Genomic DNA, 57,423 nt, shown 5'->3' on the forward strand with positions numbered 1-57,423 from the left:
TCTCGCAGGCGCTGTCGTACTTCGACATCAAGGTCACGTACGAGGTCGTCTCGCCGCCGCCGTTGCCGGCGACCGAGACGTACTACGGCGGATCGATCGACCCGGTCTACGTCGGGCCGTATGAGCACGAGCCCGCCGAGGCATACAAGCTCCATACCGAGACGACCGAGATCAGGGGCCTGCTGACGGTCGACGGCGTCCGCTTCCTCTTCACGTCCTTCGTCGACAACTTCCGCAACTTCAGCGCGGTGGCGATCATCCTGGTGGTGATGATCGGCGTCGGCCTGGCGGAGGCCGCCGGGCTGATCGCGGCGCTGATCCGCAAGCTGGTCGCGGTCTCGTCGCCGGGCATGCTGACGTTCATCATCGTGCTGCTCGGGATGATCTCGAGCGTCGCGTCCGATGCGGGCTACCTGGTGTTGATCCCGCTCGGGGCGGTGGCGTTCAAGAGCGTTGGACGCAACCCGCTGGCGGGCATCGCGGCCGCGTTCGCGGGCGTCGCGGCGGGCTTCGGCGTCAACTTCCTGATCACGCCGCTGGACGGCGTCCTGACCGAGATCACCAACGACGCGTCCGCGCTGGCCGACCCGAACGCCGAGATCGATCTCGCCGCGAACCTCTTCTTCGGCATCGCGAGCGCGCTCTTCGTGACCGTCGTGCTGACCTTCGTGTCATCGCGGATGGTCGAGCCGCGCCTGGGCACCTACGATCCCGCGGACGCGGGCTCTTCGCCGGAGGAGGAGCCCGAGGTCGACGCCGAAGGCGAGGCGCGCGGCCTGCGCTACGCGATGTGGGCGGCGCTCGGCACCGTCGCCGTGATCACGCTGTTGACGGTCATCCCGGGCGCGCCGCTGCGCAACCCGGAGACCGGGGACGTGATCGGCGACTCGCCGTTCATGGACAGCCTGATCGTGATCATCGCCTCGATCTTCTTCGCCGCGGGCATCGGGTACGGCCACGGCGCGGGCACGATCAAGGGCTCGCAGCAGATCCTCGGTTCGATCACGAAGTCGTGGGCGACCCTCGCGAGCCTGCTGTTCCTGTTCCTGCTGATCGCGCAGTTCATCGCGTACTTCAACTACTCGAACATGGCGCAGGTGGCCGCGGTCAAGCTCGGCGACCAGCTCGAGCAGGCTGACATCGGCGCGGTCTGGCTGCTGATCGGCTTCATCATCGTCACGATGATCGTCGACCTGATCATGCCGGCGGCGATCGCGAAGTGGGCGATCCTCGCGCCGATCTTCATCCCGCTGCTGATCCGGCTCGGCGTGACGCCGCAGACCGTGCTCGCGGCGTACCGCGTGGGCGACTCGCCCCTGAACGTCGTGACGCCACTGATGGCGTACTTCCCGCTGATCGTGGTGTTCGTCCAGCGCTACTCGAAGAGCGCGGGCATAGGCACGGTGGTGTCGATGATGATCCCGTTCGTGATCGTGCTGTCGGTGGCATGGACGCTGTTCTTCGTCGTCTGGTACCTGCTCGGCATCCCACTCGGGCCGGGGGCGCCGATCCACACCTGATGTTCGTCTCGACCGGGGCGCTGCCCGCGCCCGAGGATGTGCAGGCCGCCGTCGACGAGGCCTACGCGCGCTCGCGCGACGACACGTCCGGGACCGTCTCGGACGTCTACCCCGCTTTGGAGCGGGTGCCGCCGGACCTCTTCGGCATCTGCGTCGTCGGCACGAGCGGCACGACGTACGCGGTGGGCGACGCCGACCGCGAGTTCACGATCATGAGCGTCTCGAAGCCGTTCGTCTTCGCGCTCGTGTGCGAGCGGCTCGGCGCGGCCGAGCTGCGCTCCCGGATCGGCGTCAACGCCACCGGGCTGGCGTTCAATTCGGCCGAGGCCGTCGAGCGCGGGGTTGGCGGGCGGACGAACCCGATGGTCAACTCCGGCGCGATCGCCACCACCAGCTTCGCCCCCGATTGGGCGTTCCTGCGCGACGGGCTCTCCCGCTTCGCGGGCCGCGAGCTCGTGCTCGACCACGAGGTCTACGCGTCGGCGAGCGCGACCAACGCGCGCAACCAGGCGCTCGCGCGGCTCGTGGAGCTCGGCCGCGATCCGGCCGAGGCGGTCGATCTCTACACCCGCCAATGCTCGCTGCGCGTGACCGCGCACGATCTCGCGGTGATGGGCGCCACACTGGCCGACGGCGGTGTCAACCCGGTCACGCGCGAGCGTGTGATCGACGCCTCGGTCTGCCACTACACGCTGGCGGTGATGCTCACCGCGGGCCTGTACGAGACGTCCGGCGAATGGCTCTACGACGTCGGGCTCCCGGCGAAGAGCGGGATCGGCGGTGGGATCGTGACCGTGTCGCCCGGCAAGGGCGGGGTGGGAACGTTCGCGCCGCGCCTCGACACGGCCGGCAACAGCGTCCGAGGCCAGCAGGTCGCGCGGCACCTGTCGTCGGAGCTCGGGATGGACCTGCTGATCTCGAGCCCCGATGGCTGACAGCACGATCACCTTCGTGGTGCTCGGCGCCGCCGTCGGGCTGTTCGTCTGGGACCGGATTCCGGTGGCGATCGTCGCGCTCGGCGTCGCGCTCTCGCTGTGGGCGACGGACGTGCTCGACCTCGAGCAGGCGCTGGCGGGGTTCGGCGACCCCGCGGTGCTCTTCATCGCGTCGCTGTTCGTGGTCAGCGAGGGGTTGGAGGCGTCGGGCGTGACGGCGTGGGTCGGGCAGGCGCTGGTCGAGCGGGTGGGCTCCAGCCGGACGAAGCTGATCGTCTACACGCTGCTGCTGGTGGCGGTGCTGACGGCGCTGATCAACGTCAACGGCGCGGTCGCGGCGCTCGTGCCGGTCGCGGTCGTGCTCGCCGTGCGGACCGGGCGCCCGCCGTCGCAGCTGCTCCTGCCGCTGGCGTTCGGCGCGCATGCGGGTTCGCTGCTCGCGCTGACGGGGACGCCGGTGAACGTGATCGTCGCTGAGGCGGCCGAGAACGCGGGCACCAGCATCGGGTTCTTCGAGTTCGCGCTCGTGGGCCTGCCGCTGACGGCGGGCGTGATCCTGATCGTGCTGCTGTTCGGCGAGCGGCTGCTGCCACACCGCGCGGCGCGCTCGATCGCCCCGGACTTCAGCGATCACGCGCGGACGCTCGCGGCGCAGTACGAGCTCGACCACGAGGGGTTGATGACCCGCCGCCACGGCGTCGCCGAGGTCGTGATCCCGCCGCGGTCGACGCTCGCCGGTGACATCGTCTTCCCCGGCATGGTCACCCCCAGCGGCGATCTCGTGATCGAGGCCGTGCAGCGCGCAGGCGAGGACACCGGGCCGGGCGAGACCGTGTTGGCGGAGGGTGACACGCTGCTCCTGCGCGGGAGCTGGTCGGCGCTGGACGTCCATCTCGACGACCCGAAGGTGCTGGTCGTCGACCCGCCCGAGGTCGTCCGCCGCCAGGCCGTCCCGCTCGGCGCGGGCGCGAAGCCGGCGATCGCGGTCCTGGCCGCGATGGTGCTCCTGCTCGCGACGGGCGCGGTCCCGGCCGCCGTCGCGGGTCTGCTGGCCGCCATCGCGATGGTCCTCACGCGCGTGCTGACCGTCGAGCAGGCGCAGCGTGGCATCTCGTGGACGACGGTCGTGCTGGTCGCGGGGATGATCCCGCTGTCCACCGCGATGGTGCAGTCAGGTGCGGCGCAGCAGCTCGCCGACCGGCTCGTCGACATCGTCGGCGACGCCGGCCCGCGCGCGCTCCTGCTCGGCCTGTTCGTGCTGACCGCGGTCCTCGGCCAGTTGATCTCGAACATGGCGACGGCGCTGATCGTGATCCCGATCGCCGTCTCGGCCGCCGCCGAGATGGACGTGTCGGCCAAGCCGGTGCTGATGGCCGTGACGATCTCCGCGGCCGCCGCGTTCCTCACCCCCGTCGCCACCCCGGCCAACCTGATGGTCATGGGGCCGGGCGGCTATCGCTTCGCCGACTACTGGAAGCTCGGGCTGCCGCTCCTCCTGCTGTTCGGGGCGGTCGCCGTCCTCCTGGTCCCGCTGATCTGGTCGTTCTAGCAGCGAGTGCGCCGAGCACCGAGACCGGCGCGTGCCAGCCCTCGCCGGCCACGAGCGTCGTCTTCTCGCCGGCGAGCAGTTCTGCGGCGCGGAGCATCTACGCTTCTAGGCCAGAACCTCATGGCCGAGCGCATGTCCATGACCGTCGTGCGGGCGCTCGCCGGGCTCGAGCTCGCCGCGCTGCGCCATCACGGCGTCGTGCGCCGGCGGTTGAACGTCGGCGAGGAGGAGCTCACCGCGCTGTTGTATCTCGCCCACCACGGCAGCGTGCCCGGGCGGCGCGTGGCGGAGATCACCGGCCTGTCGCGCAGCGGGGCGGGCGCGATGATCCGGCGGCTGGAGGAGGACGGGTTCGTCACGCGGCGCAACGACCCGGCGGACCGGCGCGTGCGGTTCGTCGAGCTCTCCGCGACCGGCCGCTCGCGCCTGCGTGACGCGTACCGCGAGGTCGACGAGGCGACGGAGCGATTCCTGGCCGACCGTCCGCCGGAAGCGATGTCGTTGCTCGCCGGGCTCGCCGAGGCGCTCGCCGATGCCGCGGGCGGCGACGACACGGTGGCGTTGGTCTCCCCCGACCCCGTCTGGCGCCGCTGGGGCTAGTGAGTGGTCGGTTTGCGCGACCGTCCTCGTCACTCTGAGGGGGTGTGTCGACTTTGTCCCCTCTGGGGGGACAAACTCGACACACCCCACCGACGCGCCAACTCGATCAGTTTGGATGTGATCGACGAGGCAGAACCGGATCGGCTGAACGAGCGCCACCGGCTCGCCAAGCGCAACCGCTCCCGCAAACTCGGCCCGACGGTCATGATCGCCGTCCAGGACGAACACACTCGGCTCGTCTACGCCGAACGGCACAGCGTCGAGAACGGCCGACCACCCATCACCCGCGTCCACGGAGTCCGTGAGCAGGACAGCTAGTCCAGGAGCTTGCGCCGCATCGCGTGGCGGATCAGCTGGGCGCGGTCGTGTGCTTCGAGCTTCGCGAGCAGGTGTTTGTGGTGGGTGCGGACGGTCGACGGGGCGAGTTGGAGGCGGCGGGCGATCTGCGGCGCGCTGAGGCCGTCGCCGACCAGTTCGAGGACCTGTTGCTCGCGGGCGCTCAGCAGCGGGCGCGAGCCGACGTGGCGGCCGCGGATCTCGAGCCCGATCGCCGCCTGGGCCTCCTCGCACAGCGCGGTGCCGCCGCCGGCGGCGTGGCGCACGGCCGCGCGGAGGCCGTCGGGGGTGACGCGGCGCGAGAGCACGCCCGCGGCGCCGCCGCCGAGGAGCTCCCAGACGTGCGCGCCCGGGGCGGTGTCCAGGACGACCACGCGCGTGGCGAGTCGCTCGCGGGCGACGGCCGCGACGACGCGGTCGCCGTCGAGGCCGGGGAGGTCGCGGGCGACGAGGGCGACGTCCGGGACGAGCTCGCGGATCGATGCCACGACCGAGCGGCCGTCCTCCGCCTCGCGCAGGAGGCGCAGGCCGACGTCCTGACGGATCACGCGGGCGAGCCCGTCGCGGAAGAGGGATTGGCCGTCGGCGATGACCACGGTGATCACGGGCCGAACGCTAGGGATGGCGTCGCGGGACGTCGGGTGAGACGTGACGCTGACCGGCGGATCGGCGACCTAGAGCCCAATCCGGCCGGGACGCGGTCCAACGGCTGACCGGTCGGAAGCGCCGACATGTCGGCCGATCCGCCGGACAGAACGTGATCTGGCCGGAACGCCCGCCAAGTGATCGAATCACCGTATGACCGCGGTTCAGGAGACATGGGACGCGCTGGCGCCCGCCTATGACCAGCTCACCGGGTTCCACGATCACGCGGCATGGGCCGAGCAGGTCGAGGCGCTCGCGCGGGCGGCGGGGCTGTCGGGCGATCGGCTGCTCGACGCGGGTTGTGGCACCGGCTCGAGCACCGCCGCGATGCGCGCCCGCGGCTACGACGTGGTGGGGGTGGACGTCTCCCCCGCGATGCTCGAACGCGCCCGCGCGCGGCTCGGCCCGGAGGTCCCGCTCCTTCGGCACGACCTGCGCTCGCTCCCCCGCGTCGGCGAGTTCGACGTCGTGTGGTGCGTGTCGGACGGTCTGAACTTCCTGCTCAGCGAACCGGAGCTGCGAGCCGCGCTGCGGGGCTTCCGCCGCAACCTGCGGGAGGGCGGGCTCGCGGTCTTCGACGTCGACACGCTCGCCGCGTTCCGGAAGCTCTACACGTCGCTCTTGGTCGTGCCCGGGCCGGACCGGATCGTGGTCTTCGAAGGGCGCGCCGGCGCGGACGAGCTAGGTCCCGGATCGGTGGCCGAGGCCTCCGTGGACGCGCTCGTCCCGAAGAGCTGGCCGTGGTGGGAACGAGTTCGCGCGATCCACCGCCAATGCCATCACCCGCCGGTGACGATCGAGGCGGCGCTGGCGGCCGAGGGCTTCCAGCTGCTCGCCGTCTGGGGCACGGACGGAGCGGGCGGAAGCGAGCAACCGCTCGACGAGGCCCGGCACAACAAGGCCGTGTACATCGCGGAGGCGAGGGGGTGAACGCAAGCATGGAGATCGTGGTGACCGACCGGCCGGTGATCAAAGAGGCCGGAAGCTGGAAGGGGTCCTGAAGAGCCGATCGAACCCGCCCGCATCGCCCGGCGGGCGGGTTCTCGGAGGTGCGATGATCGGCCCGCGATGTCCGACCGCCTCGGCCGCCTGCTCGTTCATCCGCTCCGCCACCGGCTCCTGCTCGAGTACGCGAACGGGCCCGAGAGCCCGAGCGCGATCGCGCAGCGCCTCGACGAGCCCGTCAATCTGATCGCGTATCACACCGGGGTGCTGCTCCGGCACGGGTTCGTGGAGCTCGTACGCCGCGAACGCCGGCGCGGCGCGCTGGTCCGCTTCTATCGATCCACGGTCGACCCGGTGATCGACGACGAGCAGTGGCAGCGCCTCCCCGGCAGCCTGCGCCGCACCCTGGCCGTCGGCGCGATCGAGTTGATCGCCGACGATGCCAGGCGCGCGGTCCCGGCGGGTGGGTTCGATCACGCGGACGCGCACGTGTCGCGCTACCCGCTCGAGCTCGACCGCGAGGGGGTGCGCGAAGTCGTGGCGCTGCTGCATGCCGCCGACGCGGCGTTGGCCCGGATCGCCCGCGAGGGCGCCTCCGGGGCGGAGCACGAGGTCGTCATGCTCGGCTTCGAACCGCCGAGATAGCGTTGACCGCGGCGGCGGCGCCTGCTTCGATCCGCCGCCATGGCGCGCCAGTACGAGGACGTGATGCGCGAGCTGCTCCATGCCATCGTCGGCGGTGAGCACGCCGAGGGCGACTGGCTCCCGAGCGTCGACGAGCTGCGGACGCGGCTCGGCGCGAGCCGCACCGCCGTGCGCGAGGCGCTGCGCGGCCTCGAGGAGCGAGGCCTGATCGCCGTGCGCGCCGGGCGCGGCCACACGATCACGCAGCGCGAGAGCTGGGACACGCGCGCGCCCGACGTCCTCCGCGCGTGCATCGAGCGCGGCCCCGATCCGAACGTCCTGCCGCAGGCGATCGACGCGCGGGCCGTCGTCGAGCGGGCGGCGGCGAGCCACGCGTCCGAGTTCGCCACCGACGCCGACCTGCGCCTGCTCCGCTCGCGTGCCGACCTGATGCAGCGGGCGCTCGAGCCCGACGCCGCGCGGACCCTCGGCGCCGACGATCCGTTCGTGGTCGCGGAGGTGTGGTTTCATCGCACGCTGGCGGCGTTGTCGGAGAACCCGGTGCTGGCGACGCTGATCGAGCCGCTGCACGTCGTCCTCGCCGAGGTTCGCCGCATGCGCGCGCCGGAGCGCGACAGCACCGCGCTTCTGCATCATCAGCGGATCGTCGAAGGCGTCCTGAGCCGCGACCCGGAGCTGGCGGAGGCCGCGGTGGACGGCTACGCCCGCCAGCTGCGGCGCTGGCTCGCGACGAAGCCCATCAGGACCACCTCGACGCGCCGCTGATCGCCGGCCCGAGCGGTGGAGCGTGCCTGGATGCGCGTCAGCTCGTGGACCATGCCGAGCAGGAGTTCGGCAACCTCGGCCGAGCCGGCTTCGTCGAGCCGTACCGGCCAGCGGCTGATGTGCGCGTCGCCGGCGTCGAACCCGCCGTTGTGGGCCGCCCGGCGGGCCTCCTCCGATGCCACCGTGACGAGGCTCCGGATCAGCGCACGCCGCCGCTGTGGTGGGAGCCGCTGCCACTCCTCGTCCTCGATGACGCCCGGCGCCGTCGCGCGGTAGACGCTCGCCGTGCCACCTCGCCGGCGCTCGGTTCGAACCAACTCGAGCCAGCCGTGCCGCAGGAGCACACGCGTGTGGTAGCTGACGAGGTTCAGTGGCTCGCCGGTGCGGCGAGCGAGGTCGCTCGGGCTCGCGGGCCCGAGCTGGTAGGCGGCCAGAAGCCGGTCGCGGAGCGCGTGGGCCAGCAACAGGGACGGGCGTGCCGTCATGTCGTCATCGTGACACGTCCCACGGCCGCCCGCTTACGGGAGCGGGCGGCGCCGGGGACGTGCTCAGTTGCCCTTCCAGAACCCGGACTCACCCGCCACCGGACGGTCCGCAACAACGATGTTCACGCTTGCTCACCCCCTTGTCTGCGCTCGACCTCAGGACATTGGGTGATTGGATCACTACGTGGCCTCCAAGACCAGACACGAATCCGTCCGGGTTCGGCCGACATGCCGGCCTACCAGCGCACGGGGTCGAGCCCGGGCTCGAAGCAGAACTCGGTGACCACCGCGCAGTCGAGCGCGGTCGCCACCCACGCCCCCGCCGCCTCCAGCTCATCCATCCAGCCCGCGCATCGAGGCGATCCCGCCGTCAGCCGCTCCGATACCCGCGCGATCGCGTCCGCCAAGCACGTCTCGACCAGTTCCACCACGAGGTCGGCGGGCCCGGTGACGACCGAGCCGGGCAAGTCCGTCTTCATCCGCGTCAGCAGCCGCAAGGCCTCCCGCGCACGATCCAGCTCGTCCCGCTCGCCCGCGGAACGGAGCTCGACGACACGGCGTTCGAGCGCGGCGATGCGCTCCCCCACGCCCCGCTCCAACCCGGCCCACTGCGCGGGCGCGACCTCGACCCGCAACGCGTCGCAGACCCCGAGCCCGCGGACGCTGCCCGCCACGCGAGCCGGACTGACGGTACGGTCTTGCTGCATGGGAGTACGGCCTCCTGTGCCGGCCCCGGGGCGTTGGCGCGCCGCCGGGGCACTTTTCGTTTGCGGTCGGAGACTACGAAGCGGGTCGGCGGAACGGCCGCGGCCGACGGCCCGATCAGCGGCGTCGCTCGCGTGGACACGGTTGGTGACGAACGACGAACGCCCCGGACTGAGCCGGGGCGTTCGCGTGGCGTCTCAGCTAGGTCAGCTGACGTTGAGCGCCGTGTCGTCGACGACGAAGGAGGTCTGCAGCGAGGTGTCCTCGGTGCCCGTGAACTTCAGGACGACGGTCTGCCCGGCGAAGCCCGCGACGTTGATCGTGCGGAGCTGGTAGCCGGCGGCCTTGTTCAGGTTCGAGTAGGTCGCCACCGTGTTCGCGCCGAGCGTCACGGTCAGCTTGTCGAACTGGGTCGTGGTGGTCGTCTCGGCCGAGTCGATGTGCAGCCAGAACGAGAGGCTGTAGTTCGTGCAGCCGGCCGGGATCGCCACCGTCTGCTGGAGCGTGTCGGTGTGGGTGGTGCCGTAGCCGTTCATCCAGGCGAAGCGGGTGCCGCCGTGCGCGGTCTGGCCGGCGTAGGCGCCGATCACGTTCGGGGTCGACGTCCACGGCGCGGTCGCGGTCTCGAAGCCGGGGTTGCCGAGCTTGTTGCCCGGGCTGGCGCAGACCGGCTGCTGGGAGATCGTCCAGTTGATCGTGACGGAGCTGTTCACGCCGCCGGAGGTCGCCGTGATCACGGCCGCGTAGGTGCCCACACTGCTCGGAGTACCGGAGATCAGGCCCGTCGAGGCGTTGATCGACAGACCGACCGGCAGCCCCGTGGCCGACCAGGCGTACGTGCCGGTGCCACCCGTGGCGGTCATCTGCAGCGACACGGCGGTCCCGAGGCCAGAGGTCTGGTTGCCCGGGTTGTTGACCGCGACGGCGGCGCCGATGGTGCACGTGGGATCGGCGGCCTGGGCCGGGACGCTGATCGCGTCCCACGCCGCCTTGACGGTGTTGTAGGCGTTGCAGTTGGCGGGGAAGAGGTTCTTGGCGGCGGTGAGCGTGGCGGTGCGGTACTTGAGGTACGTCATGCCGCTCGTCTTGGTCAGCATCGCGTTGTAGAAGATCTTGCCCGCGGTCTGGATGCCGAGCCCGGTGACCGCGGCGCCGTTGCAGGTCGGGCTGGCGGGCTTGCCGGCCGGGGCCGAGCCCTCGGCGACGAGGTAGAACCAGTGGTTGAGCGGGCCCGCCGCGGCGTGCGTCTCAGCGCCCGGGATCGAGGACGAGTAGCAATCCGGATCGCCGGCCAGCGACGGCTTGTACATGTAACGGATCGGGCCGCTGCCGACGAGGTTGATCTCCTCGCCCACCGTGTAGTCGGGCGGATCGTAGGCCACGGCCTCGTTGGCATAGGCCTCGGTCAGCGCGCCGAAGATGTCACCCGTCGCCTCGGAGACGCCGTTCCCGGACTGCCCGCCGGGCGTGTTGGAGTCGATCGCGTGGCCGAACTCGTGGCCGACGACGTCCAGCGCGGAGATCCACTGGTTGGCCTGGTTGTGGCCGATCGTGACGCCCGTGCCGTCCCAGTAGGCGTTGAGGTCGTTGAGGCCGACGTAGATCGGGAAGCCGCCGCCGGAGCCGTTGATGCCGCTGCGGCCGAACCACGAGCCGAGCATGTCCCACTCCTTGCCGACGCCGAACAGCGCGTCGACGCACCCGGTCTCGATGTTGGTGCCGTCGCTGTTGCCCCAGACGTCATCCGTGCCGGTCAGGACCGCGCGGCTCGACGAGTTGCGGCAGGAGATGCCCGGCCGGGCGGCGTCGGTCATCGAGAACGACGTGCCGGAGCCGGAGGTGCCGATCGTCACCGGCCCGCTCATCCAGCTGTTGCCGGTGCCGTCCACGACCTCGTCGCGGGTGGAGATGACCTCGCCGGTCTTGGCGTCGGTGAGCACGTGCAGCTTGCTCGGCATCGCGCCCTTCTGACCGGTGACGATGGTCTCGTAGGCGAGCGTCGGCTGGTCGGCGGTGGCATCGACGACCAGGTCGGTGCTCTGGACGTCATTCACGCCCGGGACCTGCGAGCTCGCGGTCTGCGCGGCCTGCGCCGCCGAGAGGCTCGGCGTGGTCGAGACGTTGATGGTCTCGTCCTGCGCGACCGCGGTCGAGGCGACCTGGCCGTCCTTGGTGACGACGACGAAGTCGCCGCCGACGACCGGCAGCCCCTTGTAGCTGCGCTCGTACGGCACGTACGACAGGCCTTCCTTGGTGGTGACGACGTCACCGCGGTGGAAGGAGTCCGACGAGCTCACGTGGAGCTTGGAGGGACGCGACTTGAGGTAGTCGGCGGCCCTGTCGGCGGGTGAGTTGGCCGCCTGAGCGGTCGAGACGGTGACTCCCAGCAACGTCATTGCAGCTACGACGATCGAGACCCTGCGATGCATTCGTGCGTGGCTCCTTGCCGGCGATGTGAACGACGGCATCCTTTGAAACCACGCTGACGTGGCGCAGACGTTCCGCTGACGGGCCGCGTCCGCGGCTCCTATTGGCCCTTCTGGATCCGCTTGAACTCCGTGACCTTGGCCCGCCAGTTGGTGGCCAGCGCCGCGGGTGCGCCGGAGAGCAGGACGAAGCTTCCCTTGTCGTAGTGGGCGGTCAGGTAGACCAGGTTGGACTCGTAGTCGTAGATACCGCGCGTGATGCCGGTCGCGGACTGGCCCGAGACCAGGAACTCGAAGTACGGCGTCTTGTCGACCTGCTCGCCTTTGGAGAACTTCTTGAGCCCGTCACCGAGGCCGGGCTTGGGCAGCTTGCCGTGCGAGTTGCCATGGGCGGCCGTCGTGTCCGGGTTCGACGAGAGCTGGATCGTGCAGGCCGAGAGCTCGGCCTCGAGCGCCTGTGCCTCCGGGGCGCTGAACGTCGCCCACTTGACCGTGGTCACGTCGCCCTTCTTCTTGACGGCCTGGCCGAGGATCGTCCAGCGATTCTCATCGCGCGGAGCGGCGGCGGCGGCCAACGTCTTCGCTATCGCCTGGTAGAGCTCCAAGTCGGAGTCGAACTCGCGCTCCTTGCCCTTCTTGTTGTCGCCGATCCAGTTCCTGGCCTCGGCGGTGAGCGCCTTCGCGTCGACGCCGGGAAGCGCCTTCTTGATGGCGGGCGTGACGGGCGGAGGCGCCTTGAGCAGCGACTTGTTGACCTTGACCGTGCGCTGGAGCATTGCGCCGACGGCGTGATTGCCGGCCGTCCGCTGCAGCGCGAGGACGCGCCCGCCGGCATCCGCCGACCGCTCCTCCTCGAGACGCGCAGCGTGTTCGTCCTCCCTGCGCCGGGACTTGTGACGGACCGCCATCGGGCCGACGCTAGTGCCGGCCCGACTGCCCGGGGTGCCACGACCCGCCCCGGAAACCGGCGTGACGTCACACCCGCGCGTTTGACGCCGTCTCGCCCGCGCGACGCGTGTTCGCGCGGTGACAGATTCAAGCTCCACCGCATCCCGCCGAGACCTAGTGGAGATGCTCCGTCTCCTCATCGCGTGCGCGATCGTGTTCGTCAGCTGCGCCGGCGCCACCCTCGCGATCGGCGCCAACGAGCTGCACGCGACCGCGCGGGTCCTGGAGGCGCAGCCGCGGGTGGAGATCCCGAAGGCCACCACGCCCGAGCCGACCGGCGCCGCCAAGACGATCCTGCTGATCGGCTCCGACCATCGCGCGACCGCCGCCAAGAGCGATGCCCGCTCGGACACGATGATGCTCGTCCGCCTGAACCCGCGGGCGAGCGCGGTGACCGTGCTCTCGATCCCGCGCGACCTGCAGGTGACGATCCCCGGCAAGGGCACCGCGAAGCTCAATGCCGCGTACGCGTACGGCGGGGCCCCACTCACCGTCAAGACGATCCGCCGCCTGCTCGGCATCGGCGTCGATCACGTGATCGACGTCGACTTCGCCGGCTTCCGCGCGCTCGTGGACCGGCTCGGCTGCGTGTACACCGACGTCGACCGCCGCTACTTCAACCGCAACGTCGGCACCGCCGCCACCAACTACGCGTCGATCGACATCCAGGCCGGTTACCAGCGGCTCTGCGGCAGCGACGCGCTCGACTACGTCCGCTACCGCCACGGCGACAACGACCTCGTCCGCGCCGCGCGCCAGCACGACTTCCTGCGTCAGGCGCGCGGGCAGTTCGGCGTCAAGGAGCTGCTCGGCGACCGGCGCGCCCTGCTGCGGGCGCTCGGCGAGCACACCCGCACGGACATTCGCGGCACCAAGCAGGTGGCCGAGCTCGTCAAGCTCGCAGCCGACGTGATCGGCAAGCCCGTCCAGGAGGTGCCGTTCCCGGCAACGCTCGGTGCCAGCTACGTCTACGCCACGCCGACCGCGATCCGCGCGGCCGTACGCCGATTCGAGCATCCGACGGTCGCCGCCGCGACGAAGACGTCCCGTCGAGGCGCCCCGAAGCCCACCCGCATCCCGCAGGGCGAGACCGCCACGCGCGTCTACACCCTCACCGACACCCACGGCACGCGCCACCGCGCATCCCGTCGCTCGGTGCGGATCGGTCTCGGCGAGTACTACGGGATCCAGAGCACGGACTGGACCGACCCGCCGATCCTCGCCGCGCCCGACGTACGGCGCGGCACCTTCGAGCTCTTCTACGACGGCCGCCGTCTGCGCCGCGTCGCGCTGCAGACCGACAAGGGCTCGATGTGGGTGACGAACACGCTCACGCTCTCGCTGACCAACGCGCAGATGCTCGCCATCGCGCGTCAGGCGGCCAAGTCGACCGTGACCGGGTCGGCGAGCAGCCGCCCGCGCAACGTCAGGACGGCGCGGCCCGCGGCGTGATCGTCCGGCTCGAGGAGCCCGTCGGCGACGTGACGCTCGGCGGCGGCGCGACCGTCGCGCGTGAGTTCGCCCAACGCGACGCCTGAGCGCAGCCGCAGCCCGAGCATCACCCGCTCGAGCCGGACCTCGTCCGCACCGGGCAGCTCCCGCGCCGCCGCGGGTGACATCGACGCGGCGAGCCGCTCGCCCCACGCCCGCGGGTGCAGCACGTTCCACCAGCGCACGCCGCCGACGTGGCTGTGTGCGCCGGGCCCGGCGCCCCACCAGTCGCCCCCGCTCCAGTAGCCGAGGTTGTGGCGGCACCAGGCGGCCTCGCTCCGAGCCCACGAGCAGGTCTCGTACCACGCCATGCCGGCCTCGGCCAGCACGCGCTCGGCGGTCTCGAAGCGGTCGACGATCACCGCCTCGTTCGGCACGACCAGCTCGCCGCGGCGCACTTGTGCGGCCAACCGCGTGCCCGGTTCGACGATCAGCGAGTAGGTCGAGAGGTGATCGGGCGCGGCACTCAGCGCCGCCTCGAGTGACATCAGCCAGTCCGACGCGGTCTCCCCCGGCGTGCCGTAGATCAGGTCGAGGCTCACCTGCTCGAACCCCGCGGCGCGCGCCTCGGCGACCGCCTGCTCCGGCCGCCCGGGCGAATGGACGCGGTCGAGGATCGCCAGCACGCGCGGGACCGCGCTCTGCATTCCCAGCGACACGCGCGTGAACCCGGCTTCTCGCAACGCCGCCAGCTTGGCCGGATCGACCGACTCGGGGTTGGCCTCGGTGGTGACCTCGGCAGCGGCCTTCAACCCGAACCGCTCGTCGATCCGCCGCAGGATCGTCGTCAGATCGGCCGCGGACAGCAGCGTGGGCGTCCCGCCGCCGAAGAAGACCGTGTCGACCTGCGGGGGCGAGCCGAGCACCCGCGCCGCGAGGTCGATCTCGGCGAGCACCGCGGCGACGTACCCGCTCGCCTGCTCGGCGCCTTGCTCGCCCGGCACGTACGTGTTGAAGTCGCAGTAGCCGCAGCGCGTCGCGCAGAACGGGACGTGCACGTAGAATCCGAACGGTCGCGTCCCGACGCCGTCGAGCGCCGCCTCCGGCAACGCGCCGTCGGCGGGTGCGGGATCTCCTGCGGGAAGTCGGGCCACGGCCGGATGAGTCTAGATTGGCGGCGTGCCCTTCCTGACCGCCGAATGGCTGAACGTCGCCGCGGTCACGTTCGCCGCCGACGAGGAGCAGCTGCTGCCATACCTCCCGCGGGGCGCCACGATCGACACGCTCGAGGGCTCCCCGCGCGTGAGCCTGGTGGCGTTCGAGTTCCGCCGCACGCGGGTCCGCGGGCTGGCGATCCCGCGCCACATCGCGTTCCCGGAGATCAACCTGCGCTTCTACGTGCGCCACGGCGGCGAGCGTGGCGTCGTGTTCATCCGCGAGCTCGTGCCGCGGCGGGCGATCGCGGCGGTCGCGCGGCTGCTGTACAACGAGCCGTACGAGCGGATCCCGATGCGCTGCGGCGTGACGCCCACCGAAGGCGGTGGCGTCGAGGTGTGGCACCGGTTCGGGCGCACCTCCGCCCTGACCATGAAAGGCGCCGCCGACGCGGTCGTCCCCGAGGCCGGAAGCGCCGCCCACTGGCTCACGGACCACTCGCTCGGCGTCGGCCGGCGCCGCGACGGCGCGACCTTGCTCTACAACGTCGCGCACCCCACCTGGGCGCTGCGCGAGGTTGAGGACCTCGGCCTCGACGTGGACTTCGGCGCCGTCTACGGCGCGGAGTGGGCGTGGCTGGCGGACGCGACGCCGAGCCACCTCTCGCTCGCCGTCGGCTCGCCGATCACCGTCTCGCCACCTCAGCGCTGGGACGCGCGGACCAGCCCGGTCTCGTAGGCGAAGATCACCGCCTGCACCCGGTCGCGCAGGTCGAGCTTGGCGAGGATGCGCCCGACGTGGGTCTTCACGGTCGCCTCCGAGACGACGAGCCGCGCCGCGATCTCAGCGTTGGACAACCCACCCGCCACCGCCAGCAGCACCTCGCGCTCGCGCTCGGTCAGCGGGTCGAGGCGCTCTGAGCGGGTCGCGGGCGCGTGCGCGTCGGGGAACTGGTGCGCGTAGGCGTCCAGCAGGCGGCGGGTGACGCTCGGCGCCACGACCGCGTCCCCGCCCGCCACCGCGCGGATCCCCGCCAGCAGCTCCTCCGGCGGCGCGTCCTTCAACAGGAAGCCGCTCGCGCCCGCGCGCAGGCCGCTGAACGCGTACTCGTCGAGGTCGAACGTGGTGAGGATCAGGACCCGCGCGTCGCTCCCCGAGGCGACGATCCGGCGGGTGGCTTCGATCCCGTCCAGCTCGGGCATGCGGACGTCCATCAGCACGACGTCGGGCGAGGACTCCGCGGCGCGGGCCACGGCTTGCTCTCCGTCAGCCGCCTCGCCCGCGACCTCCATGTCGGGCTGCGCCTCGAGGATCATGCGGAAGCCCATGCGCAGCAGCGGCTGATCGTCGGCGAGCAGGACCTTGATCACGCCGCGCTCCCGAGCCGTGTGCGCACGCGCCACCCGCCCTGCGGCGCCGGACCCGCCTCGAGCTCGCCGCCGTAGACCGCCGCGCGCTCGCGCATCCCGTTCAATCCTTGCCCGCCGGCGGCGACCCGCGACCGGCCGTGGCCGTCGTCGGTCACCTCGACCTCGACGCCGTCCGCGTCGTAGTGCAGCCGGACGGTCGCGCTCGCGTCCGTTCCCGCGTGCTTCAAGGTGTTCGTGAGCGCCTCCTGCACGAGTCGGTAGACCGTCAGCTCTGCTCCCGCCCCCAACGCGACAGGCTCGCCGGAGGTCTCCAGGCGGGCGTGCAGACCGGCGGCGCGGACCTGCTCGAGCAGCGGCTCGAGATCGGCCAGACCGGGCTGGGGCGACAACGCCGTGGCATCGTCGGAGCGCAGCACGCCGAGCAGGCGCCGCATCTCGCCCAGCGCATGCCGGCCGGTCTTGGACACCTGCTGCATCGCATCCGCGGCGTGCTCGCGGCTCGCCGTGTAGCTCGCGCCGTCCGCCAGCGCGATCATCACCGAGAGGTTGTGGGCGACGATGTCGTGCATCTCGCGCGCGATCCGCGCCCGCTCGGCCGCGGCGGCGAGCTGGCTCTGCTGGTCGCGCTCGCGCTCGAGCTGCGCCGCGCGCTCCTCGACCGACGCGAGGTACGCGCGCCGCGTGCGCACGTTCAGGCCGAGCACGACCGCCGCCGTCGCCATGCCGGTGAGCAGGACGAAGCTCGCCACCACAGCGGTGTCGGCCCAGCGCGCGACGGCGAGCACGATGCCGAGCTCGAGCATCGCGGACGCCGCGATCAGGCGCCCGCGCGACTCCTGCGCCGCGACGGTGTAGATCGCGATCAGCAGGGCGACGTCGGAGAACTGGTTGACGTCCGCCAGCCACTGCCCCAACGCGGTCACGGCGATCACGGTGAAGACCGCGAACGGCGCCCGCCGGCGCCAGATCAGCGGAAGCGTGAGCGCGATGCCGAACAGCCGGGCGGTGCCGTGCGAGCCCACGACGCCGAGCGCCAGCAGGACCAGCGTCAGCAGCAGGTCGGCGAGCAGCGGGTGACGGGTCAGGCGGTTCACGCGTCTCGGCGCACCAGCAGAATGGCGGCGAGGGCGATCGTAGCGAGCACGTACGCGCACAACAGGCCGAAGCCGCCCCACGCGCTCAGCGGTCCGCTGGTCGACACCGTCGTGATCGTCAGCCCCGCCGCGGACGGCAGGTAGGGCCCGATCTTGTCGCCCTTGGGCAGCACGTCGACGATCACGGGCACGACGAAGAGCGCGAGCGTGAGCGTCGTGATCGCCGCGGCGGTGTTGCGCATGAGCGCGCCCAGCGCCAGCCCGAACGCGCCCATGGCCCCGAGGAAGAGCCCGCAGCCGAGGACCGCGCGCAGGACGTGCGGGTCGCCGAAGGACGCGTCGACGTGCTTGGTGGAGAAGATCGCCTGGCCGAACACGAACGCCAGCACGCTCGCGATCGTCCCGAGCACGAGCGTGACGGTGAGGAACACCCCGAGCTTGCTCCACAGCACCGGCAGGCGGCGCGGGACCGCCGCGAACGTGGAGCGGATCGAGCCGGTCGCGTACTCGCCCGTGACGACCATCGCCCCGAGGACGCCGAACGCGATCTGGGCGAGGTAGATGCCGCTGAGGCTGCGCTCGACGGCGTTGTAGCCCGCGGTCGGCGTGCCCTCCTGCCAGTCGGACACGCTCAGCCACGGGACGAAGAGGCCGAGGCCGACGACCAGGCCGAGCGCGATCAGCAGCGACAGCCGGCTGGACCGCAGCGAATGGAGCTTCGTGAACTCCGAGGCGATCACCCTCATGTCGCGTACTCCACGGCGTCGCGGGTGAGCTCCATGAACGCGTCCTCCAGTGAGGCCTGGCGGGTGGCGAGCTCGTGCAGCGTCAGGCGGTGCGCCGCGGCGCGCTCGCCGATCGCGTCCGTGGTGAGGCCTGACACCTCCAGCACGCCGGGCTCGTCGGAGCCGATCGTGACGCCCTCGGCCATCAGCAGCTCACGCAACCGCGCCGCGTGCGGCGAACGGACCCGGACGACGGCCGGCGAGGACTGCGCGATGAAGTCGGCGGTGGACGTGTCCGCGAGCACGCGCCCGCGGCCGACGACGATCAGGTGGTCCGCGGTCAACGCCATCTCGCTCATCAGATGGGATGACACGAAGATCGTGCGACCCTCGGCAGCGAGCCTGCGCAGCAGCGTGCGGATCCAGTGGATGCCCTCGGGGTCGAGGCCGTTGACCGGCTCGTCGAGCACGAGCGTGTCCGGGTCGCCGAGCAGCGCCGAGGCGATGCCGAGCCGCTGGCCCATGCCGAGCGAGAACGTCCCGGCGCGCTTGCGGGCGACCGGCTGCAGGCCGACCAGCTCGATGACCTCGTTCACACGCGCGCGAGAGATCCCGTGGGTCTGGGCGAGGGCGAGCAGGTGGTTGAACGCCGAGCGGCCCGGATGGATCGAGCGCGCCTCCAGCAGCGCGCCCACCCGGTGCAGCGGCGCCGGCAGGTCGCGGTAGCGGGTGCCGTCGATGGTGACCTCGCCCGTGGTGGGCGCGTCGAGCCCGACGATCATCCGCATCGTCGTGGATTTGCCCGCGCCGTTCGGCCCCAGGAAACCGGTCACCACCCCCGGCCGCACCGTGAACGAGAGCCCGTCCACGGCCGTCTTCGCGCCGTAGCGCTTCGTCAAGTCGATCGCTTCGATCATCGCCGGCCAAGCTACGGCCGCGTTTCTGTCGCGAACAACCGTCTCGAGGCTGATCTTTCGCGAAGGGTCAGGTACGACCTGAGGCGTACGGGTCGAGCGCGGCGACCGCTTCACGCGCGGCCAGGACCAGACGGTGCGCATCCCCGCTGAAGTGCAGCGGCCCGCCGGCGTCGCTGAGCAGCACTCGCACGCGCGCCACACCACGAGCGTCCACCACTGCGGCGGATTCGAGGTGCTCCGCCAGCGCGAGCAGATCCGAGCTGGCCGACGCGACGTGGGTGCCCGGCCATCGGGCCGGCGGCAAGGACGGCCGTCGTGAGCTTTCGGCGACGCCCCGCAACGCGCGCGCCAACTGTCGGCGCACGGCCGGCGAGATCAGCCGCCGCGCATGCAGCGTCAACGCGACCTCGGAGTCCGGGACGGCGCCGCCGGCCAGCGCGCGGTCGAGCGCGGCGACGCGCAGACGCGCGTTCACCCGCGCCGCGAGCGTCACCCGCTGCAGCATGCTGCCGCCGCCCGGCAGGTCGACGAGCACCACACGCTCTGCCCGTCGTCGCTGAACACGTGCACCGATCATCTCGACACCAGAGTCTGATCGCCAGACGCGGCGGCCGGATCGGGAATCCTGTCCGACTTTCACGACCGGCGATACGCATGCGACGGCAGCGAGGCCTTACGCGGGCGACATCTACGACGGTCCTAGCACGGGCCGTCGTAGCGGCAACTCACGAGGCGTGGGCGTTCCACGGGGCTTCCGGCGTCGATCGACCAGGCGAGCCGGACGAACTGGGCGTGCGTCCACCCGAGCGGCGTCGCCGAGCCCGTGCCGGTCCCCACTGTGTGACCGCTCGCCGGCGGGTTGTCGTCCCACACCTGCTCGGGCAGCATCAGCCCGTCGTTGGCGGTGTTCGCGATGGCGTCGAGGCGTGTCTTCGCGGCTGCTCGCGCGGCCGCGACCTTGCCGGTGAGCTGCCCGGCGGCGAGTTCGTACTCGCCTCGCTCGCCCGCGAAGATCGGCCACAGGCGTCCGATGCCGTCATTGGTCCCGAACGGCCGGCCGTCCGGGGTCTCGCCGTAGCCGTCGTGGTTGAAGCGGTGCCAGAACTGCCCGGTCGGGGTGTCGACGCCGAGCTCACGGTCGACCACGGGCAGGGTCGAGAGCACGTCGGGGTCGTCGGCGCGCAGGACGCCGAGGCGCACGAGCTCCAGGAAGCTCGTGTCGACGACCGTTCGCTGGTCGACGGTCGGACCGCCGTCGGCGAGCGTGTAGGTGGTGCCCGCGTTCGCGTCGCCGTCGATGCTGAGTCGCAGGAAGTAGGGCGACGCCGACAGCGGTCCGTTGGTGGTCACGGTCCACTGATCGAGGCGCGAGCGCCAGTCGTCGGCGATCGAGCGGTAGCGGGCGGCCTCCGCGGTCGCGCCGTTGGCCTGCGCGATCTGCGCGGCGCACACCAGCCCGGCGATCTCGGCGCCGATGCTCGCGGGCGAGTAGCCGGTCGCGTTCTCCCAGCGCTCCTGCGTGACCGGGCCCTTCGCGAGGATGCACTCCGCCGCGCGCTGGACGTGGCTCCAGGTGCCGGCGTCGGTGCGGCCGAGTTGGGATGCGAGCAGGATCGGGTCGGCGACCTCGTCGAGCTGCAGGCCGCCCCAGTGCGGGGAGCCGTCGAGGTTGGAGTTCTGCGGCAAGCACCCGTCGGGCTGCTGCTGGCGCGTCCAGAGGTAGTCGAGCGCCCGCCCCGCGGCGGCGCGGTCACCCGCCGCGATCTGGGCCGTGGCCATCTGGTAGAGATCGCGCGACCAGACGAGGTGGTACGGCCCGTTGTAGCCAGGGATCAGGCCCCACACCCACGCCATCGTCGGCGACGCGATCTCGGCGCCGCGGAAGGTCTTGTCCTCCGAGGCCGCGAGGACCATGAGCGAGACGTCGTAAAGCTCCTCGTGGCCGGCGACGCTGCGCGGCCGCGAGCGGCCGGCGAGGTAGTCGTGCCAGCCGGTTCGGTACGCGCGCTCGGCGGCGCCGTAGCCGGCGGCCAGCGAGGCGTTGGCGGCCGACCGCGCCGCCGAGGCAGAGGTTCCGAAGCCGAGGGCCAGCGTCGCGTCCTGGCTTCCCGCCTTGCCGGTCAGCTCCAAGCGGCCGGTCTGGACGACATTGCCGTTGGGCGCCGAGGTGTAGTTGGCGTTCATCTCATAGTCCGCGTGCAGGTCGCTCCAGCCATCGCTCGTGCCGAGATAGCCGCTCGAGGTCTTCGTGAACGCCGGGGAGGCGACCAGCGCGCTGGCCGCCTTGGCGTCGGACGCCACCAACGCGCTGCCGGCGGTCGAACCGGAGTCGTCGTCCCCGTTCCCCGACAGGCTCGGGTCATACAGCGCGTACAGCCGGAGCGGCTTGTTGGTGAGCGACTCGAAGTGAACCCGGATCAGCAGCACGGCGCGTTTCGGGTCCGTCGTGTAGGTCTTGGTGATCCGGTAGCGCCCCTCCGGGTCGGTGTTGACCTGGCGGTAGGAGAGGCTGCGCGAGTCGGTGAGGCTGAGCGCGTGGCTGGTGTCCTCGCGCTCACGATCGACCCACGACCTTCCGTCACTGACCGCGAACTGCAGATCCCGGACCGCCGGGGTGCCGAGGTCCGGGTAGTAGACCTCGGTCAGCTCGCCCGCGCCAAGGGTGTGCCAGACGGTGCTGGCCGACGTGGTGGACGTTCCGAACCCGTCCTTGTCGCCGGGCGTCCACAGTGCGGACGCGCCGGGTGCGCCAGGCGCCACGCCGCTTGTCGCCCCGGCGGGCGGCGTGGCGATGAGCGCGCACGCGAAAGCAAGACCCAGGATCCCCGCGATCCGTCGGTAGGTCATCAGTTCCTCCCAGACTCGAAACGCAACCTGCCGCAGTTCGTGCTACCCCGTTGGACCCGCGCCTATCCTGGGCCCGGTGATTCGGCGAACAATGCGGGCGATCCGGCTCACGACGCCTGGCGTAGACGGGCTTGGACTCGAGACGGTCGACACGCCGCCGCTCGAGGGCGGTGAAGTGCTTGTCGAGGTCCACGCCGCCGCGATCACGCGTGGCGAGCTCGAGTGGCCGCTCGACCGGCTCCCGGCCGTTCCCTCCTACGAGCTCTCCGGGGTCGTCGCGGCGGTCGCGGACGACGTCGACACGGTGGCGGTCGGCGACGCGGTGTACGCGTTGACGCCGTTCGACCGCGATGGCGTCGCCGCCGAGTACGCCGCCGTACCCGCCTCGACGCTCGCCCCGAAACCCTCCACGCTCACCCACGCCGAAAGCGCGGCACTCCCCCTGCCGGCGTTGAGCGCGTGGCAGGGGCTGTTCGTTCACGGCCGCCTCCAGCCCGGCGAGCGGGTGCTGGTCCACGGTGCGGTCGGCGGTGTCGGCCAGTTCGCGACTCAGCTCGCGCGCTGGCGCGGCGCTCACGTGATCGCGACCGCTTCGCCCCAAGCGTTCGATCGGGCACGCGCACTGGGCGCTGACGAGGTGATCGACGGCCGTACAGAGCTCGACGACCGGGTCAGCCCGCTGGATGTCATCTTCGACACCGTCGGCGGCCACATCCTCGAGCGCGCACCGGAGCTGCTCGCGAACGGCGGCCGTCTCGTCACCGTCGCCGAGGAGCCGCCCGGGGAGGGCACGTACTTCGTCGTGGAGCCGAGCCGGGAACAGCTGGTCGAGCTCACCCGCCTTGTGGAGGACGGCAAGCTTCGCGTCGCCATCGACTCGACCTTCGAGCTCTCCGATGCGGCTGACGCGTTCAAACGCAGCCTCGCTTCGGGCAAGCACGGCAAGGTCGTCATCCTCGCCCGCGGCACGCAACAGGGATAGTCGGCAACCTGCCGGCAAGCCCCGGGCAACCCCGGGTCGGCAGGGTTCGTGGTCTCCCCAGTTTGAAAGGACCACTCCCTAGATGACAGTCGCGCAACGCTGGACGCTTGCGGTGGTGTGTACCGCCACCGCGATCCTGATGCTGGACATCGCGGTGGTGAACACCGCGCTGCCGTCGATCGGCCGGGACCTCGACGCCGGGATGGGCGGGCTGCAGTGGGTGGTCGACGCGTACACGCTCGCGCTCGCCGCCGTCGTCCTCACGGCGGGCGCGCTCGCCGACCGCTTCGGCCGCCGCCGCCTCTTCGCCTGCGGGCTCGTGGTCTTCACGGTGGCGTCGGCCGCTTGCGCGGCCGCGGGCTCGATCGAGATGCTCCACGCGGCGCGGGCCATTCAGGGCCTCGGCGCGGCGATCCTCTTCGCCACCTCGCTCGCTCTGCTGGCCGACGCCTTCCCGGTCGAGCGTGAGCGGACCGGGGCGCTCGCCGCGTATGGCGCCACGATCGGCGCGTCGTTCGCGATCGGGCCCGCGGTCGGCGGGGTACTGACCACCGCGCTGGGCTGGCGCTGGGTGTTCCTCGTCAACATCCCGATCGGAATCGCCGCGCTGGCGGTCACGTTGCGCGAGGTCCGCGAGTCGCGCGATCCGCGTGCGCCCCGGGTGGACGTGCCCGGCCTGCTCTCGTTCACCGCGGGCCTGTTCCTGCTCGTCTTCGGACTGCTGCGCGGAAACGAGGACGGTTGGGGCAGTGGCGTCATCGTCGCCGCGCTCTCCGGCGCCGCGGTGCTGCTCGTTGCCTTCGTGGCCATCGAGGCGCGTTCCACGCATCCGATGCTTCCGCTCCATCTGCTCCGCTCTCGCGCGTTCACCGGCGCGCAGCTGACCGCGTTCGCGATCTCCGGCTCGTTCTTCGCGATCTACCTCTACTGCTCGATCTACCTCCAGAACGTGCTCGGGCTGTCCGCGATCGAGGCCGGCCTCGTGTTCGTCCCCAGCACGCTCGTCATGGTCGTCGTCTCCGGCGCCACCGCGCAGCTCAGCCAGCGCGTGCACCCCGGCGTCCTCGTCTCCGGCGGCCTGATCCTGGTCGCGATCGGGATGGCGCTTCTCACCGTCGCCCAGGTCGACTCGTCATGGACCGCGTTGCTCCCGGGTATCACGGTGGCGCTGATCGGCACCGGCCTGTTCAACCCGTCCGTCAGCGCCGTCGCGCTGAACTCCGTCCCGGCCGAGCAGAGCGGCCTCGCGGCCGGCATCAACGACACCTTCCGCCAAGCCGGGATCGCGATCGGCGTCGCCGGCCTCGGCGCGCTGATCCCCACCGGCGACCTGCTGCGCGGCGGTTCGGCCGCCGACTACGTCGACGGCATGCACACCGCGCTGCTCGCCGGCGCCGCTCTCGCCGCTGCCGGCGCGATCGCCGGGGCGCTCCTGATCCACAATCGCACGGCAGCGGAGACGGCCACACCCGCGAACGTCGCGTTCGACGCCGACTGACCTCCACCGGACCGCCGGTCCAGCAAGGACCTCGACCGGCGGTCCACGCCGAGGCCTACACGCGTTTGGGGCGGGCCATGGATCGGGTTCGGGCCGGATGACGATGCCCCTGACGACCGGCCGATCAGGGCGTAGCCCCAGCCGCTAGTCCGCGGCTTCCTCGGCTTCGAGTGCTTGGAGGCGGCGCATCGCGTTGATGGCTGCGGGGAAGCCGGCGTACGGTGCCACTTGGATGAGGACTTCGCGCAGCTCCTCGATGGTGAGGCCGACGTTGCGGGCCGCGTGCAGGTGGATGTCGAGTTGGGGTTCGCAGCCGCCCTTGGCGGCCAGCATGGCCACGGCGGCGAGCTCGCGGTCGCGCAGGGAGAGCCCTGGGCGGGTGTAGACGTCGCCGAAGGCGTACTCGACGATGTGGCGGCCGAGATCGCCGAGCGAGTCCACGACGGCTTCGCCGGCGGAGCCGTCGACTTTAGCGAGTGTGTCGCGGCCGCGGGCGTAGCGGTCAGCTGTGGGAGTGGCGGTGCGCAAGCGTGTGCTCCAGGTGCTCGTAATTGGTGATCTTGTAGGTGACGGCGGCGAGATCGCGTTGCAACTCGGCGATCCGCTCCAGCACGCCGTCGCGGTGTTCCTCGAGCAGCGCCCGTCGCGCCGCGACGGTGCCGTCGCCCTGGCGGCGAAGCTCGGCGTAGCGCTGCATGTCGCGGATCGCCATGCCGGTCGCGCGCAGACGCTGCAGGAACGCCAGCCACGCGAGATCCTCGGCGTCGTAGCGGCGTTGGCCGCCGTGCACCCGCATGACCGGGTCAAGCAGCCCGATGCGCTCGTAGTAGCGCAGCGTGTGCGCCGAGAGCCCAGACCGCGCCGCGACCTCCGCGATCGTCAACGCTCCCGACGGCTCCGTGATCGACATGACCGACACGGTACGGGTTAGAGCGCGCTCTAACGCAAGAGCGCCGACGCGCCAAATGCGCCGTGGTGGCGACCGCGGGACTCCTCAGGCGAACTGGTCGCTCGCGAACTCGGCGAGACCGGTTTCCTGGTGCCGACCGACGCTGGCCATCCACGGGCTGCTCGTCAACGTCTGGATCGAGGAACGCGACGAACCATTCGACTGGAGTCTCATAGGCCCGTTGCTCGGCGACGAAGCGCCGACGCGCGCGCTCGACGGTCGCCTCGATCGCGGCGCTCTCACCGGGCTCTGGCGGTCCGACCCATTCACCAAGCCCGTGAACGAACGACTCGACACGATCCGCTCGGGCCTGTGCCCACGCGAACGCATCGGCGAAGGTCGCGAAGTCGCGGGACTCCGCGGCGGTGCCGGCCGTGACGGCTGGGACACTGTCGCCTGACATCCCGTGCCACTTGACCCACGCGGTCGTCATGGCCCGATGATGATGCAGGGCGCGAGACGCTGCGTGCACCGATGAGTTCAGGGCCCTGGGGCGGTCACATGAGCATGCACTTCACCGACCTCTTCGCCGGCGTCCGCGTTCGTGACATCGCGGACGCGCGCGCGTGGTATGAACGGCTGCTCGGGAGCGAGCCCGCGTTCCTCCCCAACGACATCGAAGCCGTGTGGCCGGTCGGCGATCACCGCTGGTTCTACCTCCTCCAGGACGCACCGAAGGCCGGCTGCGCGCTCGTCACCATCATGGTCGCCGACCTCGACGCGACGGTGGCGGGGATCACCGCGCGCGGCATCAAGCCGACGGAGCTCGAGGACTACGGCGAGGCGCGCAAGTACGTCGTCCACGACCCCGACGGCAACGAGATCGGGATCGGCCAGGTCCCGGCCGCCTAGACGAGCTGACGGTCCGCCCTCGTCGCGGGCAGGCGGCTCCGTCCTGTTGGCTCGCGACTGCGGCGATCTACTTAGCTGGGTGCGCAGTTCTCCGCGGTCTTGGGTCGGTCACGTAACGGGTCGGGCGGTCGGGGTGATTGTAGGTGCAAGTGTTTCCCGAACACCTACCACACGCCAGGAATCCCTCCATGCGCAAGTCCAGCAAGCTCATCCTCGCCGCAGGCGCCATCGCGGCTCTCGCTGTCCCGTCGGTCGCGTCTGCGAACACGACGGCGACGTTCCATGCCACGCAGCCGTCCGGTGGCGGTGGCAATTGGGACCACACGTACACCGTCGATGTCAACGCTGACGGCACGTTCACCGGAACCAACGTCATCACCGGACTCGACAACGGACAGACGGCCACGGTCAACGAGACCGTCTCCGGCACGCTCGCTGACGGCGACCACGACGGCTACGCCGATCACGTCACGCTCACGGCGAATCGCGGCAGCGGCTTCTACACGTTCCAGTGGGGCGTCAACGACGCGCCCATGGACGGCGTCGCCGACAACATGGACGCCGGCACCACCAGCTACGCGTGGGCGAAGGACTGGCAGGGCAGCGCGCTCCCGATCACGTTCACCGCTCCGAGCGCGCGCCTGTTCGCTGTCAGCGACAGCACCGACTACAAGAACCACGGTCAGTACGTCAAGTCGCAGGGCGGCGGCAAGGACGCGGCGCAGTCGTCCATCGGGATGCCTGAGCAGTCGCAGAAGAACAAGAAGTAGTCGCGGTCGCCGAGATCGACAGTGACGGCCACCGACGACCTCGACGGCACGACCGAGCAGCTCGTGCCCAACGACACGGGACCGAGGGTCTCGCCGCTGCGTCGGAGGCGCGGAACGCTCAGTCGCAGCCGAGAGCTGCGAGCTGGTCCATCCCGAACTGCGTCAGGGCCGTGAGGCCCAACGCGTCCTTGTACGCCTCGCAGAAGTCAGTCGGGGTCTGCGCGCCGCCACCGCCGCCGTGCGGGGGCGGCGTCGGCACCGGCGTCGGGGTCACCACCGGCGCGCACGAGGTGGGGTCGTCCAGCAGGCATGGGTTGTCGATCGGATGCAGGTGCGTCTTGGTCACACCGGTCAGGTCGACCTGGCTGACGATGGCCGCTCCCGCAGCCGTGGGCACGGCGAGACCGATGGTGAGCGCAGCCAGAGTGAGAGAGAGTCGTGATCGGAGCATGCGCAGCTATTCGCTCCGTCCCCGCCGGTTGGATCACCTTGTTGCTGGTTCAGCTCATGGCGTAGAGGAGGTTCATCGGGTTCTTGATCGCGACGTGCTCGATGCGTGTGAAGCCCGCTTGCGCGCAGAGCTCGTGGACGCGTTCGGGCGGGCATCCACAGGCTCCGAGGCCGGGGCTGCCGCTGTGCAGCGAGGTCGGTAGGCAGTACAGGAGGCTGATCCCGTACAGCAGGGCGGCCAGCGGGCCGACGTTCTCGGCGGGATCGTCGGCGCAGTTGAGCTCGAGGAGGAGGTGGGTCCCGCCGGGGCGCAGGGCGCGGGCGATGGTGCGCAGGAGGGCTTCGGGATCGCTGCTGTCGTGGAGGACGTCGAATGCGGTGATCACGTCGTAGGTGTCCGGGAGTCCGGCGGCGGCGTCGAGCGACTCGAAGCGAACGCGGTCGCCGACTTGCGCGGCTTCCGCGGCGGCGCGGGCATGCTCGATGACAGTGGGGAAGCTGTCGTAGCCGACGAAGGTCGAGCGCGGGTAGGCGGCCGCGAGCGCGATCAGCGCCTCGCCGGCGCCGCAGCCGACGTCGGCGACGTGTGCACCCGCGGCGAGGCGCTGGTGGAGCCCCGCGGCGGGAATCCATTCCTGGACGAGCTCGTGGCGGTACCAGGGGAGCGAGACGCGGCGCTGACCGTCGAACGTCGCCGATGGGTAGTCGGCGAGCGCGACTCCGGCCCCAGAACGGAAGGCGCGTGTGATGTGGTCGAGCATGGCGAGCTCGCCGCCGAGGGCCTCGTAGGCACCCGCGACGAAGGACGGGCCGGCCTCCGCGGCGAGGACGTCGACGTGCGACCGGGGCAGCACGAAGCGCTCGCCCGCGCGCTCGAGATAGCCGGCGGCGGTCATGCCGCGCAGCCATTCGCGCGCGTAGCGTTCGCTGACCGAGGCGCGCGCGGCGAGCTCCGAGCTCGAGGCGGCGCCGTCGCGCGCGAGGCTGCGGAACAGCCCGAGCCGGTCGCCGAGGACGGCCAGGACCGTCGTCATCGTGGCGGCGATGTCGCCGAAGACGGTCGCCGCGAACGGCGTCGGCGGCTCGTCCCACGCCTGCACGCCGTGCCAGCGAGCGATGCGCCCGCCACGGAACCACACGAGGGCGTGCTCGCGGACCAACCGGCCGTCGGGGTAGCGGCACTCGATCACGAGCGCGCCGCGCTCGTCATCGATGAACGCGTCGGCGAGCGCGGACTCGATCTCCCGCTCGGCAACCCCGCGCAGCATCGGCAGCACCTCGCCGTGGCCGTGGCGCCGCGCCGGTGCGCTGGGAGTTGTGACATGGTCGATCTCGGTCCAGTCCACGTCCTCGGTGAAGAACGCGAGCAGCGCTTCGGGCGACCGCGCGCCGTCCGTGACGGCGGCGGCGAACGCGTCGGTGTCGAATCCGGTCATGGCGACCACTGTGGACCGCTCCCGCAACGGGATCGCAACGGCACCGCAACGCCGTAAGCTCGCGATTGAGATGGTGCGCATCCGCCTGCTCGGGCCGCTGGGGCTGGAGGTCGATGGCGTCGAACGAGACCTGCCGGATCGTCGTCCCGGCCGGTCCCTGCTCGCCTGGCTCGCGCTGCATCCCGGGACGCACACGCGTTCCCGGGTCGCCGGCACCTTGTGGCCCGCGGTCCTCGAATCGAGCGCGCGGGCCAGCCTGAGGACCACGCTCTCGAGCGTGCGGCGAGCGCTCGGGCCTGCCGGCGAGTCCGCGCTGCGAAGCACGCGCGACACTGTCGAGCTCAGCGGAGCGTGGGTGGACGCGCTCGAGTTCGAGAGCCTCGTCACCGCGGGCCGGCTCGAAGCGGCGCTCGCGCTCTGTCGCGGCGACCTGCTCGCCGACCTCGACGACGACTGGGCGCTGAGCGCGCGTGAGACGCATCGCAGCGAGCGTTCCGACGTCCTGCGCCGCCTGGCGGAGAAGGCACCCGACGCGGCAAGCGCGCTGGCGTGGTCGCGTCAGCGGGTCGCGCTCGACCCGTTCGGCGAGGACGCGCACCGCGCGCTCATGGAGGCGCTGTCCGCGGTCGGAGACCGAGCCGCCGCGCTGGCGGTCTATGAGCGCCTGCAGGATCGCCTGCGACGTCAGCTCGCCGTCGCGCCGTCGATCCAGACCCGCGCGCTGGTCGCGTCGCTGCGAACCGGCGGCAGCGTGCCGGCGGGGCCGTTGCCGGTCGCGCTTCCGGCGCGCCGGCGCTTCGTCGGACGCGCCCACGCGCTCGACCGTCTGCGGGCCGCCTGGGCGCGCGCCCAAGCGGGCGAGGGGCGGCTCGCGCTCGTCACCGGAGAGCCAGGGATCGGCAAGACGCAGCTCGCGGCACACTTCGCCGCCGAGCTTCATGACGGCGGAGCGGCGGTGCTGTACGGACGGACGGAAGAGGTCGCGCGCGAGCCCTTTCAACCGTTCGCGCAGTCGGTTTCGGCAAGCCCCGACCGGATCGAGGCGGTCGCCGCGGAGCTCGAGCTCGCGGCGGCAGCGCACGGACTGCTGCTGATCCTGGACGACCTCCACTGGGCCGACCAGCCGACGCTGCGGCTGCTGGTCGAGCTGATGACACGGTGCCCACCGGCGCGCACGCTCGTGCTCGCGACGTCCCGCCAGACGCGCGCGATCGCACCGCTCCTGCGCGGGGCGATCGTCGACGAGCTGCCCCTCGGCGGCCTTGACGAGGACGAGCTGGCCGGCCTCGTCCCCGGCCTCGATCGCGCGTCGATCGCGCGGCTGCGGAGCGAGACCGGCGGCAATCCCTTCTTCGCGCTCCAGGTCGCCGAGCAACTGCGCGAGCGCGGGACGAGCGCGCCGCTCGCCGTGTCCGCCGGGGTCCGCCAGCTCGTCGCCGAACGCGTGAGCGGTCTCGGAGACGACACGACCGGGTTGCTCGCGGCCGCGGCCCTGATCGGGAGCGCCGAGTTCGAGCTCGGAGTGCTCGCCGAGACGCAAGGGCTCGCGCCCGAAGACGCGGCTGCGGCACTCGAAGCCGCGTTGGACGCCGGCTTGCTGACCGAGTCGCCCGGCGCTGACGGGCGCTATGCGTTCGTGCACGCGCTCGTGCGTGACGCGATCGTGGCGAACCTCCCCGCGCCGCGTCGGACGATGCTGCACGCGCGACTCGCCGCGGCACTCGAGCCACGCGCCGGCATCGACCCGGAGCGCCACCTCGCGCTGCTCGCCCACCACTCCCTGGCCGGCGCCGTCCCGCAGGCGGCGGAGTTCGCCGAGCGCGCGGCGGCCGCCGCGGCCGCCCTGCACGCCCACGAGAAGGCGGCAACGCTGCTCGAACGCGCTCTCGAGACCGGCACCGCGCACCGCCGCGGGGTCCTGCACTGCGCCCTCGGCGAGTCGCTTCAGCACACGGGCGAGCGTGGACGAGCGCACACCCACTTCGCCGCCGCGACGGACATCGCTCGCCGCAGCGGCGACGCCGAGTTGCTCGCCCGGGCGGCGCTCAACGGCGACAGCGCGAGCGTCACGGTGCTGTCCGTCGATCATCAGCGTGTCGAACGTCTCGAGGAAGCGGCCGCCCTGCTCACCCCCGGCCCGCTGCGCACCCGCGTGCTCGCCCGCCTGGCGACCGAGCTCGCGTACGACTCCGACGCCGCGAGGCGTGAGGCCGTGGCCCGCCAGGCGCTGGGCGAGGCACGCGCCGCAGGCGAGCCGAGGTCGCTCGCCGCGGCACTCAACGCCCAACACGTCACCCACTGGGGACCCGACCACACCCACGCGCGACTCTCGTGGGCCGAGGAGATGCTGGATCTCGCCCGCCAGGCCGGAGATCGCGAGCTCGCGCTCCAGGCCCGCAACTGGCGGCTCGCGGACCTCTTCGAACTCGGCGACGGAGCGCGGCTCCAGGACGAGCTCGACGCCTACGCCGCGCTGGCGGCCGACGTCGCCCTCCCCGCCTTCGCCTGGTACGTGCCGATGTGGCGCGCGACCCTCGCGCTCCTCGCCGGCCGACTCGCCGAGGCCGCCGAACTGGCGCGACGCGGTCGCGACCTCGGCCGGGCGGCAGGCGACGCGAACGCCGACGCGTTCTGGCGCGAGCATCAGCATGCACGCTGGCTCGCCGGGGAGCGCTACGACGCCTGGGACGCACGCGAGGTCGCCTACGTCGAGCACAGGATCCAGACCTCACCCGCCGGCCACGCCTTTGCCGCTGGGCTGGCGTTCGTCCTCGCGGCCCGCGGCCTGACTGCTGACGCGCAGCGGACGCTGACCAAGGTGGACCTCGCCGCCGTGCCACGCGACACGAATTGGATCTCGACGATGGCGTCGGCCGGCGAAGCCGCAGCCTTGCTCGGCGACCGCGAACGCGCCGCCGCCGTTCGGACATTGCTCGAACCGTTCGCCGAGCGGATGGTCGTCGCCGCGCGCGGGTGCTTTCACTACGGCTCCGTGGCCTACGTGCTCGCCCGGCTCGACGCCACCCTCGGAGACGACACCGCCGCGTGCATCCACTACGAGCAGGCCATCACCCGCGACGAACACGCCGGTGCAACGGTCTGGACCGCACGCGATCGACGCCACCTGGCCCAAGCAGGCGTCTCACCGTGTTGAACCTGGCCGGGGCGTCATGCAGACTCCGGCCGGATGATCGTTCTAGTGGCGGGCGCCGGAGGGCGCGTGGGCGAGCTCGTGGTGGCGTTGCTGCTCGCGCGCGGGCATGAGGTTCGCGGGCTCGTGCGTGGCGCGCAGCAGGCCGAAGACCTCGAAGAACTCGGAGCGATGCCGGTCATCGCGGATCTACGCGGGGACGTCGAGTGGGTGACGGACCGGTGCGACGCGGTCATCTTCGCGGCGGGTGCGCGGCACGCGGCGGATCTGGCGGCGATCGACGCCGGCGGGGCGGCCAAGCTCGCCGAGGCGGCCGCGCGGTCCGACGTGCGGCGGTTCGTCCTCTGCAGCGCCGTCGGGGCGGACCGTCCTGAGCAACGGGACGAGCCGATCCGGACCTTCCTCTCCGCCAAGCACCAGGCGGAGCGGCGGCTGCACGAGCTCGAGTTGCCCTGGACCGTGCTGCGGTTCGGCCGGCTCACCGACGCGTCTGGCACGGGGAGGATCGGGACCGCGCTGCCCGGCGCGGAGCCGGTGACGCTCAGCCGCGACGATGCGGCGCTCACGGCGGTCGAGGCGCTGGACCGCGCCAATCTCGTCCATCGCACCATCGACGTCATCGACGGGGACCGGCACGTCGCCGAGGTCCTCGACGCCGTCGAGCCGGAGCCGTTGCCGCCGTCGCGACCCTCGGGGCTGGCCGCGGGGCAGCCGGACAACCCGACGTCGGCGCGAAACCGGCTCGCGACGGACGCCGGGCCGTTCGACCCGTTGGTCGACTACGAGGGCGAAGGCGAGTTGCCGCCCGAGATCCGCGGCAACGACGACCCCGCGCCCGGCATCCCGTAGAGACGCGCACTCGGCACCGGCCGTCCGCGGGGGACGGCCGGTGCCGGGAGGCTCACGGGGTCGTCGTCGACAGCGTGAACGTCAGGGTCTTGCTGTAGCTGCCGGTGCGCAGCGGCTGGTTGACGCCGATGTGCTGGCGCAGCGTGATCGTCACCGGGTCACCCGACACCGGGCCTGTCCACGCGGCCTTGGAGAACGCGACCTGTAGCGGCTCCGAGAGCGTGTAGGTCCCGTTGGCCAGATACGCCGGGGCCGGGGCCACGGTCAGCGCGGCCTCGCCCGCCGTGCTGGTCACTTCCGCACCCACGCTGGCCTCGTACGTCTTGTCGACGTTGGGTGTGAACGTCCCGAACGAGGCCGGCGCGCCGAGCTTGAGGCTGAGCGTCGCCGGGACGTCACCGCCGACCGTCGTGCCCGCATCCACGCTCGTGTTGAGCGCGCCCACGCGCACGTTGCGGAAGTAGACGTCGTCGCCCGAGCCGTGCATCTGCAGGCCGATGCGGCCGAGGCCGAGCGCCTTGTCCGGGTCGACCCAGTCGTTGATCTTGACGCCGTTGAGGAACACCGTGATCCGGTCCGCCCGGACCTGGATCTCGTACGCGTTCCACTGCCCGGCCGGCTTCAGGGCCGCGTCGCGGGCAGCGGCGTCCGCCGCCTGCTTGCCGTAGATCGAGCCCGTCGTGTGGGAGGGATCGTCCGTCGGGTCGATCTGGATCTCCTCGCCATCGGTGATCGAGGTCTGGTCCGTGCCGGTGCCCTTATCGGGGAAGCCGACGAAGACGCCGGAGTTGTCGTCGCCCGGCATCATCCACTCGAGCTTGAGCGAGTACGGCGCCTTGTAGTCCTGCTTGGTGTACATCAGGCCGAACCCGCCGACGGACTTGATCGTGCAGCCGTCGCGGACGAAGCGCCCGCTGCCGGCGTACTTCCAGCCTTCGAGCGAGGAGTCGGTGCCGTCGAACAGCGCCGTGTAGCCCGCCTCGGGCGTGTACGGCGTCGCGCACGGCGGCGACGGCGGCAGCTCGGGCGGGGCGCCGACGGTGAACGCCTCGAACGTGCCGGTCTCGGCACCCGTGCCGTTGTAGGCGGCCACGCCGACGCTCGGCGCGCCGATCCCGCCGAGGTCGAAGCCGTCGCCCACCTCGGTCCACGTCGTCCCGTCATCGAGCGAGTAGCGGCCGCGCAGCTGGCCGTCACGCGCGTACATCTGGAGCGTGATCGCCTTCTGGGCGTTCGCGGGCAGAGCGGGGCCGTTCTGGTAGCCGTTGTTGCGGCCCAGCTCGGTCGTCCACTCGCCGCCCGGGCGGCGCATGACCACGAGCTTGCCCCAGGCGGAGTTGCCGCTGTACGCGACGAGGCCGGCTTGCAGGTAGTCGTCGGTGCCGTCGATCGAGACCTTGGTCGTGATCGCCCAGCTGCCGTTGGTCGGGCCCGGCTGGAGGATGATGTTCTTGGCGCTGACGGTGCTGCCCGTGATGTCGCCGGAAGCCGCCTTGATGGCCAGCTTGCCGCCGCTCAGCGAGTACCCGGCCGCGTCCTCGTTGAGGACCGTGGTCCAGCGGCACTTGTCCAGCGTGGTGCCGTCGAACGTGTCGTTCGCGGCGACCGTCCCGCACTGGATCGGCTCGTTCTGCTTGAAGTCCAGGTAGTCGACGTTGACGTTGGCCTCGTCACCCGAGTCGAACTTGAGCTGAATGGCGTTGTTGCCGGCCTTGACGGTGATCTTGTCGTTCAGCGTCCGGTAGTTCGGCCACGCGCCCGTGTCCGGGAAGGAGACCTTCTTCTGGAAGACGCCGTTGACGTACAGGCTGAGGCGCTTGGTGCCGGCGAACGGGTTCGGGCCGTTCGCGTAGCCCCAGGTGACGTCCGCGACGCCGTCGGCGAGCGCGTTGACCTGCAGCGTGGTGCTGGCGCCCTGGTTCTGGTAGCCGCCGACGTAGCCCAGGCCGCTGTAGCCCGCGTGCTCGGTCTGCGCGTTGGCGCCGCCGGCGAGCGTGCCCGACTCGGCCTCGTAGCGGGTCGTGCCCGCCGGGGCGAGCCGCAGGGAGTCCAGGTTGACGTTGCCGTCGTCGGTCGCCCCGTACTTGAACTCGATCGTGTTCGCTCCGCCGTTGAGGGCGACCGTGTCGAGGTAGTACCCCCACGTCTTCCAGGTGCCCGTCGAGGGCAGCGTGATCGTGCGGCTCGTGCCGTTGACGATCAGCGTCATCTTCTTCGGGCCCTGGAACGGGTTCGGGCCGTTGGCGTAGTGCAGCGCCATCCGGTAGTCGCCGGCCTTGGCCGTGTTGACGCTGAGCTTGATCGACGACGCCCCGGCGGTCTGGATGCCGGAGACGAAGCCGCTGCCGGTGTAGCCGGCGTGCTCGGTGTCGAACTTCGCGCCGCCCGAGAGGGCGGCCTCTTCGAGCTCATAGGCCCCGTCGCCGACCGGCGCGACGTAGCCCGGGAGCGAGTTCAGCGTGTACCACGCCTCGGTGTTCCACAGCTCCTCGCCGGTGTTGGAGGCGAACGGGCGCTGCGAGCGCACGTGCACGACGCGGCCCGGCTTGAGGCCGTCGACGTGGACCGTGACCTCCTTCTTGTCCGCGGAGATGCTGGCGTCCTTGACGGTCAGGGACTCCTCGTCGACCTTCGGGCCGCCGTACGCCGGAGTGGGCACGTAGCGCCACTGGTCGAACTTGTACGCGTCCTTCAGACGGGCGATCGCGGTGTCGCCGATCGGCTGTGTGTAGGTCAGCTTGAAGCCGCCCTCGATCACGCTCATCGTCGCGAAGTCGAAGACGTTCTTGCCGTTGGGCGTGAGCTTCTGGAGCCCGTAGCGGAGCTTGTTGTCCTCGCCCCAGTTGCCGCCCTCACCGGTACCGCCGACGTAGATCGCGCCGTCCGGGCCGATGATCGTCCGGTTGACGCCGACCTCGAGGCCGGCCGAGTGGCGGAAGACCGCGCCCTGGTACTCGCCGTCGACCTTCTCGAGGAAGCCGCGCTGCAGGCCGCCGTAGGTCAGGTCGCCCCAGAGCATCTGGCCCTTGAAGGGACCGTCCTTGAGCAGGACCGGGTTCGTGGGGGAGTTCGCGATCTCGTTGTGCGGCATCCACAGGACGGGCTGGGTGACCGGCTTTGAGTCGAACGGGCCGGGCGGGTTGATGTAGTGGTTGAAGAAGCGGTCCTGCTTGATCTGGACCATCTTGTTCGCCGGCAGCCAGGCGCCCTGGTTGTCGTTGACGAAGATCCCGCCCTCGGGGCCGAAGCCGATGCCGTTCGGGGTGCGCAGACCGCCGGCGATCAGCGAGACCTGCCACGTCTTGCGGTCGATCTTGATCGCGGTGCCCGGGTTTTGTCCCGGCTGCGGGTCGGTCGTCGCGCCGCCGTTGTTGATGGCGTTGGAGCGAGCGACGTAGAAGTAGTCGTCGTCGTGGATCAGGCCGAAGGCGAACTCGTGGAAGTTGCCGCCGTTGGGCCACGAGGCGAGGCGCTTGTGCTCCATCATGCCGTCGCCGTTGGTGTCGGGCGTGAGCTCCGTGAGCCCCTCGCGCTCGGAGACGTACCAGTGGCCGTCGACGACCTGGATGCCCATCGTGTTCTTGAGCTTGTCGGCGACCTTGGTGTAGGTCACCTGATCCTTGCTCGTGGCGCCCTGGACGTGGTCGACGATGTAGACCTCGCTCGACTCCGGGTTCGGGACCCAGCCACCCGAGGAGACGTCGCCCGTCGTGGTCAGGACCATGCGGCCGTCCGGCAGGAAGTCCATGCCCGAGACCTTCGGCTGGAACGCGTCCGGCCGGATGTTGACGAGGTCGTAGTCGGGGTTGACCGAGTCCAGGCGCAGGCCGTCGCCGGCCGTGTCCGTGACGCCCTCGCAGTACTTGAAGCCCGGGTTGGTGACGCGCACGACGCCCGCCTCGGTGGACAGCACGGAGCTCGGGACGATCGTGTAGGCGCTTGCGCCCGGGGCCTTCCACTCGAGCTTGAGGACCTGCCCGCCGCCGGCCTCGATGTAGTCGATGCGCAGGGCGTGCGTGCCGGCCGTCAGCGTGACGGTGCCCTCCTTGGACGTCTCGCCGTGCAGGCCGTCGTGATCGATGACGACCGCGCCGTCGATGCTCAGCTTGGAACCGTCGTCGCTGGTGATGCGGAAGGCGTAGCTGCCGGCCGTCGCGGCGTTGAGGTTGGCCAGGACCGTCGACTGGAAGTTGTCGGTGGCCCCGAACTCGGCCTCCGTCGTCCAGTTGATGTTCGGCATCAGCTTGTCGACGTTCGGCGTCTGCGCGCTCTTGAGCGTGCACGTCTTCGTCGGTCCGTTGGCGAATTGATAAGTGCGCAACGTGACGCCTGGCTCCTGCGGCGCCTGCGCGGAGGCAGGCCCGGCGAACGCGCCGGCCGCGGCAACTACAGCGACGCCGAGCACGCCAATGCGGCTACTCAGGCGACGACGAACCAATCCGGACAACAGCGACTCCTCCTACACCGACGTCAGTTCGCCCCGAGAAGCTACTAGAGATCGGACACGAAACAAACCGCTTTTGCAGGTTTGACGACCAAAACCTAGCCGTTAAACGAGTAACTGGACTAGGACATCCGTTGGTTCGATCCCCAGAAGGTTCCAGGCCACCAGTTCCAGCGGCCGAACAGGGTCATCGTCGCGGGCAGCAGTAGGCCGCGCACCACCGTCACGTCCAGGAAGATGGCGACCGCCATCGCGACGCCGATCTCCCTGACCTCGGCCAGCTGACCGAGCGCAAAGCCTCCGAACACGACGCCGATCGAGATCGCGGACGCGGTGACGACCGGTCCCGAGGCCGCGATGCCGGTCAACACGGCCCGATCGTCGTCGCCGCATCGGTCCCACTCCTCCTTGATGCGGGCGAGCAGGAACACCTCGTAGTCCATCGAGAGCCCGAACAGGAACATGAACAGCAGCAGCGGCGTCGTGACGTCGAGCGGGCCCGGGAGCAGTAACACGACCACGCCCAGCGTGGCGGCGAGCGTGAGCAGGTTCAGCACGATCGCCTTCAGCGCGATCAGCACGGAGCCCGTGAGAGCGAACAGCAGCAGCGCCGTCGGCAAGCCGACGACGAGCAGGGCCAGCGGCAGCCGCTGCGTCGTGGAGTCCTTGGCGTCCACGAGCTCGGCGGCCGCGCCGCCCACAAGCACCTGCACCGGGGAGTCGAGGCCCCGGATCGCGCGGACCAGTCGCTGCGCGCGCTCGCCGGAGTCGGGGCCCGCGGCGTCGACCTCGATCCCGGTGACCGACGACGGCAGGTCGTCCCTGATCATCCCGTCCTTCGCGTCGGGCAACCGTCTCATCCGCTCGATCAGGCCGGTGACGGCCGGGTCCCTCGGCGCGGCCGCGATCAGCACTTGGATCGGATCGACTGGGCCTGCGGTGAAATCGCGCTCGACCGCCTCGAGCACGCGCCGCTCCTGGGCGTCCGCGGGCAAGGAGCGCGCGTCGCCATCGGCCACCTGGAGGCCGAGTACCGGGATCGACAGCGCGAGCAGCGCCGCGACGACGGTGAGCGCCACAGCTGCTGGACGGCGTTGCGCGAACGCGGCGAGCCGTGCGAGGAGCCCGGTCGCGCTTCGGCGATCGCGGCGCCAGACCCAGGTGCGTGTGCCCGGCGACGGGATGCGGTGATGCGCGACCGCGATCAACGCGGGCATGAGCGTGAGGCCGGCGATCGTCGCCGTGCCGACCGCGAGCACGCCGCCCAGAGCCATCGCCGACAGCAGCGGGTCGGCGAACACGTACAGCCCCGCGAGCGCGATCGCGACGGCGAGGCCGGAAACCAGCACCGCACGGCCCGCGCCGGCCATCGTCCGACCCAGCACGTCGGAAACCGGCGCGTCCGGGGTCGCGGTGCGCTCCTCGCGGAAGCGCGCGATGACCAGCAGGCTGTAGTCGACGGCGAGCCCGAGCCCGAGCAACGTCACGACGTTGACGGCGAACTCGCTGATCGCCACCACACTCGCGAGCGCGTCGAGCACGAGGAGTGAGCCCGTGATCGCCGCCAGGGCGACGAGCAGCGGGATCAAACCGGCGAGCGCCCCGCCGCCGAAGAGCACCAGGACGACGGCGAGGACGACGAACGCGACCGCCTCCCCGCGCACCGCGTCCCGCGTGGCCTGATCGGCGAACGTGCGCTCGGCCAGCAGCTTGCCGCCGACGAGCACCTCGGGCGCGTCGATCGTGCGCAGCCTCGCGGCGACCCTGTCGGCCACGACGAGCGCCGCGTCATCGTCGAGCTTCGGGTCCAGCTCGATGACCGCGAGCGAGCTCTGCTTGTCACCCGCGATCAACCCGCCCGCCGTGTAGGCGTCACGGACCTCGTGGACCCCGGGAAGCGTTCGCAGCTCGTTCATGACACTGCTCGCGCTCTCCACGAGCGCGGGCGTGTAGAAGTCCGCCCCGCCGATCACCGCCACGACCGTCTCGCCGTCGGGAGCGAGCTCGTCCAGGCGTTCCTTGGCCAGGGCCGACTGCCCGCGCGCCGCTTCGACGGATTCCGCGCGGTCGAAGACACCGGAGCCGAAAATGCCGCCGGCGAGCGCGACCACGGCCCAGAAGCCCAGGATCACCAACCGCCGGCGGGCTCCCGCACGCCCTAGCCATTCGAGCATCGCGAGAGGGTAGATGGCGCCCCGAAGAGCGCGGCGCGGGTGCCGGCCGCCGCCTCGTGCGACGGCCGGCACCGCGGGTCAGGCGCGCAGGGCGGCCTCGAGGTCGTCCAGCGCCGCCTGCTCGTTCGGGCTGATCTGCTGTCCGTGCTCGGAGTGGCGCTCCGCGACGCGGCGGGCGAGCGTGAGCACGAACCGCCGGTAGTCCTCCACCTCGTCGGAGGTGGCCTTGCCGTCGAGCGTCGCGACGGCGTCCTGCAGGACCTGGACGCCGTGACGCTTCATCTCGTCGTACGAGTGGAAGCGGGTGTGGTCGCGCTCCGGCTTGGTCGTGACGATCTCGTCGAGGAGCTCGCTCTTGCCGTGCTCCTTGCGCGCCTCGCCGTAGGCCTTCGCGATCGCGAACGTCTCGCGCATCATCCCGCCGTGGTCGGCCATCGCGACGACCATCCCGGCCATCGGCGGTCCCGTCAGGACCAGGTCCCACTCCTCTTCGGTGAACGCTGCTTTGGTGGTCACGACGACCACTCTCACCCGTGGCGGGAGCGGGCGCATCACCCGGATCGCGTGATCGCGCGCGGGTAAAGTCCTCCCCGCATGCGGTCGCGATCGATCGGCGCGGCGGTCGCCCTCATCACCCTCGTCGCGGGCTGTGGCGGGCGCGACAAGCCGCCGCCCGCGGCCACGCCGACCGCCGCGGCCGCGACGGGCCCGCGGCTCGTCGTCGTCGGCGACTCGCTCGCGGCGGGACGCTTCGCGGGCACGCAGGCCGAGGCGTTCCCCCAGCAGGTGGCCGCGGACATGAAGGCCGGGCTCGAGGTCCTGGCCGCGCCCGGCGTGACGACCGCCCAGTTGGCGGGCCAGACGGTGCCGCGCGGCGATGACGTGGTCATCGAGGCCGGCACGAACGACTTCCTCTACCAGACGCCGCGCGGCCAGTTCGCCGACGACTACCGGGCGTTGGTCGCGAAGGTCAAGGCGGCGTCACCCGGCGCCAAGCTCGTCTGCCTGACGACCTGGACGCCCACGGGCGTGCCGCGCGGCACGATCCCCGCCTCGTTCTACGACGCGACGATCCGGCGTGCGTGCGACGGAGGCGCGGTGGCGGACGTCTCGCCGTTCTTCGACGACCGCGGACCCGCGGGCCGCCCCACGTTCGCCGGCACCGGCGACGACTTCCACCCGAACTCGGACGGCCACGCGGCGATCGCGCGGCTGATCGAGTCGAACCTCCGCTGACTCAGCGGCCGCAGAGCTGGTCGATCCGCTTCGCGGACTCCTGGATCTTCCTCAAGGCCTTCTCGTCCGTGAGCAGCTGGGTGGCCGAGGCCATGTCGCCCTTCGCTGCCGCCGTCTTGCCGCGGGCGAAGTCGGCCGCGAACATCCGCAACCCCGTCACGAACTCGCGCTGCGGGCCTGCCAGCGGCTCCTGCGCCTTGACGATCTCGACCAGCTTGGCCGAGTCGAGCAGGCTCTTGCGGGCGGTCCCCACCTGCTTGGCGAGATCCTTCGGGTTCAACGCTTGGGTGATGCCCTCGGTCGTGTGACCGACGAGCTGTGACACCGCCTGGATCGTCTGCTCGAGCAGGCCACAGGCGGCGACATCCGCCGCGGAGGTGACGGTCGGCACGGACGATGCGGTCTTCGCCGCCGCCGGCGTGGCGGTGGGCGCGCTCGCGGACGTCGGGGCGGGGTCGTTGCCGCCGCAGCCGGCGACGAGGACGACCAGGGCGAGCAGGGCGATACGGAAAAAAGGCATACGTTCTTTGAGCGGCGCCGGGCCCGGAGCGATCGCTCCGGGCCCGGGCAGCATCCCTTACGGGTTCGTCGTGGACAGCGTGAACGTCACCGTTGCGGAGTAGTTGCCTGTTCGCAGCGGATCGGTTGCGGCGATCGGCTGATGGAAGCCGATCGTGACGGAATCGTGTGACACCGGCGCGCTCCAACTCGACTTGGACAAGTCGACCGTGAACGGCTGCGTCATCGTGAACGCCCCGTTGGTCAGGTGGTTCGGACCCGACCAGCTGAGCGCCGCGTCGCCCGCCGTGGAGACCACGTCGGCCGTCGTGGTGGTGTCGTACGTCTTGGCCACGCCCGGCGCGAACGCGCCGAAGGAGGCGGCCCCGCCGAGCGTCAGGCTCAGCGTCGCCGGGACGTTGCCGCTGACCGGCTGATCCTGGATGGGAGCACCCTGGACCGGGCCGTTGGCGGTCGACACGAACGACGCCAGCTCGTCCGAGCTCAGTGTCCCGCACGGGTCCGCGGCGGGACCGGTGGTGGGAGCCTGGGGCTCGCCCGCGGGAGGCGTCGCCGGGTAGTACGTCGGGGCGAAGTTGATCGGCTCCACCTGACGGTAGGTGCCGACGTTCGCCGTCGTCTTGGTGCCATCGCCCTTCGAGACCAGCAGCTTGACGTCATGCCAGCCGGCCTGCGACGGGAACGTGTGCGTGACACGCGGGTTGTTGGTCTTCTGCGGGGCGCTGCCGTCGCCGAAGTCCCAGTAGTACTCGAGGCCGGCGGACGAGCCGTCGGCGTCGCGGCTGAAGCCGGCGTCATAGGTCACCGTCCGCGTCGCGGTCGCCTTCTTGGGCGACTGCTCGAAGAAGGCGACCGGATGGGTCGGCTTCGGCGTCTTGCCGCCGAGCGCGTCGGAGGCAACGGCGTACGAGAAGTAGGTCGCCACGAACTCGACACCCCGCAGCAGGCCCTCGGACGGCTTGTCATAGCCGCCGGGCCCGTGCACCTGTCCTCCGGCATAGAAGTTCAGGTTCGGGAAGTTGTCGCTCATGGTGTCCTGGCCGTACAGGAACGAGATGCCCGGCTTGTTCGGGTAGCTCGCCGGGTACGGGTTCTCGTTGCCGCCGACCGCCGGGTTGGTGCTGGAGTCGTACACACCGATGTTGCCCAGCGACGGGATGCCGCGGTTGCCGAAGGACACCTGGTCCGTGCGGCCCGTGCGGTCGTCGTTGACCGGGGTGTACTTCGCCTGATCCGCCGGCAGGTACGACGGGATCGCGGCCGGGGTCGGGTTGTCCGGCGTGGAGCCCGTGTTCTTGAACATCATCGGGTTCCCGACCGGGATCGAGTAGTTGTACTTCTCCCCCAGGTCGTGGATCGCGTTCGTGACGGCGCTCTCGACGTTCGTCCGGAACGCGGTCACGTTGGCGAGGTTCGCCTGCAGCCGGGCGAAGCCGGCGGTCGAGTAGATCGCGCCGGTGTTGGTGACCGGCGTGGCGTTGATGTTGTTGAACCACGGACCGACACCACCGTTGATCAGATCGTTCAGGTAGTGATCGGTGCCCCAGTGCAGAGCCGGGTAGTTGATCCCGTTCTGGTCGTTGTTGAGCACGCCGACGATCTGGCCCTGCGGACCGTCGGAGATCAGGCCGCTGGTCGGACCGTTGATGGTCGAGCCGGCGGCGTGAGCCTTCTGGATCGGGGCCGCCAGCGTGATGCCGGTGCCGAGATCCTGCGCGGCCACGCCACTGGCGTGGGCGCTCGTCAGCGGGGCGCTCAAGGTGACGCCGGTGCCGGTGGCTCCGGCGGTTCCGACGGTCTGGACCGTGGCGAACTCCTGGCTGGAGTTCCCTGCGGCCTCGAGCCGGATCGGCTCGCCCGCGACGATGTTGGTCACGCTCGCGACTTTGATGTTGGAGTCGCCGGCGGAAGCCGCCGCGGCCAGCGTGGTGGCCGTCCTGGCTGCCGTGCCAATGGCCTGCACGACGTTGTTCTCGGTATCGACGTCATCGATCGCCACAGGCTGGCCGACCGCGAAGATTCCCGATGATTGTGCTGCGTTGAGGGCTGAAACGGATGCTACATACAGCTTGGTACTACCGATGCTCGCCGGGGCCGTAAGGTTCGTAGCACCTCCACCAGTGGAGGAGTAGAACCCGGACCCGACGAGCCCCTGTAACTCTGCGTCGTACACAGCGGACTTGATTGTCCGCTTGGGGTACGTCCCATTCGCTTCATGCCAACGAAGGACTGAGCCGATCTCCTCCAGGTTCATGAGCGCGCCCATGTTGGAGTCGTACGGCGAGCCGGTGCCCCAGTCGCCCGAGTACATCGAGCTGTAGGGGGTTGCAGAGGTACCGGGGTTCGGCGCGGACACGTTCTGGCTGTCGGGGTGGAAGGCGAGCATGACCTGCTGTCCGGGGCAGGCCGCGCCTGGAATCGTGAGTTCCTGGACGTTGATCTGGTAGGTCGACTGCGGGTAGATGTTGTCCCGCTTGGACATGAACTTGCCCAGGTTGCCGTTCGGCTGCGCAGTGCTGGAGACGCCGAGGTCGCCCCACCACTTGTTGAACTCCTGCGTGCCGTTGTAGTTCATCGGCAGGTTGTTGGCATCGCCAGGGCTGCCGAAGGCGCACGACGTCGCGCCGGCCAGGCATCCGTCGGAGCCGGCCCGCTTGTAGATGAAGTGCGTGGCGTTGTACCAGTCCTGCGAGTAGATCCACGCCGCGTCGACCACCGGGTGCGCCGGGTTCGAAGCGGGCGGAGGCGTGGACTGGGCGCCGCCGCTGGTGACGATGATCGGCGTCGCGCCGGCCGCCACCACCGTGGCGAGGACGAGCAAGCGAGGTACGCGCAAGCTAGTTCCTCCCCTCTGCGGCATTGGGGGTGTTGCCGTTGAATCCGGCCTTGGCCGCAGCGACCAGGGCCGTGCGCTCAGCGGCGGAGAACGTGCCGCAGGCGGGTGTCGCGGGTGCCGAGCCCGACGGGCTGTTCACCGCGAGCGCCTGGCGGTACACGCCCCAGGCGGAGTCGTCGGAGCCATTGGCCACGACGAGCTTGACATCGGCCCACTGGGCGGCCGCGTAGGTGTGGGACACGGTCTTGCCGGTCGCGTGCGTACCGTCGCCGAAGTCCCAGTAGTACGTGAGGCCGTTGGTGGTGCCATCGGCGTTGCGGGCGAAGCCGGCGTCGAAGCTCACCGTGCGAGTCGACGTGGGGTTGACCGGCGAGGTCTCGAAGTAGGCGACGGCGCCCTTCGGCGCGTCGACGGCTCCGAGGTACTTGTTGTCGCTCACGAGCAGCGACGTGTAGGTCGCCGGCAGCTCGAGGGCGCGGATGAGCTCCTCCGTCGGCTGCGACTCGTCGTCGATGCCGTGCGGAGCGCCCGAGGCCCACATGTTGAGATGCTCGACGGAGTCGCCCGTCATACCGACCGGCTGACCCTCGTTGACCCGGAACGGCACGCCGCTCGCATGCGCGAACTTCAGCGCCGCCTGCAGGGTCACGGTGGTGCTCGCCGTGTCGATCGACTTGATCTGGCCGACCTCGAGGTTCTGGCCGGTGTCGATCATGATCGGCTGCCCGGCGACCAGATTGGTCACCGCGGCCACCTTGACGGCGGTCGCGCCGGCGTCGGTCGCCGCCGCGGACGTCGTCATGCCACCCGTGAGGCTGCTCTCGTTGCCGATCTGCAGCGACGTGCCACCCAGGTGCTGGATGACGGGGGTCGCCTTGATCGCGTCACTCGTCGTGGACGGATACGGGTTCTCGACGGAGTTGGTGTCCTGGACGCCACCGACGCTGAAGCCCGGGATGCCGGCGTTCCAGAACGCGGCAGCGGGATCCTCGGTGGACAGGATCTGCGCCTCGGGGGCCGTACCCGCCGGATGGACCGGTGAGTACTGCGCCTGCTCGGCGGCGGTGTAGGCGGGAACCGTCGGCGTCTGCGGCAGCTGCGGGCCGCCGTTGGCCGTCGACAGGCCGGCCGGAGCGGAGCCCGTGCCGTTGTAGCGGAGCGGGTTCTCCTGCTTGACGGTGCCGTGGTACTTCGTGCTCTGCGCAGCGAAGCCCGCGGTCACAGCGGCCTTCAGGTCGGCGTCGAACGCCGAGATGGCCGTGCTGTTGCTCGCGATGCTCCCGGTCGAGTCCGGGTACAGCGCGTTCGGAGCCGACGGCGTGTCCGTGATGAACGTGTGCCACGGTCCGACGCCGCCGGTGGCGACGTTGTTCCAGTAGTACTGCGTGCCGAAGTGGTACGCCGGGTAGCTGGCGCCGTTCGCGTTCATCGTCGCGAACATCGCGTACTGCCCCTGCGGCCCCTTCGGGATCAGGTTCTTCGCGTAGTACTCCGAACCCTCGCGCATGTACGTCCCGTCCTTCGCCCGCCCCGCGTCAGCGTCGATGAGCGCGACCTTGAAGGTCTTGGAGGGATACGTATGGTTGGCGGCGTACCAGCGCAACAGGGCCTGGTACTCGGCCATTGTCATCGCGACGCCCGACGTGTCGTCGTAGGCGCCGCCGTTGCTCAGGTTGCTGAGCGTGATGTGGCGGCGTGCCGCGTTGAACCCGTCGACCGCGCTCGTCGAGGACGTCGGGTTGTTGATCTCACCGACGATCGTCGGGCTGACCGGGGTCAGGTCGCCGTGCGCGGCGATCAGCACGCGCACGCCCGGGCAGGCCGCCCCGGGGATCGTGACCTCGGCGTCGTTGGAATCCCAGCGGTAGTTCGCGTCGAACGTGTAGTTCGGGTTCGTCCGCTGTTCCGGCGACCGGCGGAAGTAGTGGTCGGACACCGTGGCGAACTTGGCGACGTTTGACATCGCGCCCGTGTCCGTCAGCTGTGTCTTCCAGTTCTTCCAGAACTCCTGCCACCCGTTGATCGTCGATGCGATGTTGAACGAGTCGTTGAAGTTCCGCGGGTCTCCATCGGCTCCCGAGACGCGATAGACGTCGTCGTAGCCCATGTTGAACAGCTGGCCGTACAAGTAGCCGGTGTCGATCACCGGGGCTACCTGGCCGTCAGCCGACCTCGCCGGCGGTGCCACTCCGCTGGCGACGAGGGCGCCCGCCGCGGCCACCGCAACAGCTGCGGTGGCGGGGAGCAATCTCCGTCGCCCTAATTTGCGAAGCACCTGCATGAAACAGGACCCTCCTTCCTCCGAAGGACCATAGACATGGTCGCCCACACCCGAACCGGGGGTGGACCGGCCCGATTCTGCACGTCCGAAGGGGGTCGCGACAACAGATGAGTGCGCGCTGGGTGTGTGGATATCTCCACACACCCGCGTGCGGTAACTACGACGCCGCGTAGTTACTCATTTAGCGCTCGCTTATCACTCATGTGACAGTCGCGCGAGCGTGCAACTGGGGCTGCTTGGCGCCGAACGGATCGAGGCCCCAGAACAGGCCGTTCCCGCCCGCCGGGGCGTCTTTGGGCACGCGGATCTCCATGGCGAAGGCCTCGCGGCCGCCGGGGGCGATCGGCTTGGCGGCGGCACAGTTGAGCGTGTGGACCTCGACCTGGCCCGATGGCACGAGTTGCTGGACGTACGACGGGCACCGGTCGAAGCCGATCGTCTGGTGCGACGTGTTCTCCAGGACGACGACGAAGTGCAGCAGCCCGCCGCGCCGGGCCCGGACCGGCTGGTCGGGGATGGACGCCTTGACGGACGCGGACGTCCACGCCGGCACCGGCTGGATCTTCGCCGTCTCGAACGGCGACACGCCGATCGTGGACGGGCGGTTCGGGTCGCTGCACGGTGGCACCGCGTTGTAGTCGGCGTCGAGATGGCCGGCGCCGTTCGGCAGCGTGATCCGCACCGCGCTGGGCGCGACGCGCTCCTTGCCGGGGATCTGCGGATCGCACCAGTTGTCCCACGTGATCGTCAGCCCGGCGTACTCGCCCGGGCGGATCGCGAGCAGGCTCGACAGTGGGTAGGCCGTGTCCGGGAAGATCACCGGCGGACGCTGGATCGCCGAGTTGACCTGCTTCGGCCCGCCCTTCTTGACGAGCCGCACCTGCGGGCTCCCCTCCAGCCGGCACGGCTGCGTGCCCTTGTGCTGGAGCGCGATGACCGCGATCCCGCCGCCGTTTCCGTACGCCGCGAACTCGACCTGACCGTGCACGGCGAGGTCGGCCGCACGGCACGGTGTCGACACCGGGGCGCGGTCGGCGAGCTGCGCCGGCCGGCTGGACGTCCACGGCACGACGGGCCCCTTGATCTGCGACCCAGGATCGGACGAGTTCCCGCAACCGCCCACGAAGGTGAGTGACGCGACCAGCGCGACCGAGAGCTTCAAGCGCATCGGCGGCAAGTATGACCGTCGACACCATGGCCCAGCACGCAATTCTGCGCCTATTTGCCTCCACTCTCATCAACTACGCAAGTGAGTTTTCATCTACTCGTCACCTGTTGAGAGATGTCATCCAACAGTCTGTGGCAGTGGATCGTTTTTCGGGTTACAGTCCCGCCGCATGAGCAGGACCGGTTCCCTCGCGGCGAGAGCGGTGGTTGCACTCTGCCTGGTCGCGTGGGCGAGCGGTGCCACCTCGGCGCTGGCCTCCGAGGGCGCGAAGACGATCGCGCACGCGCCTGCCGTCACGCTGGGCAAGACCCTGCGCGGCACGCTCCACGAGGGCGCGTTCTACTCGGGGTATTCCGTCTCCTACTGGACGCTGCCGATCCTGAAGGGCGATCGCGTCTCGGTGCGGACGACCGCCAAGCGCGGCGCGACGCCCCCTTGCCAGCTGCTCTTCATGCCGGGGACCGACGACCTCAATGTCGGCGCCACCTCACCCATGCTCGACCCGCGGGATTCCACTCGCGACGGGTCGCGCGATAGTCAGCGCTGGATCGCGAGCGACACCGGCACCTACGTGCTCGCGATGACCAACGCCGATGTCTACTTATCCGGCCCCCACCAGTGCTTAGCCGCCCCCTCGGGGACGCCCTTCACCTTCAAGGTGTCGGTCGTCCATCGGGGGGCCGGTGGTCGCTCGGATCACGGTGGAGGGTCCGGGAACGACGCCGCACACGAGAGCAGTGCCCACTCCACGCACGTCGTCGAGCCAGGCCAGAGTCTGTGGATGATCGCGAAAGGTCTCATCGGAAAGCCGGACAGCATCGCCCAAGTCGCGTTCGAGGTGGGACGCCTGTGGCATCTGAACGCCGAGCGGATCGGCACCGGCAGCCCCGACCTGATCTTCCCGGGCCTGGAGCTTCAGCTCAAATAGCCCTCTACAGGCGTCCGTAGCTTAACCGGTGAACGGTGGCTGAGTAGGCGCTGGGGGTACCGCAGCGTGCAGGTCGTTCGAGCCGGGGCCGCCACACGGCGCGTCCCGGCGACTTGGTCGCCGCCTCCGGTGGTCGCGCTGCGGAAGCTCAGGGTCCAAATAGTCATCAAAAGCAGCGGCCTTAAAAGCCGTTAGATGCGGGTTCGAGTCCCGTCGGGCGCATCGTTGGGTGGGGATCAAATGCAGACCATTGACATCACTGAGGCGTCGGGGTACGACCCGGCGGTCGTCGAGCGCAAGTGGCAGGAGGCGTGGCGGGCCGCGAACGCGTTCCAGACTCCGCCGGAGTCGGTGGAGGGCGTGCGCGACGTGCACGTCCTCAACAGCCACCCGTTCACGTCGGGCGCGGCGCACATGGGCCATGTCCGCAGCTACTCGATCGGCGACTCGCAGGCCCGCTTCCGGCGCACCCGCGGGGACGCGGTGCTCTACTCGCTCGGGTTCGACGCGTTCGGGCTGCCGGCCGAGCTGGGAGCGATCGAGCACGGGCTCCCACCCCGCGAGTGGGTCGACACGTGCGCCGCGCGGATGCGCGAGCAGTTCGACGCCCTCGGGTTCTCGTTCGACTGGTCGCGCACGTTCATGAGCTGCGACGAGGACATCTACCGCTGGTCGCAGTGGCTGTTCCTCGTGCTGCTCGAAGGCGGTTTCATCTACGAGCGCGAGGGCTCGATCGACTGGTGCGACAGCTGCAACACCGTGCTCGCCCGCGCGCAGGTCGACGACGGCGAGTGCTGGCGCTGCCACGGGCCGGTGCGGCTCGTCCGGCGCTCGCAGTGGTACGTGCGCGGGAGCGCGTACGCGGAGGAGAACGACCGCAGGCTCGAAGAGCTCGTGCACTGGAACAAGGGCGCCATCGGCGCGCAGCGTTCGGTGCTCGGGCGCGTGGACGGCGTCGAGCTCGACGCCAAGACCCTGGACGGCCGGGCGCTCACGCTGTTCACCCCCCACGCCGATGTCACCGCGGCCGAGTTCGCGCTCGTCTCCCCCAACCATCCGGAGATCGAGCTCTGGACGGAGGCGCCGGGGGTGCGCGAGCAGCTCGCCGAGCTGCGCGACGCCGGTTGGCAGCGCGAGGACCGCAAGCTCGAGGAGGTCGCCGTCGTCGGGACGAGCCTCTCGGTCTTCGCCCCCGGGATCTCCCGCCCGCTGCCGGTGCTGATCTCGCCGTCGGTCGACGCCCGCTTCGGGCCGACCGCGGTGCTCGGCATCCCGTCCGTCGATCGCACCGACAAGGCGATCTTCTCGCAGCTGGAGGGGACCGCCGACCGCGGTGCGCTCAAGCATGGCGGCGTGTGGCGGGGCAGCAAGGAGACCGTGTCGACACGGCCCGCGATGCGCTTTCGCGGCGGCGACTTCCCGATCTCGCGCCAGCGCGCGTGGGGCACGCCGATCCCGATCGTGCACTGCGAGGCGTGCGGGACGGTGCCGGTGCCACTCGATCAGCTCCCCGTGCGGCTGCCCGACGACCTTGTCGTCAGCGCGGAGGGCAACGCGCTGCTGGAGCGGCCCGACTTCCTCGAGTGCTCGTGTCCGTCGTGCGACGGCCTGGCGCGGCGCGAGACCGACACGCTGGACTGTCACTTCGACGCAGGATCGCAGCAGTACCCGCTGCCGGCGCCGACGGCGGACCGCGGCGAGTCGCTGCTCACCCATCCCGAGCTGCAGCGCTGGGTCCCGGTCGAGCTCTACATCAACGGCGCCGACACGGGCCAGTTCGTCGTCGACCAGCGGACCATCTCCAAGATGCTCCGCGACCTCGGCCACTTCACGTGGCTGCCGGACGGCGAGTGCTACCGGACGACCTTCACCCACGAGATGGTGCAGCTCGACGGGCGCAAGATGAGCAAGCACCTCGGCAACACGGTCACGCCGCAGGCGATCGTCGAGCAGGTCGGTGCCGACGTGCTGCGCCTCGCGACGCTGCACGCCGCCGCGCCCGCGAAGGCGTTCACGTGGGACGACAGCCTGCTGACGTACTCGCGCTCGTTCCTGCGGCGGCTCTGGACGTTCGCCGCGCCGCGCCTGCAGGCGGCGTCGGGGGCGACGCCCGAGCTCGACCTCTCCGACGGCCTGCGCCGGAAGCTCGCTTCGTGGTGTGACACCGCGGCCGCGAAGGTCACCGAGAACTACGAGCGGCTCGACCCGCACCGGGCGACCCGCAACGTGATGACGCTGTTCGAGCGCATCGAGGACTTCGAGGCGCGCGTGACCGCCCGCCGCGAGCTCACCGCCGAGGACCGCGACGCGGTCGTGTACGCGCTGTTGTTGCTGGTCCGGCTGCTCGCGCCGGTCACGCCGCACATGGCGGAGGAGCTGTGGGCGCTGGCCGGAAACGAGGGGTTCGTCGCGGATGCGGGGTGGCCGGTATGAGCGTGCCGCGGTCCATCGGCATCAGCGAGGCGGCCTACCGCAGCCCGTTCCGCGCCTGGCACACCCGCGCCGCCGTCCGCACGAAGCCGCGGCGGCAGATCGAGGACGCCGAGCCTCGCACGCACGTGTACTTCCCGCCCGAGCTCGTGCCGGTCGCCCAGCACCCGCTCGTCCAGGCGCTCGGCGACGACACCGTCGACCGCGTGCTGATCCAGAACCTCCACACCTACCTGGAGTTCACGTCCGAGCTCGAGCACGGGGCGGTCAATCCGGTCGTGTCGATGATCAGCCGGCGCCGGTCGGGCTTCGATCTCCCGGAGACGATGATCGAGGACGCCTACAAGATCTACACCGACGAGGCGTGGCACGCGCAGCACTCCGACGACCTCGGACGCCAGGTCGCGGTGGCGACCGGCGTCGGGCCGGGTGTCTTCGAGGAGCCGAACTTCTTCCGCAAGCTCAACGGCTTTCAGCAGGGCCTCAGCGCCAACGAGCAACGGCTGGTGATGATCTTCTTCACGATCGTCTCCGAGACGTTGATCTCGGCGATCCTGTCGGGCATCCCGTCCGACGAGCGGGTCGTGATGGCCGTGCGCGAGGTCGTGGCCGACCACGACCAGGACGAGCGCCGGCACAGCGCCTACTTCAGCCGCCTGCTCGAGTTCGCCTGGCCGCGTCTGAACAAGGCGCAGCGGGCCGTGATCGGCCCGCTCCTGCCCGAGATGGTGCTGGCGTTCCTGGAGCCCGACTTCGTCGCGATCGCCGGCAACCTCCGCGCCTGCGGGCTCACCGCCGAGCAGATCGACCAGGTGATGACCGAGTCCTACCCGCCAGGGATGGTCAAGGCCGGCATCCGCTCCGCGTCGCGGGCGACGATCCGGCATTTCGAACGCGTGGGCGTCGTCGACGACCCCCGCACCGCAGAAGCTCTTGAAGGGAGTGGGTTGTGGCCGTAACCGACGTACGCACCTGGACGATCCGACACGCGCGCCCCGACGACGGGCGCCCGGTCCGGCGCTTCGTCTTCGACATCCTCAACGAGTACCACGTGCCCGCCGATCCGGACGACTCCGACGCCGACGTGATGGCCTTCGGGGCCCCGGCCGACGGCGTCGTCCAGCTCGTCGCCGAGGTCGACGGGGAGCCGATCGGTTCCGCGATCCTCACGCCGTACTCCGACACTGACATCAAGCTGTCCAAGCTCTTCCTCAAGCCGGAGTTCCGCGGCCGCGGGCTCGGCCGCGAGATGCTCGCGCGCTCCGAGGCCGAAGCGAAGGCCCTCGGCTACTCCCGGATCAGCCTGTGCACGCGCGCGTTGTACGTCGAGGCGGTGCGCCTCTACGAGCGCGCCGGGTGGAGCCGCGGCCCGGACCAGCCGCCTCCGGGCCCGGACCGCCTGTACTACCGCGACCTCTAGGCGCTCGCCACCGCGCGGCGGCGGCGGCGCAGCGAGCCCACCTGCAGCTCGCGCGCGAGGAAGTAGGAGCCCAGCACGACGACGAGCGCGCCGAGCTGGGCGCCGATGCCCTCCCAGGTGGCGTAGAGGCCGAGCCACGAGTTCGCCCACGTCGGCAGGTCGAACGAGGCGGCGCTCGCGGGCAGCCAGCCGAGGCCCTGCATGACATGGACGGTCGCGCCGGTCATCACCGCGAGCACGAGGGCGATCAGGACGCCGGTGACGATCAGCATCTTCTTGTACGGGAGTTTGCGTTGGGCGGCGAAGGTGACGCCGCCGACGGCGAGGGTGGCGGCGAGGCCGATGCCGGAGCCGAGCATGCAGGCCGCGGTGCCCGCGCTCACCTGGAGGTTCTGGATGAACAGGACGGTCTCGAAGCCCTCGCGGTAGACGCTCGTCAGGCCGAGCAGGACGAGGCCGAAGAAACCGGTCAGGACCTTGCGGCGGCGGTTGAAGCGGGCGATCCACTGGCTCCAGTAGACCTTGTGGAAGAACCAGTTGGTCACGACGAGCAGGACGACGATCGCGAGCACGCCGGTGATCGCCTCGAGGCGCAGGCCGCCGGTGCCGAGCTCGGAGATGAGCAGCTGGACGAGCGCCCAGGTGACGATCGTGGCACCGATGCCGGCGATGCCGCCGAGCAGCACGGGGCGGCGCATCCACTCGCGCGCACCGGTCAATGACGCCGTGATCGCGGCGAGGATCAATACGGCCTCCAGCCCTTCGCGGAAGACGACGATCGCGGCGTCGGTGACGACCGTGCCGCGGCTGATCTGTACCTGGCCGAGCTTCTGCTGTGCGATCCCGAGCTCGGTGCGCGCCTGCGCGACGGCGGGCTTGACGCCGGTCCCGCGGTCCAGGGCGGTCAGCACCGCCCACATCGACGCGTCGAACTCGGGCACCTGGCGCCGGTCGCCCGCGCTGCGCGCGTAGGCCTCGAGCCCGGCGGACACGGCCGCGGCGCGGTCGGGTGACAGCGCGCCGTTCAGCGCGGCCTTGACGTCCTTGAACCGCGACGGCGGCGATGCGACCGTCGCCGTCTCCTCGGCCACGTCCGACGCCAGCGGCCACGGCCGGAACCGGTTCTTCGTCGCCTCGAGCGTGCGCGCGAGCCTGGCCAGCTCCGGCGAAGGCGCGGCGACGTTCATCAGCCGCACCTGCAGCCGCAGCCGCGCGGCGAGCGCCGCGTCGTGCGACCGCACCGCCTGCGTGTAGGTCGTTGCGAGGTCGTCGGACGCGCGCGCGGCCGCGGGAGCCGCGACCAGCAGCACGAGGGCGAGCGCGACCGCGCGGATCATCCGCCGAGCGCGTCCGAGATCTGCGCCAGCGGCCTGGCCAGGTGCGCGACGAGGTCCGCCAGGTGGATGCGCTCGGTGTCGTCCACCGTCTCGTAGCTCGGGAAGGCGTCGCCCTGCTTGAGCGTCGCCAGCTCCTTCGAGACGGCCTCGAAGTTCGCGTTGATGTCATCGGCGAGCTTCGCGTCCTTCGCGCGCAGCGCGGGCGCGAGCAGCCCGAACGTCGTCTGCGAGCCGGAGATGTTCGCCTCGAAGTCGCTCAGGTCGGTGTGCGAGTAGCGATCCTCCTCGCCGCTGATCTTCGACGAGGCCACCTCGTCGAGCAGACCGTTCGCGCCGTTGGCGAGCTCGTCCGGCTTGTAGGTCAGCGTGCGCGTCTTGGCCTCGAGCGTGCGCACGTCGGCCAGCAGCTTGTCGGCGATCGGCGAAAGGCCCTTGGTGGAGTGCTCCTCCCAGAGCCCCTGCTCGATGCGATGGAAGCCCGTCCACTTCTGGCCCTTCTCGACGTCGTTGACGCGAGCGTCGATCTCCGGGTCGAGGTTGCCGAAGCTCTCGGCCACCGGCTCGATCGTCTCGTAGGGCACGCGCGCCGCCGCGAAGAGCTCCTTGGCCTTGTCGATGTCACCCGCCTTGACCGCCGCCACGAACGGCTCGACGCGCTTGACCAGCTCCTGCGCCTGCGTCGCCACGTAGCGCTGGTAGCCCGCGACCGCGGCCTCCAGGCGCGGGTCGCCGGCGCTCGAGATCGCCTTGCCGGCCACCGTGACGACCCCCGTCGCGGCGGTCGTCCCACCCGGGCAGGACATCGCGTACTGACCCGGCTGCAGGTCGAGCGTGAACGACCCGGACAGCCCGGCCACGAGGTTCTCCTTCTCCCCCAGGATGCGCTGGCCGCTCAGCACCTCGAGCTCGCTCACCCGTCCGGTGCCGGCGTTGGTGACCTTGAACGTCGTGCGCCCCGAGTCGAGCTTGACCGTCGCGGGGTCGCACCCGGCGTCCGTGAGCTTGACCTCGATCGTCTTCGGACTCGACGCAGACTGGCTCTTGCTCGGCTTGGCCGGCTCGCTCCCGCCGCAGGCCGCGAGCATCACGGCGCACAGCGGGAGCACGCTGATTCTCCTCATGTGACCTCCCGTCCTTAGGGTGGCCTAACACGCTACAGAGACAAGATGAGAGCAATCCGCGTTGCTCTCATCTTTCTCAGCGTTCGACGGTGAGCCGGACACGTCCGCCGGACCCCAGTCGGGCTGGGCGCCTCCAAGCAGGGTCTTGGCGCGCGCGATGATCGCCGCCTGGCTGCGCGGACGACGGGTCCCCGCGGTGACCCGCAGGGTGCGCTACCTCACCGACGCCGCGCGGACGCGGCTCGGCGATTGATACGTTCACGCCGGTGGGAGCGAGGACGCCAGGCGACGTGGTGGCGCGGGGCAGCCGATCGTCGGTCCGCGCGTACGGCCACGGGGCCGTCGTGAAGGTGCCCGACGCGGCGACCCCGGAGAGCTGGATCTCGTTCGAGGCCGAGTACGCGGAGGCCGCGCGCATGAGCGGCGCGCCGGTCCCGAAGCTGCTCGGCATGGAGCGGATCGACGGGCGCCTGGCCAGCGTGTGGGAGCGGATCGGCGGCGAGTCGATGTGGCAGCGCATCGTCGACGCCCCCGCGAGCAGCCGCGAGCTGGGCGCGCTGCTCGCCGACCTGCAGGAGGCGCTGTTCGCGCTCACGCCGCCCGTCGCCCTGCCGCGTCAGCGCGACCGGCTGGCGACGAAGATCCGCCATGCCGCAGCGGCCTACGGCGGTGACTTCGGCGCTGCCGCCGACCTGCTACCGGCGCAGACCGAAGCCGGGCGCCTCTGTCACGGGGACCTGCACCCGAGCAACGTCGTGTTCGGCGCGGACGGCCCGGTGCTGGTCGACTGGTTCGACTGCTCGCGCGGCGATCCGGTCGCTGACATCGCGCGCTCGACGCTCGTCCTGCTCGGAGACGGCGCCCACCGCCCCGCCCACCTCCCCGGCGCCGACCCGGCCACGCTCGCTGAGCTCACCGACGCCTACCTGCACCGCGTTCGCGAGCATCGCGACCTCGACGACCTCCCGCGCTGGCAAGCCGTCAACGCGGTCGCGCGGATGGCCGAAGGCCTGCCGGCCGACGATCTGATCGCCGTCTGGACCCGCTACCGCTCCGGCAGCTGAACGAGGTCCCAGAGCTCGCCGAACACCGCGGGCGCGGCGCTGATCACGAGGTCGGCGTTCTCCGGGCAGGGGAGCTCGGTGGCCGCACCCGCCTCGGCGGCGATCAGCGCTCCGGCAGCGCGGTCCCAGATCGCGGTCTCGTGCTGGAAGTACGCGTCCGCGCGCCCGCACGCGACCCAGCACAGCTCGAGCGCCGTCGACCCGAACAGCCGCACGTCGCGGGCACGGGGGAGCACGCGGCGGACGAGCTCGCCCTGCTCCGCCCGCCGATCGGCGTGGTACGAGAACCCGGTCAGGACCAGGGCGGTGGCGAACGACGAGCACTTCGACGCTGCGATCGGCGCACCGTCGAGCCGCGCGCCGCCGCCGAGGCTGGCCGAGAACACCTCGTGGCGTTGCACGTCGACCACCGCGCCGGCGACGACCTCGCCGTCGACGGCAACCGCCACACTGACCGCCGACAGCGGCACGCCGTAGAGGAAGTTGACCGTGCCGTCGAGCGGGTCCAGCACCCACTGCATCCGGGCGCCGGGCGCGGTCGTCCCGCCCTCCTCGCCGACGATCCCCGCGTCGGGCGTGAACTCGAGCAGCCGCCGCTTGAGCAGGTCCTCGGCGCGCAGGTCGGTCTCGGTGACGACGTCCGTGGGCGAGGACTTCAGGCCGAGGGCGCGCGCGTGTCCGGAGGCCTCGGCGACCAGCGTGGCTGCCTCGCGGCCGACCGTCGCCGCGATGTCCTCGAGGTCACGCACGGATGACCGTCATGCCGTGGCTCTCGAGGAACTCGACGTCGTCGTCGTCGACACGGGTGTCGGTGACGAGCACGTCGATCTCCTCGAAGGACGCGAAGCTGAACATCTGCACGTTGTGGAACTTGGACGCGTCGACGAGCGCGACGACACGGCTCGCGCGCTCGATCATCGCGCGCTTGACCATGTGCTCGTCGCGGTACGGCGTCGTGAGCCCGTGCTGGAACGAGAGCCCGTCGCAGCTCATGAAGAGCACGTCGACCGTCATCGGCTCGAGCTCGACGCGCGTGGTCTCGTCGACCATCGCGTGCCGGTTGGTCCGCACCGAGCCGCCGAGCACGGTGAGGTCGCGCACGCCGCGCCGGCTGAGGGTCAGCGCCGTGATCAGCGAGTTGGTCACGACGTGCACTTCGCGGTCGACCGGGAAGACCTCGGCGAGCCGCTGGCCCGTGGTCCCGGAGTCGATGATCACCGGGCCCCGCTGCGGCACCTCGGCGACGGCGGCGGTGGCGATCCGCAGCTTCTCGTCGCTGTTGACCATGTCACGGGCGTCGAGCAGCGGCTCGTAGCTCACGCGCTCGATCGGGATCGCCCCGCCGTGCACGCGCCGCAGCAGCCGGCGTCGCTGCATGTCGGAGAGGTCGCGGCGGATCGTCTCGGTGGTCACGGCGAAGCGCTCCGCGAGGTCGGACACGTCGACCGAACCCTTGTGCAGGGCGAGCATGTAGATCTCGTGCTG

At 70.8% G+C, this 57,423-nt stretch carries 50 protein-coding genes and 1 tRNA gene (2 of these 51 running past the window's edge); 24 read left to right on the forward strand and 27 right to left on the reverse strand.

Annotation, left to right across the window (positions count from 1 at the left end; translation table 11 throughout):
- The 5 genes from G569_RS0140550 to G569_RS0140570 all read left to right on the forward strand — a co-directional run.
- On the forward strand, positions 1-1,520 hold the 3' portion of the coding sequence (locus G569_RS0140550; protein ID WP_028067640.1) for an AbgT family transporter. Its footprint begins 94 nt before the window's first position; 1,520 of the gene's 1,614 nt are visible here — the last part of the coding sequence; the start codon falls outside the window, past its left edge; it ends in the stop codon at positions 1,518-1,520.
- On the forward strand, positions 1,520-2,455 hold the full coding sequence (gene glsA / locus G569_RS0140555) for a glutaminase A (protein ID WP_037502594.1): 936 nt from the start codon (positions 1,520-1,522) through the stop codon (positions 2,453-2,455). Before G569_RS0140550 ends, glsA begins: the two co-directional genes overlap by 1 nt.
- On the forward strand, positions 2,448-4,004 hold the full coding sequence (locus G569_RS0140560) for an SLC13 family permease (RefSeq protein ID WP_028067642.1): 1,557 nt from the start codon (positions 2,448-2,450) through the stop codon (positions 4,002-4,004). Before glsA ends, G569_RS0140560 begins: the two co-directional genes overlap by 8 nt.
- Before the next feature lie 120 nt (positions 4,005-4,124).
- Positions 4,125-4,604 (forward strand): MarR family winged helix-turn-helix transcriptional regulator, encoded by a 480-nt coding sequence (locus G569_RS60080; protein ID WP_053227733.1) that lies wholly within the window; start codon positions 4,125-4,127, stop codon positions 4,602-4,604.
- A 111-nt stretch (positions 4,605-4,715) separates the two neighbouring features.
- Positions 4,716-4,922: a hypothetical protein gene (locus tag G569_RS0140570; RefSeq protein WP_157592643.1), complete on the forward strand. Its 207-nt coding sequence runs from the start codon at positions 4,716-4,718 to the stop codon at positions 4,920-4,922.
- Here G569_RS0140570 and G569_RS0140575 read toward each other — a convergent pair.
- Positions 4,919-5,545, reverse strand: a complete 627-nt coding sequence (locus G569_RS0140575; RefSeq protein ID WP_037502597.1) for a response regulator transcription factor — start codon at positions 5,543-5,545, stop codon at positions 4,919-4,921. The genes G569_RS0140570 and G569_RS0140575 overlap by 4 nt on opposite strands.
- 193 nt (positions 5,546-5,738) lie before the next feature.
- Here G569_RS0140575 and G569_RS60085 point away from each other — a divergent pair, with 193 nt between their 5' ends.
- The 3 genes from G569_RS60085 to G569_RS60090 all read left to right on the forward strand — a co-directional run bounded on the left by G569_RS60085 (position 5,739) and on the right by G569_RS60090 (position 7,940).
- On the forward strand, positions 5,739-6,515 hold the full coding sequence (locus G569_RS60085; protein ID WP_053227734.1) for a class I SAM-dependent DNA methyltransferase: 777 nt from the start codon (positions 5,739-5,741) through the stop codon (positions 6,513-6,515).
- Positions 6,516-6,653: 138 nt separating this feature from the next.
- Positions 6,654-7,175 carry a winged helix-turn-helix domain-containing protein gene (locus G569_RS0140585; RefSeq protein ID WP_028067645.1) on the forward strand — a complete coding sequence of 174 codons (522 nt, stop codon included), beginning with the start codon at positions 6,654-6,656 and terminating at the stop codon, positions 7,173-7,175.
- A gap of 39 nt (positions 7,176-7,214) precedes the next feature.
- A complete protein-coding gene (locus G569_RS60090; protein WP_053227735.1) occupies positions 7,215-7,940 on the forward strand; it encodes a FadR/GntR family transcriptional regulator in 726 nt (241 codons plus the stop codon).
- Here the strand turns inward: G569_RS60090 and G569_RS0140595 are convergent.
- From G569_RS0140595 to G569_RS0140610, 4 genes are all read right to left on the reverse strand, one after another.
- Positions 7,874-8,425 carry an ArsR/SmtB family transcription factor gene (locus G569_RS0140595; protein WP_028067646.1) on the reverse strand — a complete coding sequence of 184 codons (552 nt, stop codon included), beginning with the start codon at positions 8,423-8,425 and terminating at the stop codon, positions 7,874-7,876. The two genes, G569_RS60090 and G569_RS0140595, sit on opposite strands and share 67 nt — an antisense overlap.
- A gap of 236 nt (positions 8,426-8,661) precedes the next feature.
- Positions 8,662-9,132: a hypothetical protein gene (locus G569_RS0140600; protein WP_037502600.1), complete on the reverse strand. Its 471-nt coding sequence runs from the start codon at positions 9,130-9,132 to the stop codon at positions 8,662-8,664.
- A gap of 204 nt (positions 9,133-9,336) precedes the next feature.
- Positions 9,337-11,526, reverse strand: a complete 2,190-nt coding sequence (locus tag G569_RS55825; RefSeq protein ID WP_037502603.1) for a M4 family metallopeptidase — start codon at positions 11,524-11,526, stop codon at positions 9,337-9,339.
- 131 nt (positions 11,527-11,657) lie between these two features.
- Complete coding sequence (locus tag G569_RS0140610) at positions 11,658-12,464, reverse strand: hypothetical protein (protein WP_028067648.1); 807 nt, start codon at positions 12,462-12,464, stop codon at positions 11,658-11,660.
- A 163-nt stretch (positions 12,465-12,627) separates the two neighbouring features.
- Here G569_RS0140610 and G569_RS60095 point away from each other — a divergent pair, with 163 nt between their 5' ends.
- Positions 12,628-13,956 carry an LCP family protein gene (locus G569_RS60095; RefSeq protein WP_157592644.1) on the forward strand — a complete coding sequence of 443 codons (1,329 nt, stop codon included), beginning with the start codon at positions 12,628-12,630 and terminating at the stop codon, positions 13,954-13,956.
- On the opposite strand, the gene hemW is transcribed toward G569_RS60095, so the two are convergent.
- A complete protein-coding gene (gene hemW, locus G569_RS0140620) occupies positions 13,878-15,089 on the reverse strand; it encodes a radical SAM family heme chaperone HemW (RefSeq protein ID WP_028067649.1) in 1,212 nt (403 codons plus the stop codon). The genes G569_RS60095 and hemW overlap by 79 nt on opposite strands.
- Positions 15,090-15,114: 25 nt before the next feature.
- Between hemW and G569_RS55835 the strand changes: the two genes are divergently transcribed.
- Complete coding sequence (locus G569_RS55835; protein ID WP_037502606.1) at positions 15,115-15,828, forward strand: YqjF family protein; 714 nt, start codon at positions 15,115-15,117, stop codon at positions 15,826-15,828.
- Here G569_RS55835 and G569_RS0140630 read toward each other — a convergent pair.
- The 6 genes from G569_RS0140630 to G569_RS0140655 form a co-directional block, all read right to left on the reverse strand.
- Positions 15,792-16,460 carry a response regulator gene (locus tag G569_RS0140630; protein ID WP_037502895.1) on the reverse strand — a complete coding sequence of 223 codons (669 nt, stop codon included), beginning with the start codon at positions 16,458-16,460 and terminating at the stop codon, positions 15,792-15,794. The two genes, G569_RS55835 and G569_RS0140630, sit on opposite strands and share 37 nt — an antisense overlap.
- Positions 16,457-17,554: a sensor histidine kinase gene (locus G569_RS0140635; protein WP_211233222.1), complete on the reverse strand. Its 1,098-nt coding sequence runs from the start codon at positions 17,552-17,554 to the stop codon at positions 16,457-16,459. Before G569_RS0140635 ends, G569_RS0140630 begins: the two co-directional genes overlap by 4 nt.
- Positions 17,551-18,300 carry a DUF2705 family protein gene (locus tag G569_RS0140640; protein ID WP_028067652.1) on the reverse strand — a complete coding sequence of 250 codons (750 nt, stop codon included), beginning with the start codon at positions 18,298-18,300 and terminating at the stop codon, positions 17,551-17,553. The genes G569_RS0140635 and G569_RS0140640 overlap by 4 nt, the downstream gene beginning before the upstream one ends.
- Positions 18,297-19,196, reverse strand: a complete 900-nt coding sequence (locus G569_RS0140645; protein ID WP_028067653.1) for an ABC transporter ATP-binding protein — start codon at positions 19,194-19,196, stop codon at positions 18,297-18,299. Before G569_RS0140645 ends, G569_RS0140640 begins: the two co-directional genes overlap by 4 nt.
- 67 nt (positions 19,197-19,263) lie before the next feature.
- Positions 19,264-19,734, reverse strand: coding sequence for a hypothetical protein (locus G569_RS60100; protein ID WP_053227738.1), 471 nt, complete (start codon positions 19,732-19,734; stop codon positions 19,264-19,266).
- Between the two features lie 161 nt (positions 19,735-19,895).
- A complete protein-coding gene (locus G569_RS0140655) occupies positions 19,896-22,043 on the reverse strand; it encodes a glycoside hydrolase family 15 protein (protein ID WP_037502610.1) in 2,148 nt (715 codons plus the stop codon).
- A 76-nt stretch (positions 22,044-22,119) separates the two neighbouring features.
- Between G569_RS0140655 and G569_RS0140660 the strand changes: the two genes are divergently transcribed.
- Positions 22,120-23,025: an NADP-dependent oxidoreductase gene (locus tag G569_RS0140660; protein WP_084286250.1), complete on the forward strand. Its 906-nt coding sequence runs from the start codon at positions 22,120-22,122 to the stop codon at positions 23,023-23,025.
- 82 nt (positions 23,026-23,107) lie between these two features.
- A complete protein-coding gene (locus G569_RS55845) occupies positions 23,108-24,523 on the forward strand; it encodes an MFS transporter (RefSeq protein WP_037502612.1) in 1,416 nt (471 codons plus the stop codon).
- 144 nt (positions 24,524-24,667) lie between these two features.
- On the opposite strand, the gene G569_RS0140670 is transcribed toward G569_RS55845, so the two are convergent.
- Together G569_RS0140670 and G569_RS55850 are read right to left on the reverse strand one after the other, a co-directional pair.
- Entirely contained in the window at positions 24,668-25,051 is a 384-nt protein-coding gene (locus G569_RS0140670; RefSeq protein ID WP_028067656.1) for a carboxymuconolactone decarboxylase family protein, read from the reverse strand.
- The gene (locus G569_RS55850; protein ID WP_037502900.1) at positions 25,026-25,433 is read right to left on the reverse strand and encodes a MerR family transcriptional regulator; all 408 of its coding nucleotides are present in this window, start codon (positions 25,431-25,433) and stop codon (positions 25,026-25,028) included. Before G569_RS55850 ends, G569_RS0140670 begins: the two co-directional genes overlap by 26 nt.
- Between G569_RS55850 and G569_RS0140680 the strand changes: the two genes are divergently transcribed.
- From G569_RS0140680 to G569_RS0140690, 3 genes are all read left to right on the forward strand, one after another.
- Positions 25,423-25,872: a hypothetical protein gene (locus tag G569_RS0140680; RefSeq protein WP_157592646.1), complete on the forward strand. Its 450-nt coding sequence runs from the start codon at positions 25,423-25,425 to the stop codon at positions 25,870-25,872. The genes G569_RS55850 and G569_RS0140680 overlap by 11 nt on opposite strands.
- A 74-nt stretch (positions 25,873-25,946) precedes the next feature.
- Entirely contained in the window at positions 25,947-26,324 is a 378-nt protein-coding gene (locus G569_RS0140685; RefSeq protein WP_211233223.1) for a VOC family protein, read from the forward strand.
- Between the two features lie 188 nt (positions 26,325-26,512).
- Positions 26,513-27,094 carry a hypothetical protein gene (locus tag G569_RS0140690; protein WP_028067659.1) on the forward strand — a complete coding sequence of 194 codons (582 nt, stop codon included), beginning with the start codon at positions 26,513-26,515 and terminating at the stop codon, positions 27,092-27,094.
- Positions 27,095-27,212: 118 nt separating this feature from the next.
- On the opposite strand, the gene G569_RS0140695 is transcribed toward G569_RS0140690, so the two are convergent.
- On the reverse strand, positions 27,213-27,491 hold the full coding sequence (locus tag G569_RS0140695; protein ID WP_028067660.1) for a hypothetical protein: 279 nt from the start codon (positions 27,489-27,491) through the stop codon (positions 27,213-27,215).
- A 103-nt stretch (positions 27,492-27,594) separates the two neighbouring features.
- The gene (locus G569_RS55855; protein WP_053227739.1) at positions 27,595-28,980 is read right to left on the reverse strand and encodes a methyltransferase; all 1,386 of its coding nucleotides are present in this window, start codon (positions 28,978-28,980) and stop codon (positions 27,595-27,597) included.
- Between the two features lie 70 nt (positions 28,981-29,050).
- On the opposite strand from G569_RS55855, the gene G569_RS0140705 reads away from it, so the two are divergent.
- Positions 29,051-32,134, forward strand: a complete 3,084-nt coding sequence (locus G569_RS0140705; protein WP_028067661.1) for an ATP-binding protein — start codon at positions 29,051-29,053, stop codon at positions 32,132-32,134.
- 33 nt (positions 32,135-32,167) lie between these two features.
- Positions 32,168-32,980: an NAD(P)H-binding protein gene (locus G569_RS55860; RefSeq protein WP_084286252.1), complete on the forward strand. Its 813-nt coding sequence runs from the start codon at positions 32,168-32,170 to the stop codon at positions 32,978-32,980.
- Positions 32,981-33,032: 52 nt separating this feature from the next.
- Here G569_RS55860 and G569_RS60105 read toward each other — a convergent pair whose 3' ends face one another.
- From G569_RS60105 to G569_RS60110, 3 genes are all read right to left on the reverse strand, one after another.
- Complete coding sequence (locus tag G569_RS60105; RefSeq protein ID WP_053227741.1) at positions 33,033-37,385, reverse strand: 3-keto-alpha-glucoside-1,2-lyase-like domain-containing protein; 4,353 nt, start codon at positions 37,383-37,385, stop codon at positions 33,033-33,035.
- A gap of 161 nt (positions 37,386-37,546) precedes the next feature.
- A complete protein-coding gene (locus tag G569_RS0140720; RefSeq protein ID WP_028067662.1) occupies positions 37,547-39,598 on the reverse strand; it encodes an MMPL family transporter in 2,052 nt (683 codons plus the stop codon).
- Between the two features lie 78 nt (positions 39,599-39,676).
- Positions 39,677-40,114 (reverse strand): hypothetical protein, encoded by a 438-nt coding sequence (locus G569_RS60110; RefSeq protein ID WP_053227743.1) that lies wholly within the window; start codon positions 40,112-40,114, stop codon positions 39,677-39,679.
- Positions 40,115-40,192: 78 nt separating this feature from the next.
- On the opposite strand from G569_RS60110, the gene G569_RS0140730 reads away from it, so the two are divergent.
- Entirely contained in the window at positions 40,193-40,834 is a 642-nt protein-coding gene (locus G569_RS0140730; protein ID WP_028067664.1) for an SGNH/GDSL hydrolase family protein, read from the forward strand.
- Between the two features lies 1 nt (position 40,835).
- On the opposite strand, the gene G569_RS0140735 is transcribed toward G569_RS0140730, so the two are convergent.
- From G569_RS0140735 to G569_RS0140750, 4 genes are all read right to left on the reverse strand, one after another.
- Entirely contained in the window at positions 40,836-41,354 is a 519-nt protein-coding gene (locus G569_RS0140735) for a hypothetical protein (RefSeq protein ID WP_028067665.1), read from the reverse strand.
- Between the two features lie 57 nt (positions 41,355-41,411).
- Positions 41,412-44,174: a PKD domain-containing protein gene (locus G569_RS0140740; RefSeq protein ID WP_028067666.1), complete on the reverse strand. Its 2,763-nt coding sequence runs from the start codon at positions 44,172-44,174 to the stop codon at positions 41,412-41,414.
- 16 nt (positions 44,175-44,190) lie between these two features.
- Positions 44,191-46,335: a PKD domain-containing protein gene (locus G569_RS0140745; RefSeq protein WP_028067667.1), complete on the reverse strand. Its 2,145-nt coding sequence runs from the start codon at positions 46,333-46,335 to the stop codon at positions 44,191-44,193.
- A gap of 334 nt (positions 46,336-46,669) precedes the next feature.
- Positions 46,670-47,638: a DUF4232 domain-containing protein gene (locus G569_RS0140750; protein ID WP_028067668.1), complete on the reverse strand. Its 969-nt coding sequence runs from the start codon at positions 47,636-47,638 to the stop codon at positions 46,670-46,672.
- A 169-nt stretch (positions 47,639-47,807) separates the two neighbouring features.
- Here G569_RS0140750 and G569_RS0140755 point away from each other — a divergent pair, with 169 nt between their 5' ends.
- From G569_RS0140755 to G569_RS0140770, 5 genes are all read left to right on the forward strand, one after another.
- Positions 47,808-48,566, forward strand: a complete 759-nt coding sequence (locus G569_RS0140755; protein WP_037502616.1) for a LysM peptidoglycan-binding domain-containing protein — start codon at positions 47,808-47,810, stop codon at positions 48,564-48,566.
- Positions 48,567-48,706: 140 nt separating this feature from the next.
- A tRNA-Leu gene (locus tag G569_RS63460) sits at positions 48,707-48,788 on the forward strand.
- Positions 48,789-48,806: 18 nt separating this feature from the next.
- Positions 48,807-50,999, forward strand: coding sequence for a class I tRNA ligase family protein (locus tag G569_RS0140760; protein ID WP_028067670.1), 2,193 nt, complete (start codon positions 48,807-48,809; stop codon positions 50,997-50,999).
- A 2-nt stretch (positions 51,000-51,001) separates the two neighbouring features.
- Entirely contained in the window at positions 51,002-51,955 is a 954-nt protein-coding gene (locus tag G569_RS55875) for a diiron oxygenase (RefSeq protein ID WP_169542358.1), read from the forward strand.
- The gene (locus G569_RS0140770) at positions 51,946-52,416 is read left to right on the forward strand and encodes a GNAT family N-acetyltransferase (RefSeq protein ID WP_028067671.1); all 471 of its coding nucleotides are present in this window, start codon (positions 51,946-51,948) and stop codon (positions 52,414-52,416) included. Before G569_RS55875 ends, G569_RS0140770 begins: the two co-directional genes overlap by 10 nt.
- Here G569_RS0140770 and G569_RS60115 read toward each other — a convergent pair.
- Positions 52,413-53,753 carry an FTR1 family iron permease gene (locus G569_RS60115; protein WP_053227745.1) on the reverse strand — a complete coding sequence of 447 codons (1,341 nt, stop codon included), beginning with the start codon at positions 53,751-53,753 and terminating at the stop codon, positions 52,413-52,415. The two genes, G569_RS0140770 and G569_RS60115, sit on opposite strands and share 4 nt — an antisense overlap.
- Positions 53,750-54,874, reverse strand: a complete 1,125-nt coding sequence (efeO, locus tag G569_RS0140780; protein WP_028067672.1) for an iron uptake system protein EfeO — start codon at positions 54,872-54,874, stop codon at positions 53,750-53,752. The genes G569_RS60115 and efeO overlap by 4 nt, the downstream gene beginning before the upstream one ends.
- A 266-nt stretch (positions 54,875-55,140) precedes the next feature.
- Between efeO and G569_RS0140790 the strand changes: the two genes are divergently transcribed.
- Positions 55,141-55,938, forward strand: coding sequence for a phosphotransferase enzyme family protein (locus G569_RS0140790; protein WP_169542359.1), 798 nt, complete (start codon positions 55,141-55,143; stop codon positions 55,936-55,938).
- Here G569_RS0140790 and G569_RS55885 read toward each other — a convergent pair.
- Both G569_RS55885 and G569_RS0140800 read right to left on the reverse strand, forming a co-directional pair.
- A complete protein-coding gene (locus G569_RS55885; RefSeq protein ID WP_037502622.1) occupies positions 55,920-56,687 on the reverse strand; it encodes an inositol monophosphatase family protein in 768 nt (255 codons plus the stop codon). The genes G569_RS0140790 and G569_RS55885 overlap by 19 nt on opposite strands.
- A protein-coding gene (locus tag G569_RS0140800) for a DeoR/GlpR family DNA-binding transcription regulator (RefSeq protein ID WP_053227746.1) crosses the window boundary here: on the reverse strand, positions 56,680-57,423 show its 3' portion. Its footprint extends 30 nt past the window's final position; only the last 744 of its 774 coding nucleotides appear in the window; its start codon lies off the right edge, out of view; it ends in the stop codon at positions 56,680-56,682. Before G569_RS0140800 ends, G569_RS55885 begins: the two co-directional genes overlap by 8 nt.

Source organism: Solirubrobacter soli DSM 22325 (assembly GCF_000423665.1).
GTDB classification, from domain to species: Bacteria; Actinomycetota; Thermoleophilia; order Solirubrobacterales; family Solirubrobacteraceae; genus Solirubrobacter; species Solirubrobacter soli.

Coding starts and splice junctions, on each gene's coding strand:
- glsA (WP_037502594.1), top strand. CDS start 1,520: ATGTTCGTCTCGACCGGGGCGCTGCCCGCGCCCGAGGATGTGCAGGCC.
- G569_RS0140560 (WP_028067642.1), top strand. CDS start 2,448: ATGGCTGACAGCACGATCACCTTCGTGGTGCTCGGCGCCGCCGTCGGG.
- G569_RS60080 (WP_053227733.1), top strand. CDS start 4,125: ATGGCCGAGCGCATGTCCATGACCGTCGTGCGGGCGCTCGCCGGGCTC.
- G569_RS60085 (WP_053227734.1), top strand. CDS start 5,739: ATGACCGCGGTTCAGGAGACATGGGACGCGCTGGCGCCCGCCTATGAC.
- G569_RS0140585 (WP_028067645.1), top strand. CDS start 6,654: ATGTCCGACCGCCTCGGCCGCCTGCTCGTTCATCCGCTCCGCCACCGG.
- G569_RS60090 (WP_053227735.1), top strand. CDS start 7,215: ATGGCGCGCCAGTACGAGGACGTGATGCGCGAGCTGCTCCATGCCATC.
- G569_RS0140595 (WP_028067646.1), bottom strand. CDS start 8,425: ATGACGGCACGCCCGTCCCTGTTGCTGGCCCACGCGCTCCGCGACCGG.
- G569_RS0140600 (WP_037502600.1), bottom strand. CDS start 9,132: ATGCAGCAAGACCGTACCGTCAGTCCGGCTCGCGTGGCGGGCAGCGTC.
- G569_RS55825 (WP_037502603.1), bottom strand. CDS start 11,526: ATGACGTTGCTGGGAGTCACCGTCTCGACCGCTCAGGCGGCCAACTCA.
- G569_RS0140610 (WP_028067648.1), bottom strand. CDS start 12,464: ATGGCGGTCCGTCACAAGTCCCGGCGCAGGGAGGACGAACACGCTGCG.
- G569_RS60095 (WP_157592644.1), top strand. CDS start 12,628: ATGCTCCGTCTCCTCATCGCGTGCGCGATCGTGTTCGTCAGCTGCGCC.
- G569_RS0140640 (WP_028067652.1), bottom strand. CDS start 18,300: ATGAGGGTGATCGCCTCGGAGTTCACGAAGCTCCATTCGCTGCGGTCC.
- G569_RS0140645 (WP_028067653.1), bottom strand. CDS start 19,196: ATGATCGAAGCGATCGACTTGACGAAGCGCTACGGCGCGAAGACGGCC.
- G569_RS0140655 (WP_037502610.1), bottom strand. CDS start 22,043: ATGACCTACCGACGGATCGCGGGGATCCTGGGTCTTGCTTTCGCGTGC.
- G569_RS55845 (WP_037502612.1), top strand. CDS start 23,108: ATGACAGTCGCGCAACGCTGGACGCTTGCGGTGGTGTGTACCGCCACC.
- G569_RS55850 (WP_037502900.1), bottom strand. CDS start 25,433: ATGTCGATCACGGAGCCGTCGGGAGCGTTGACGATCGCGGAGGTCGCG.
- G569_RS0140685 (WP_211233223.1), top strand. CDS start 25,947: ATGAGTTCAGGGCCCTGGGGCGGTCACATGAGCATGCACTTCACCGAC.
- G569_RS0140690 (WP_028067659.1), top strand. CDS start 26,513: ATGCGCAAGTCCAGCAAGCTCATCCTCGCCGCAGGCGCCATCGCGGCT.
- G569_RS55855 (WP_053227739.1), bottom strand. CDS start 28,980: ATGACCGGATTCGACACCGACGCGTTCGCCGCCGCCGTCACGGACGGC.
- G569_RS0140705 (WP_028067661.1), top strand. CDS start 29,051: ATGGTGCGCATCCGCCTGCTCGGGCCGCTGGGGCTGGAGGTCGATGGC.
- G569_RS55860 (WP_084286252.1), top strand. CDS start 32,168: ATGATCGTTCTAGTGGCGGGCGCCGGAGGGCGCGTGGGCGAGCTCGTG.
- G569_RS0140720 (WP_028067662.1), bottom strand. CDS start 39,598: ATGCTCGAATGGCTAGGGCGTGCGGGAGCCCGCCGGCGGTTGGTGATC.
- G569_RS0140730 (WP_028067664.1), top strand. CDS start 40,193: ATGCGGTCGCGATCGATCGGCGCGGCGGTCGCCCTCATCACCCTCGTC.
- G569_RS0140735 (WP_028067665.1), bottom strand. CDS start 41,354: ATGCCTTTTTTCCGTATCGCCCTGCTCGCCCTGGTCGTCCTCGTCGCC.
- G569_RS0140750 (WP_028067668.1), bottom strand. CDS start 47,638: ATGCGCTTGAAGCTCTCGGTCGCGCTGGTCGCGTCACTCACCTTCGTG.
- G569_RS0140755 (WP_037502616.1), top strand. CDS start 47,808: ATGAGCAGGACCGGTTCCCTCGCGGCGAGAGCGGTGGTTGCACTCTGC.
- G569_RS0140760 (WP_028067670.1), top strand. CDS start 48,807: ATGCAGACCATTGACATCACTGAGGCGTCGGGGTACGACCCGGCGGTC.
- G569_RS60115 (WP_053227745.1), bottom strand. CDS start 53,753: ATGATCCGCGCGGTCGCGCTCGCCCTCGTGCTGCTGGTCGCGGCTCCC.
- efeO (WP_028067672.1), bottom strand. CDS start 54,874: ATGAGGAGAATCAGCGTGCTCCCGCTGTGCGCCGTGATGCTCGCGGCC.